The following is a 55755-nucleotide window of genomic DNA, read 5'->3' as shown; positions in this document are numbered from 1 at the left end:
TCTGTTCGTCGAAACGGTCGACGGCGTCGATCAGCAGCATGGTGCCGCGATGCGGGATGATCGCCTCGACCGGCTGCCGTGCCAGTTGCTCGTCGCCGAGTGGCTCGTTAATTAACGTAGTAGTCGTCATAAGCGTCACCGGGCGAGGATCAGGCTGGCATTGCTGCCGCCAAAAGCAAACGAATTGCTCATCACGTGTTGCGTGCCGCCATTGCGCGGCAGGAAGCGTTCGCTTTCGACCAGATCCAGCGCAGGCAACGCGGAATCGGCTTCGCCGTCCCACAGATGACGCGGCAACGGCACGTCGTCGCGGGCGAGCGTCAGCCATGCAAAGCCGAGTTCGGTCGCGCCCGCCGCGCCGAGTTGATGCCCGGTCAACGGCTTGGTGCCGCTGGTCGCCACGCCGTCCGGGAACACGCGCGCCATCAGCTTCGCTTCCATGTCGTCGTTCTTGCGCGTCGCGGTCGCGTGCAGATTCACGTACGCCACCGCCGAAGCGCCAATGCCCGCGTCGGCGAGCGCTTCCCGCAACGCGAGTTCGCCGCCCGCGCCTTCCGGGTCCGGCGACGAAATGTGATACGCGTCGCTCGATTCGCCGACGCCCGCGAGCCTCACCGCCGCTTCATCGCGACTCAGCAGAAAAACCGCCGCCCCTTCGCCGACATTGATCCCGCAACGATTCGCGCTCATCGGATTCGTGCGTGCACTGCTGGTCGATTCGAGCGATGCGAATCCCTGCACCGTCAACTCGCACAACGAATCGACGCCGCCCACCACGACCGCGTCGCACAGTTGCAATTGCAGCAACCGTCGCGCGGACGCGAATGCTTTGGCGCTCGATGTACACGCGGTCGATATCGTGAAAGCGGGCCCCCGCACGCCAAGCGCGGCGGCGGCGAACGGCGCGGCGGTGCCGATTTCCATTTGCCGGTAGTCGAAGTTTCCGGGCAATCGGCCGGCTTGCGCCTGAAGCGTCAACGCGGCTTCCGCAGCCTGAATGCCAGAAGTGCTGGTGCCGAGCACGACACCGATGCGGTCTGCGCCGTAACGTTCGCGCGCGGCATCGATGGCGGGTGCGATCTGTGCGAGCGCCGCCAGCAGCAGGCGATTGTTGCGGCAATCGTAGTGCGCCAGCGCCGCGGACGGCGCGAGATCCAGCGGCGTGAGCACACTGCCCACATACGCGTCGCCGGTTCGGGTACGCACGGCCCCCATGCCTGGCGAACGCGCGGCCGCGAGCGCGTGAACGATCTCGCCGACATCGGCGCCAAGCGCATTGATCATGCCGAGCGCATGTAGATAAACCGACGGCGCTTTCATCGCCCTCTCCTTGATTCCACCGGCATGCCGATCGGCGCAAGCAGCACCGACACGGCGATACCGAGCGCGAGCGTCGTGCCGAAACTCTTCAGCGCGGGCATCTCGCTCATGCCGAGCATGCCGAACGACAGCAGCGTGGTCGCCGCCGACAACAGCACGCCGGTCCACACCGCGCCGAGATCGGCGCGTGCACGCAGACAGCCTTCGCGCAGAAACACCGCGTAGTTCGCGCCGACGCCGAGCACGAGCATCAGCGCGAGCCAGTTGAACAGATTGAGCGGCATGCCGAGGTAGCCGAACACCGCGAGCGTGACGCCGACCGCGAGCAGCACCGGCAGCGTCGTGGTGATGCCGCCGCGCAAACGGTCCGCGAGCGACGCGTTCTTCGATGCGTAGCGCAAGGTCAGCAGCAGCAACACGAGCGCGAGCGCGCCGCCGAGCCACCAACCGCTATCGACGCGATATTCGCCGAACAGCTTCGACACGCTGGCGGCCTTGTCGACGAACGTGACGCCCGGCAATGCCTGCGCGAGCGCGATCAGCGCGGGCGTGTTGTGCGGCGTCACCCCTTGCGGAATCACGACAGCCGCATACGACTTCGTGATCGAGCCGACCTGGCCGAGCCACAAATGGCGATACGGTTGCGACCACGGCGCGGCCAGCCATCGCCCGATGCTGAGCGGCGGCTGCGGTTGCGCGTACGCGGCGAGCCACGCATCGGCGACATCGTCCTTGAAGCCCGCACGCAGCAGCGTCGCGCGCAACGCGGCGGGGTCGCCGAACACATGCTCCGCGAGCAGCTCGCGGTCGCGGCCCTGCTGTTGCGCGGACGGCACGAACTGCGCGACCGACTGATAGCCGCTCAGCCGCTCAGGCGTGCTGTTCAACGCGTCAAGTTTTGCGCCCAGCGCTTCGGCCCGTTGCAGCACGGCTTCCGCCGTGTCGCCGCGCACCACGAAAAACTGCGCGCTGTTGTCGACGCCCACCGCTTCGCGCACCTTGTCTTCCTGCGCGACGAGCGACGGATCGCGCTGGATCAGCAGATGGATATCGTCGTCGCTGGTCAGCCGCAGCCAGCCAGGAGTCGCCGCGAGCAGCAGCACGGCGGCGACGAGCCACGCGCGCTTTCCGCCGATCACGCGATGCCAGCGCATCAGCAGATGCGCCGAGCGGGCGAACAGACGGCGCGGGCTGCGCGTCGGCGCGCGCGTCAGCAATGCGGGCAGCAGCCACAGCACCGAGGCGAACGCGGTCGAGATGCCGACCATCGCGAAACAGGCGATCTGCTTGAGCGCGGGGAACGGCACCCACAACAGGATCGCGTAGCCGAGCAGGCTCGTCATCAACGCGACGCCCAGCGCGGGACGGACGGTTCTCGCACCGTGCCGCGCGTCCCAGTCGCGCCGCGCGCCGAGATAGACGACGAAGTACTGAATCGAATAATCGACCGCTTCGCCGATCAGGCTCGCGCCGAACACCAGTGTCAGCAGATGCAGCTTGCCGAATACCAGCAGCGTCACCGCGAGTGCGAAAACGATGCCGAGCGCCGTCGATACGAAACCGAGCAACAACAGACGCGGCGAGCGGAACACCGACATCAGCAGCAGCGCAATCCCGCACAACGAGGCAATGCCGATCAGATGCACCTCGCGCTCCGATGCGCTGCGCGCCGACTCCGCGTAAAACACCGCGCCGGCTCGCGCAATCGACACGTCGGGGAAGGCTGCGTGCAATGCGCGTTCGCCGTCGCCGACGGCGGCGTGAACCGCGCGTTGAGTGCCGGTTTCGTACGCCGAACCGCGCAGCGTGGAGACGATCAGCACGCTGGTCGCCGCGCCGCGATGCGCAACCAGCAGGTTGTCCTCGACGTCGAGATTCGACGTGGCGAGCGGCAAGCCGCCGAGCCAGTGTTCGAGCCAGCCGAACGGATCGTCGGCGAGCGGCGTGGTCAGGCCGCCGCGCAACGGGTTGTAGAGACGTTGCGCGAGCGTGTCGCCGAGCGTCGCGGACGAGCCGCCTGCGGCGAGCGCCGCGCGGTCGTCGGCCGACAGCAGGCCGAAGCGATACGGCATGTATAAATCGGCGATTTTGGCGAGATCGAATGGCGGTAATTCCGCCGTCACCGAGCTGAACGCGCCGCTGTTGCGCAACGATGCGCCGAGTTGCTTCGCCGCCGCTTTCGCGTGCGCGTCGTCGTTGCTGGTGACGAGCAGCACGGTGCGATCGCCCAGCGCGCTCGCCAGCGTCTCGACCGCTTTTTCGGCGACGGGGTCGGCTTCGGTCTCGGGCAGCAGTGCGAGCAGGTTGGTCTGCAACGGCGACGCTTCGGTGAAACGCCAGCCGCAATACGCTGCGGCGCTCAGCGCGAGCAGCAGCCATACAACGAGTACGCCCCAACTCTGCACCGCGGACCGCTGACGCGGCTCGCTGCGTAAATCCCGCGCGCCCATCAAGGCGCTCCGAGCAGGCTGCGCTCAGCCGGCGCAGGTTCGGCAACGGCCACGCTGTTGATGAAGTCGAGCTTCGTCACGTCGCCGTTCGCGAGCGTGATGCGCAGGCTTTGCAGATAATCGCCGCCGTCCATCTCGAGACTTTTGATGGCCTGGGCGATCTGCGGCTGGTTCGGCGTGAGCCGCATGCGCCATTGCGCCGGCGAGCCATCGGCCCGCACGTCGAATTGAGAGTACAGCGCCGACAGATCGCCGCCGAGCATCGCGCGCATCATTTTCGACACCTGCGCGACGCCGCGCGCGCCTTGCGCGCTGCGAGTGCTCACGCGTTGGCCGGCGGCGTTCAACTGCGTGACGCCTGCGTCGGTGATGACGTAGGTGGCTTTGTACGGTGTGTCGATCTGCCAGATCGCGCCGCGTTCGCGAAAGAACAGCAACGCGCCGCTGCTGACGAGCGGCTGCTTCATCGCGGCCAGCGTCTGCGTCTGCGTGAATTGCGCACGAATGCCCTTCGCCTGCGCGAGATGAGCCGCGATCTGCGACACCAGCGCGGGGTTCCCGGCGGTTACGGTCGATGCCGATGCCGATGCCGATGCCGATGCCGATGCCAATGCCGATGCCGATGCCGATGCCGATGCCGATGCCGATGCCGATGCCGATGCCGATGCCGACAACGGTAACGCCGCCGCGCCAGCCAGCGCGATCACGAGCACCATCGCCGCGCGCCGCCCATTCACCGTTGCCATACACGCTCCAGCTTGTCGAATACGATGGGCGGCGAGACGAATTGCAGCTCCTGAGTCGCGGCATCGACCGCGACCTGGATCGTGTAACCCTTCGTCAAACGCGTACCCGTTTCGCAATCGACAATTTCATAGCCTATTTTCAGGCGGTTTTCGTGTTCGAGCAGTTGCGTGCGCACGTCGAGCTTCTGACCGTACACGGCCGGCCGCACGTACTTGAGATGCACCTCGACGATCGGCCACACATAGCCCGACGCCTGCATCTCGCGATAGTCGTAGTCGAACGCGCGCAGCAGCGCCGCGCGGCCAATCTCGAAGTACTTCAGGTAATTGCCGTGCCAGCACACGTTCATCGCGTCGACATCGTGGAAGGCCACTTCCACCGGTGCGCTCGCACTCAGCACATTTGACGTCGCGTTCATGCGCGTGCTCCTTTGCGATAGTCGTCGAGCAGTTCGCACGCGGCGATACGCGAAGTCAGCGCGCGCAGGTCGCGTTCCAGCGCGCGGTCTTCGTCGACAAACGGCGACTGCGCGGCCACCCGGTCGATGAATGCCCGCAGCGGCGCGGGCACCGGCGTCGCGCTGTCGATTCGCAACCGCAGCTGCGCGGCCTGCACCGTGGCCAGCGTATGCGCGGCCGCCACCTGCTCAGTCAACTCCAGCACACGCAGACAATCGCGCGCGGCGATCGTGCCCATGCTCACCTTGTCCTGGTTGTGCGACTCGGTCGAGCGCGAAAACACGCTCGCGGGCATGGTGTTTTTCAACGCCTCGGCGGTCCATGCGGACGACGAAATCTGCACCGCCTTGAAGCCATGATTGATCGGCGCGCGCGCAGGCGCGGCACCCGACAGGTTGCGCGGCAAACCGTTGTTGAAGTTCACGTCGACCAGCAGCGCCAGTTGCCGGTCCATCAGATCGGCGAGATTGGCGACCGCGACTTTCAGCGCGTCCATCGCGAACGCAATGTGGCCGCCGTAGAAGTTGCCGCCGTGCAGCACGCGTTCGTTGTCCGGGTCGATCAGCGGGTTGTCGTTCGCGCTGTTCAATTCGTTTTCGACGTCGCGGCGCACGCACGTCAGCGCATCGCGCGCGACCCCGATCACGTGCGGCGCGCAGCGAATCGAATAGCGATCCTGCAGACGATGCCCCGGCGTATCGTCGCGACCGGCGAGATCGTCGCGAATCCATCCGGCCGCTTCGGCCTGGCCTGCGTGCGGCTTCACGTCGAACAAGGTTGCGTCGAAGTGCGCGGCGCGGCCGTCGAGCGCGACGGTCGACAGCGCCGTCAGACGCGCGGCCAACCGTGTCAGATGATCGGCGCGGGCAAACGCGAGGCACGCGAGGCCGGTCATGACCGCCGTGCCGTTCATCAGCGCGAGACCTTCTTTCGGTGCAAGCGACAGCGGCGCGATGCCGAGTTCGGCCCACACGTCGCGCACGTTGCGCAACGCACCGTCGAACTTCACATCGCGCTCGCCGGCGAGTGCGGCGGCGACATAAGACAGCGGCGTCAGATCGCCGCTCGCCCCCACCGAGCCTTCAGACGGAATTTGCGGCAGCACGCGATGATTGATCAGATCGGCCAGCCGTTCGAGCAACACCGGACGCACGCCCGAGAAACCATAGGCGAGCGAGTTGAGCCGCGCCGCGATCACCGCGAGCGTTTGTGCGTCGTCGAGATACTGACCCATTCCGCAGCCGTGATAACGCGTGAGTTGCAGCGGCAATGCTTCGACCAGTTCCATCGGCACATCGACCACGCACGCGTCGCCGTAGCCGGTATTGACGCCGTACACCGTTGCGCCCGCCGCGAGATGACGGCGCAAAAAATCTGCGCCGCGCTGAATCCGCGCGCGCCATTCGGGATCGGTGTTCAACGCGACCGGTGTGCGCTGCTGCGCAATCGCGACGACCTCTTCGATCGTCAGCTTGCGCGCGCCGAATACGATGGTGGTGCTGTGTGCATCCAGGTTTGCGTGTGCAGCATGCACGTCGATCAGATCATGTTCGGCCATTCGCGCCTCGTTTGGGGCTGGCCCAGAAATCGAAAAAGTTGAACCATTGATAGGGTGCCTTGCGGCAATAGTGTTCGAGGCGTCCCGCGTATCGCTGCGCCCACGTCGCCAGATGGCTGGCGCGCTCGCGGCGCGGCAACTCGATGCGCTCGGCGAACGGCTCGAAATACAGCTTGTAGCCGTCACGCTCTTTCAGACAGAAGAACAGATAAACCGGACAGCCCAACGCGTGCGCGAGCACGTACGGGCCTTGTGCGAACGGCGCCGTCGCGCCGAGGAACTGCGCGTCGGTGGTGCGGCCGGCTTCGTGCGCGGGCACCCGGTCGCCGACGATCACCAGCAGCTCGCCGGCATCGACGCGCTGCTGCATCAGCATCGCGGTCTCAGGACCGAAGTCGCTGACTTCGAGCAGATGTCGCCTGAATTCGCTATTCGCCGACGCCAGCACGCTATTGAAGCGCCGCGCATGCCCCGTATAGACGACCGCCGTGACCTTCGCGTGCGCGCCTTGCGCGGCGAGTGCGCGGGTCATCTCCAGATTGCCGAGATGCGCGCCGATCACGAGCGCGCCCTTGCCGCTCGCCACGAGCGAATCGAATGCCGAACGGTCTTCGAACGTCACGTCGCCGTCATGGACCCGCCCGGACCACGCGGCGAGTTTGTCGAAGCCCGATTGCGCGAACGCCAGCATGTGCCGGTAGGCGGACCACCAGCCGGGACGCGGAGTCCCGTCCTGCGCGCTGGCCGCGCCGAGATGCCGGAAGTAGTTGCCGGACGCCTCGCGTGCGGCACGGTCCGTCAGCAGAAAATACGCGACGACCGGATGCAGCCAGAGCGCCGTGAAGCGCCGGCCAAACAGCTTGCAGCTGAGCGCGAGCAGCGCCATGCCGAGATGGCTGCCGCGTTCCGCGATTCGCCACCAGTCCTGCGCACCGGGGTCATGTCGCGGATGCGCGTCGTCGGCAGGCAAGCCGCGGCGCGGCATCAGCTTGTGCGCGAGCAGCATCGGCAACCGCGCCAGCATCCCGCACACAAGCCGCGTGTGGCTGCGGCTGATACGCACGTTGTCCCACAGCACGTCGAAATGCGACACGCCGTCGGCGGCGTAAGTGACGCGCGTCGGAATCGAACGGAACGCTGCGCGCCGCCAGTGCAGGCGCACCAGAATCTCGATGTCGAAGTCCATGCGCGTGGGTAACTGCACCCGGTCGATCAACTCGCAAGCCAGCGCCAGCGGATAAAGGCGAAAGCCGCACATCGAATCGCGGATCGTCAGCGAAAGCGTTTCGATCCACACCCACACGTGCGTCAGATAGCGGCCATAGAGACGCGCTTTCGGCACGCTCTCGTCGTAGACCGGCCGGCCGAGGATCACCGCCGCCGGTTCGGCGCGCGACGCATCGATGAAACGCGGTACGTCGGCGGCATCGTGCTGGCCGTCGGCGTCGATCTGCAACGCGTGCGTGTAGCCCGCGCCGCGAGCCGCGCGCAACCCGGCCATCACCGCCGCGCCCTTGCCGCCGTTCAGCGGCAGACGCAGCAGCACGAACTGCCCGGCGTACTGATGTGCGAGCGCGGCGAGCACCTGCTGGGTCGCGTCGTCGCTGCCGTCGTCGACGACGACAATCGGCAGGCCGTGAACCGCCAGATGAGCGACGGTCGCGCCGATCGCGTCCTTGTGGTTGTAAATCGGAATGACGATGCAAGGAGCGAACTTCATCACACGGGCTCCCGGTAGACGATCACGCCCGACGCACATTCGCGGCCGTCGACGCGATATACGAACTGCACGCGACGACGCGCGGCATCGTGAGCGAGCGTGAGTTTCAGCACGGCTCCCGGCGCGACGGGGGCCATGAACTTCAGCCGGTCGACCGACGCGACCGCGCGAACGTCCGGCAGATGATCGGCCGCGAGACGCACGGCCCAGTCGACCTGAATCACGCCAGGAAGAATCGGCAGTCCCGGAAAGTGACCGGCGAAATGCACGAGCGAAGGCGGCACGCGCAACTCGTAGTACAGCGTGTCGCCGCTACGCGCTTCAGCCAGCACTTCCATGCCTTCGGCGCGCGCCGCGAATGCCGCCGCGACCGCGCTGGCCGGCAGCTTGCCACGCGCGTCGAATGGCAACGTGAGCCGGAAGCGCCACTGACGCGGCAGCACGACGACATCGAAGAAACCGGCGAGGTGCCGCCGCAAGCCGCGCGCGAACAGCACACGGCCTTCGTCCCGCAACGCTTCGCAGCCCGCTTCGGTCAGCGCCACCAGCGCGCCCACCTGTTCGCGCGATCCGCGTTCGAGCGGCACGACCGCCGCTTGCGCAACATAGGGATGCAGCGCGAGGCGCGTTTCCAGTTCGGTCAGCGACACGCGCTTGCCGCCGAGCTTCAGCACGCGGTCGAGCCGGCCTTGCAGCCGGAAGCGGCCCTCGTCGTCGCAGGCAATCTGATCGTCGGTGCGATACCAGTCGGCGTGACCGAGATGCGGCGAACTCACGCTCAACGCGCCGTCGTCGTCGCGACGCACGTCGATACCGGTCAACGGTTGCCACGCATCGGTCTGATCCTGCCGCCGCCACGCGATACCGCCAGTCTCCGTGCTGCCGTAGATTTCGACCGGCGCGGCGCCGTAACTCGCGGCGTATTGCAACGCGGCGTCGTACGCGAGCGGGCCGCCCGATGAAAAGAACACACGCGGCGCGGGCGTCAACGCGGCGAAGCCTGGCAACGCGGGCCAACGCGACAGTTGCGCAGGCGTCGATACGACGACGCTCGCTCGCCCATTCCCCTGCCCGATCCGGCTTTGCAGATGCAACGGTTCGAGACTGGTCGAGCGGTCGAATGCACGTCCCGCAGCAAGCGGCCAGAGCACGCGAAACAGCAGGCCGTAAATATGGTGATGCGGCACGCTCGCGAGTATCGTCGCGTCGCCGACCAGCGCACCCCACTGCTTCTCCAGCGTATGCACTTCGGCGTTGAACTGCGCAAGGGTCTTGCGGATCGGCTTCGGACTGCCGCTGCTGCCCGAGGTGTACAGCGTCAGCGGAGCTTGCGGGTCGATCGCGTAAGCGCGCGCCGCAATCTCGTCCGTACTCAGGTGCTGTGCAATGGACGCCACGTCCGCATCGGTCAGCATCGCTTCGTAGGCGTGTGCGAGGTCCGCGAGATAACCCGGCGTAGCATTGGCCGGGATTACCGGTTCCTTGCCGCACGCGAGCAGTGCGAACAACGCGCACGCAAAATCGAACGGATCGTCGATACACAGCGCGTAGCGTTGCGCAGGCTGGCTTTGCAGCAGCGCGATCAGCGCAGCGACACGCGCGCGGAATACGGCACGGCCCAGCAAGGCATGGCCGTCGAAACAAACAGGGGTATCGGGCAAACCGGCGTCGCCGGTTGCCGACAACAGATCGTGCAGATCGATCACGGCGCCTCCGAACGCGCCGCTCGCGGCAACACCACAAGATAACGCCAGATAATTTCAGCCACGAGCAACACGCCAATCAGCCCGTAGGCAATCACGCCGTTGTACAAAGCCCAGCTTGCGCGGCTCCAGTACAACGCGGTGTAAGCGGAAAACACGCCGTTCGCTATAAAGAACGCGCACCAGACCTGCGTCACGCGACGCGTATGGCGCACGCCCGCCGGCGGCAGATTGGGATTGCCGAGCCGCGCGAACTTTTCGACCATCGACGGGCCGCGCACGAGGGTCGCGCCAAATGCGATCAGCAAACCGAGATTGACGAGCGACGGATACAGCCGTAACAACGCCTCGCTGCTCGTTACAACGATCGCCGCCGACGCCACGCTCAGAAGACCGGCCACGGTCCAGTCGACCGTTGACAGGCGCCGTAGCGAAGCCGCCACGGGTCCGCTGCCGACCCAACGCTGCAGCCACAGCAGCGCAAACAGCACGCAGCCGACGAGGCGCGGCGCGTCCCAGCGCCACGCGCACAGGATCAGCACCGGATACGCGAGCTTCAGCAGCACCTGCACGACAGCATTGCCCCAATGACGCCGCTTGCCGGACACGCCCCCGGACCCGGGCGCGCCCGCCTCCGGTTCGCCCGCCGGCATTCGTGAGCGCACTGCCGCCATCAGTCCTGAGCCGCGAGCAGGGATTCGACCGCAGCGATCACGTCGCCGACCGTGCGTACCGATTTGAACTCTTCCGGCTTGATGCGGCGGCCGGTCATTTCCTGCAATTTGATCGCGAGATCGACGGCGTCGATGCTGTCGAGATCGAGGTCTTCGAACAGATGGGCCTCGGGCGTGACACGCTCGGGTTCGATGGCGAAGTTTTCTTCGAAAATCGCGCGGATGCGTTCAAGGATCTCGGTATCGGACATGGTTATTCCCCGTTTTCTTTTGTGGTTTCGTTCACAGCCTGCGCCGCTTCGCGCTGACTCTCGACCAGCGCGGCCAGCGTGCTGATCGAGCGGAAATGTTCGCGCGTGCGTTCGTCGTTGGCTGCGATGGTCAGTTGATATTGTTTGCGCAGCACGATGCCGATCTCGAGCGCGTCGATCGAATCGAGGCCGATGCCGTCGGTGTCGAACAACGGCGCATCGTCGTCGATATCGGCCGGGCTCAGGTCTTCGAGATCGAGGGCTTCGATCAGGAGCTGCTTAATTTCGAGTTTTAAAGAATCCATAGTCGAACAGGTGCTGGGTAATGTGGGCTTCGACAGCGTTCGTCACGCTGCGCGCCGCGAGAGCCGGAGTGGTGTCATGCTCGACGAATTGCCCGATGCCGAGCGGCTCGAGCACGTTCACGCGCATCCGGAATGCACGCGCGGGCACGTCGTACCAGCGCATCTGCTTGGTAAAAACTGGCGGATCGCAGTCGATCAGCACCGGCACGATCGGCGTACCGACCTTCAGCGCCATATGCGCGAAGCCGCGCGAGAACGCATGCAGGCGGTTCGGCGCGGGGCTGCGGGTGCCCTCGGGAAAAATGATCATCGTGTAACCGGCGGCCAGTTGCTGCGCGCCGGCCTCGATCAGCTGCGAAGGGTCCGCATTGCTGATGTATTCCGCCGAGCGCACGATCCCCCAGAAACAGGGGTTGCTCCAGTGCGCGTTCTTGACGACGCAACAGGCGCGCGGCGTGAGCGAAAGCAGCACCATCACGTCGAGATAGGTTGGATGGTTTGCGACCACAATCGACGGACCGCGGGCACGCAGCGCTTTTGCACCCGCCACGTCGAGTTCCATCACGCCGGCGCAGCGCAACACGGCAACCAGCGCGCGGAAAAACCAGTGGATCACGCCCGCCACCGCGCGCTGGCGCGACGCTCGATGCGGCCACGCCCACGCAAGCGGAAACACCAGCATCGAAAACAGCACGCCGCAGATGCCGAACACGATCAGCGCCATCGCGGTCGCGAAGAGGCGCCACAGGTAGTCAAACCGCGCGGTCATGCCAGGTCCAATGCCAGAGGGCGTCAGCACTTCGCCAGCACGCGGGCTGACGGGTGTTCAGACAGTGCAGCAATGCCTCCGCCTGAGTGGCGAAGTGCGTGTGCTGGTCGATGGGATGGGTGTCGTCCGCGTGGCGCACAGAACATTCGATGTCACCGGTCGCCCCTTCCTGATCCAGCAGGATGGCCAGCGCGCCTGCTGCGGCGGCGCCTTCGATTGGGCCGTATGCCGGATCGGCCGGCTCATCGGCATAGACGAGCAATACCGGCGAGCCCGGTTGCGTCGTGTATTGCGCGTGCGCTTCCAGCAACGCATAGCCAAGCGTTTGCGGCCCCGCCGACATGGCACTCGCTGCGCAGCGATCGCCGCGAGCAATGCCGAATATGCCCGTCATCGCGTTCAGCACCGACAGGCTGAATGCCGTCGGCGATACCGGCTCGGCCGCAGTCATGCTGTGCAGAATCTCGGTGGTGCGGCGCAATTCGCCGTGACGCGAAGCGAATACGACGCGCGCGGGTTCCTGTGCGACGCAATCGTGCGCGACCTTTAACGCGGCTTTGGACAGCGTGCTCAGCCGACGCCGCACCATTGGCTCGATAAAGCCAATCGCGGGAGCGACAGATGCGGTTGCCGGCCAGCTAGACCAACGACCGACTGGAATGGTCCAGTTCAGATCGGGCATTTGGATGTGTGCGTGGAAACGGAGAGAAGCCCTGGCGGGTGACGGAATCAGCAGCCGTCACGTCGTGCGACGCGGAAGTCTTCAGGGGGCAATCCAGTGTTGTCCAGTCTTGTTATAAGGAGCTCAACGAATTAACGGCAGCTGGCTGGAATTATTTAGACCGATTGTGTTTGATCGGGCCTGTTTGCTCAGCGGGCCGAATCATACTGAATATTTGAGGTTAAATCAGCCGTCTAGAGTTATCTCTTTATAAACGTGTCGTCAGCGCTACGTTTTATGCAAAACAAGATAGACGCGTAAATATGCAATCTGAATCGTTTGCGCGAATGGTGGAATGAGTGGAACGTGTTCGCGATTCAGGATGACGACTGTTTGGTCCATCGTCCGCCGGGCAAACGCTTGCCCGGCATCGCGGCGCTTCTGTTCGCGATGCCGGGCGCGCAGGCTTGCTTTGGGATTGGAGTTTGACGGGTCTTCACGCTATGTCCTTAGCGCGCTTATCGTTATCTTGATCCATAAAAATGGCCCGGCAGAAACACCTGCCGGGCCTTTTTCCTGTTGCGCCGTAGCGCGTATTGATCAGCGGATCAGAGGCACCACTCTACTGCGCGGCATTCGCTCCCGACGCCGCGGCCGGAGCCGAAGCCGGCACCGCACCCGCCGCCGCCATTTCATTCGCCGGTGCAGGGCCACCGCCCGTACCCAACGGAATCTTCACCGTATGCACCGCGCCGTTGCCGAGCGGGAAATCGGCGAACGCACTGCGCGCCAGATACGGCATCGCCCTGACCAGTGACGACTCCGCGCCGGAATTGCGCGCGGTCACGTTATAAACCTCCTTGCCGCTGACACGCTCAGTAATGCGCACGCCCAGCAGGTGCGTGAAGATCGGATAGCTCTGATTCACGTAAGCGGTCGGAAACGGCCCCCACGGACCCCACGGGTCGAACGGCCGTCCCCAGTAAGGCGACGGCCACGGGTTGTAGTACACCGGCTCCGCAACCGTCACCATGTCCGAGCGGATGCCATAAGACAGCCCGACCAGATACCGCGCCTGATCGCTGTCGACTTCGCGGAACGAGTGCACCGCCAGTTCACCCGCGACGATGCGCTCGTACGTGCTGAGTTCGAGATTGCTCTGCTGACCCGGCGCCCGCGTGAATGCAAAGGTGCGGTTCGCGTCGCCGCTCGTCCAGTCGGAGAATGCGGTGACCTGGGTGGTCACGTACGTCGTGCAGCCGGACAGCAGCACCGTCAACGTCGCCAGCAGCAGCGTCGCGCGACGGGTCCATCGATTGATATTCATGGTCTACCTCGTAAGGCCTTGAGTTTGCTTCTGGATTGTGCGCATTGCGCCCGTCATCACCCGATTTCAACGACGCGCCGGCCTTTTTTATTCCACCTGCGCGTCGATCGTTATTCCACGCGCGCGCCGATATTACGCTGACCTGGCGAGCCGGTAAAAAGTTCGCTCCGCACGATTCCCGGAGGCTTTGTACAATGGCTCGACAAGCCCGGCTCACGTGCCCTTGCGCGCCTGACCGCTCGAGTTCCTACCCTACAGAATGCCATGGCCGATACCGCAACGCCCAATGTGATCCGCCGCGCCGATTACGCGCCGCCCGCCTTCCTGATCGACACCGTCGCCCTCGAGTTCGATCTGGTCCCCGACCGTACGGTTGTCAGGAATACGATGCGCGTGCGCCGCAATCCGGACGCATCGCGCGCGCTGCATCTGGAGCTGATGGGCGAACAGCTGGAGCTCGTCAGCGCCGAGATCGACGGCCAGCCGTTCGCGAACGCGCATGCGCACGACCACGGCCTGCTGCTCGACAACGTGCCGGATAACTTCGAACTGACGCTCACCAGCATCTGCAATCCGGCCGCGAATACCACGCTGTCCGGCCTGTATGTGTCGGGCGGCAACTTCTTTACCCAGTGCGAAGCCGAGGGCTTTCGCCGCATCACCTACTTCCTCGACCGGCCGGACGTGATGGCGACCTTCACGGTCACGCTGCGCGCGAGCAAGGCCGATTACCCGGTGCTGCTGTCGAACGGCAATCTGCTCGAAGAAGGCGAACTGCCGGACGGCCGCCACTTCGCGCGCTGGGAAGACCCGTTCCGCAAACCGAGTTATCTGTTCGCGCTGGTCGCGGGCAAGCTGGTCGCGCTCGAAGAACGCGTGAAGAGCGGCTCGGGCAAGGAAAAGCTGTTGCAGGTGTGGGTCGAGCCGCACGATCTCGACAAGACCCGTCACGCGATGGACTCGCTGATCAACTCGATCCGCTGGGACGAAGAACGTTTCGGGCTCGAACTCGATCTGGACCGCTTCATGATCGTCGCGGTGAGCGACTTCAACATGGGCGCGATGGAAAACAAGGGGCTCAACATCTTCAACACGAAGTACGTGCTGGCGAACCCCGAAACCGCGACCGACACCGACTTCGCGAACATCGAGGCGGTGGTCGGCCACGAGTATTTCCACAACTGGACCGGCAACCGCGTGACCTGCCGCGACTGGTTCCAGCTAAGCCTGAAAGAAGGCCTGACGGTGTTCCGCGACCAGGAGTTCTCGGCGGACATGGCGGGCGGCGCCACCGACGAAGCTGCCCGCGCCACCAAGCGTATCGAAGACGTGCGCGTGCTGCGCCAGATGCAGTTCGCCGAAGACGCGGGTCCGATGGCGCACCCGGTGCGTCCGGAAAGCTACGTCGAGATCAACAACTTCTACACGATGACGGTCTACGAGAAAGGCTCGGAAGTCGTGCGGATGTATCAGACGCTGTTCGGCCGCGACGGCTTCCGCAAGGGCATGGACCTGTACTTCAAGCGGCACGACGGCCAGGCAGTGACCTGCGACGATTTCCGTCACGCGCTCGCCGACGCAAACGGCCGCGATCTCGCGCAATTCGAGCGCTGGTACAGCCAGGCCGGCACGCCGCGCGTGTCCGTGCGTACCCGTTACGACGCCGCGCAGCGGCGCTACAGCGTGACGCTGCGCCAGGGTTACGGCGATGCCGCACCGGCCGCCCGCGAAACGCAAAAGGGTCCGCTGCTGATTCCGTTCGCGATCGGCCTGATCGGCAAGGACGGTCTGGATCTGCCACTGCAACTGGAAGGCGAAGCGAAGGCGTCGGCGGCGACCACGCGCGTGCTGGAGTTCACGCAGACCGAACAGACCTTCACGTTCGTCAACGTCGCGCAGGAACCGCTGCCGTCGCTGCTGCGCAATTTCTCGGCACCGGTGATCGTCGAGTACGACTATTCGGCCGATCAACTCGCGTTCCTGCTCGCGCATGACAGCGATCCGTTCAACCGCTGGGAAGCCGGTCAGCGCCTCGCCACGCGCGAGTTGCTGACGCTGGCCGAGCGCGCTGCTACGGGCGCTGCGCTGCAACTCGACGACTCGGTGGTGGCCGCGTTCGCGCGTGTGCTCACCGACGAATCGTTGTCGCCGTCGTTCCGCGAACTCGCGTTGATGCTGCCTTCCGAAGCGTATCTGGCCGAGCAGATGGGCGAATCGAATCCGGCCGCCGTGCACGCGGCTCGCCAGTTCGTGCGCAAACGTCTCGCCAACGCGCTCAAGAACGACTGGCTGAAGGTGTACGAACAGCACCGCACGCCGGGCGCGTACGAAGCAACGCCCGAAGCTTCCGGCCATCGCGCGCTGAAAAATCTCGCGCTCTCGTATCTCGCGGAACTGGACGATCCGGCCGAAGCCGTGCGCCTCGCGTCCGCGCAATACGACGCCGCGAACAACATGACCGACCGTGCAGCAGCGCTCTCCGCGCTGCTCAATGCGGCCGCAGCCAAGGGCGGCAGCGCCGAGGCGCAGCAGGCACTGGACGATTTCTACCAGCGCTTCGAAAAGGAACCGCTCGTGATCGACAAGTGGTTCGCGCTGCAGGCCACGCAGCGCGGCAGCGCGCAGCGTCCGGTGATCGATATCGTGCGCAAGCTGATGGCGCATCCGGCGTTCAATCTGAAAAATCCGAATCGCGCACGCTCGCTGATTTTCAGCTTCTGCGCGGCGAATCCGGCGCAATTCCACGCTGAAGATGGCTCGGGTTATGCGTTCTGGGCCGATCAGGTGATTGCGCTCGATGCGATCAATCCGCAAGTGGCTGCACGACTCGCCCGCTCGCTCGAATTGTGGCGCCGCTTCACGCCGGCTTTGCGCGACGGCATGCGCGCGGCGCTGGAGAAAGTGGCCGCGCAGGTGAAATCGCGCGACGTGCGCGAAATCGTCGAGAAGGCGCTGGCGTAAAGCCTTCTACAAATAGCAGTCGCTTCGAAAGGCCGGCACGGGTTGCCGGCTTTTTTTTCGTCCCGAAGTCGTGAATATCGCTGCGCGCGCAACCTGCACAACGGCTGCGCGTTAGCCATCTGGCCGACTATTCGAACCACGCAGCGGGCGATGGAGCATCCGCATCAATGCGCCGCAAAGCCTGAGCGGCGGGCGCAATTTTGCCGTGCCATGCTGAGCACGGAGCCATCGTCACGTGAGGTTCGTACTCAAAAGCACGGGCCCGACACACGCAGCGGTTAAAATCGACTCATTCCTCTAGCCTTCCCGGAGTACAGCAATGGCTTTGCAACGTCGTACCACTCTCTCGAAGTACCTGATCGAACAGCAGCGCGAGACCAATAACCTGCCGGCCGACCTGCGCCTGCTGATCGAAGTCGTCGCGCGTGCGTGCAAGGCGATCAGCTATCACGTCAGCAAGGGCGCACTCGGCGACGCGCTCGGCACGGCGGGTAGCGAGAATGTCCAGGGTGAAGTGCAGAAGAAGCTCGACATTCTGTCGAACGAAATCCTGCTCGAAGCGAACGAATGGGGCGGCAACCTGGCCGGCATGGCGTCCGAGGAAATGGAACAGTTCTTCCCGATCCCAGCGAACTATCCGAAGGGCGAATACCTGCTGGTGTTCGATCCGCTCGACGGCTCGTCGAACATCGACGTCAACGTGTCGATCGGCACGATCTTCTCGGTGCTGCGCTGCCCGGACGGCCAGCAGCCCACCGAGCAATCGTTCCTGCAACCCGGCACGCAGCAGGTTGCAGCGGGTTATGCGGTGTATGGTCCGCAAACCGTGCTCGTGCTGACCACCGGCAACGGCGTGAACTGCTTCACGCTCGACCGCGAACTCGGCTCGTGGGTGCTCACGCAAAGCGACATGCGCATTCCGGTCGAAACGCGTGAGTACGCGATCAACGCGTCGAACGAGCGCCACTGGTATCCGCCGGTCGAGCAATACGTCGACGAACTGAAGGCAGGCAAGGAAGGCGCGCGTCAGAGCGATTTCAACATGCGCTGGATCGCCTCGATGGTCGCCGACGTGCATCGCATTCTGAATCGCGGCGGCATCTTCATGTATCCCGCCGACAAGCGCACGCCGGACAAGCCGGGCAAGCTGCGTCTGATGTACGAGGCGAATCCGATGGCATTTATCGTCGAGCAGGCAGGCGGTGCTGCGACCAACGGCGAAAAACGTATTCTCGACATCCAGCCGAAGAGCCTGCACGAGCGTGTTGCGGTCTTCCTTGGCTCGAAGAATGAGGTCGATCGCGTGACCCGATATCACCTCGAAGCAAAAAAATGAAAAAAGTGAGCGAGAGGGGCTTGCCAAGCCGGTAAAGAAGTCCCTATAATCTCGTTTCTCCTGATGCCGGAATAGCTCAGACGGTAGAGCAGCGCATTCGTAATGCGAAGGTCGGGGGTTCGATTCCTCTTTCCGGCACCACAAGATTCAAGCGAAAAGCCCAGTCCTCGTGACTGGGCTTTTTGCTTTTCTGCTTCGGATTGCACGGGGAAGTTCTATGCTGTTTTTCCCGAGGCACGTCACGCCAACAACAGCACTCTCTGTCGAGCCCCACCGAGGCAAAGCGTCGGCCGGAAACTTCAAACTTTCACGCGCAGCGACAGCACCCATCAACACGCATGCCCTGATACTCGCGCCGCACGAGGCCGGACACGGCCAGCGAAACGCAGACCGCCCCACTCAACCCTGGCGGTCAAACCGATCGTAGGCCAGCGTCATCACGAGATTGCGGGCCACGACTGACTCTTCTCCCACCATCGGCTTAGGTCGAGGCGCGGAATACTCAGCAATCGCTTCTCGCGGCGCCGACGAAAACCACGAAATCCGGCCCGCACATTCAATTCCGACCTGACGTCCTTTCCAATAGACGGCGTTTTCCATAGCAATCTCCGTGAGCGGCGAAATTGACATCTTGGCCTCGCGCGCAGCGCCTGTTAGTTAGCCAAAGCACGTAACGCGACAGATCACCGCTTCCAGCTTAGGTGGCAATTACCTTGCCGACCTGTTTGTCATCCATTGACGAGGTTTTGGCATAAAACCACGAGCACCCTCTTTCGCTCCAATTCAAAACAAACTCACAAGTTAGTTAATTCGCGCTAAAAATCTTTAAAAAGTGTTCGGACCCGTCAACGAATTCTGCAAATGGATCGTTTACGAAAGAATCGCGGCCGAAACTCATCAACCGAGCTGAACGGTAAATAACGAACATTCAGTCAGTTATGAGGGAAATTCTGCCGATGCCGCATTGCACCAATAGCACCATGATTTATTCACATGAAAGATGTGATGCGCATGGGGTTTGAGCAACACGGATCAATTGACTGGATAGCCCACGGGGCAAGGCTGGGAAGGAAACAGCGAGGGAATTGAAGCGATTTGATTTGCCCGGAAGAAAACCGCGCAGCTGCAGCAAGACGATAAATTTTATTCAAACACTCTGTTGAAGTGTTGCCTTGTGCCGTTAAAGCAACAGAGAAGATACGACGCACATCGGACACTGGTGCGAAGTGGGGACTGAGGCCGATAATCAGTTTGTAAAGGAGAAAGATCATGGATGCCAAACCAACGAAGATTCCGACCCCGGATAAAGTCTTTTGCCCGGATCCGGAACCCGCTGGCGTCGAGTTTCTGGGTGCCGAACTGCCGGAGCACGTTCGCGCATTTTTCGACGAACAACGTAAATCGTGTGATTCGAAGTAATTGCGCGGTGGCGCGATGCAGCATCGCGGTCCGTACGTCGAGCGTGCGGTGACTGTACGCGCCCTATTGCGCAGTTTTACGTCCACATCATGACGCTGAATCGGCTCGTCTGATTCCAGCAATCCTTTGGCGCGCACTCGCGCTTCTGATTTTGCTCGGCTGAAAACCGCCGTGCCGCTGACGCCCCCTCTGCCAACTTTCGTTTAACTAAAACGTTCTGACGGCCGGCATCATTTATCCTTCCTGTTTTCGTCTGCGGTCGCCCCCGGCCTCCCTCAATCTCCATGAACCGATCGTTTCGCCTCGGCGCATCATGCGCGCTCGCGTTAGCCGCCTGTGTTGCACTCGCGCCCGCCCCCGCTGTCGCCGATGGCGACGACACCGCGCTCACCAATCTGATCGCACTGGCTTCGCAGCGCCTCGCGCTCGCGGAACCGGTGGCTCGCTGGAAATGGGCCAACCATCAGGCGATCACCGATACACCGCGCGAAAATGCGCTGCTCGCCGATGTGGAAAAACGCGCCGTGGCCGCCAATGTCGATCCAGCTTTCGCGCGAGCGTTCTTCCAGGACCAGATCGACGCCAGCAAGGACGTACAGAATGCGCTCTTTGCCACATGGCGCAACGGGCAGCCCCCGCAAGGACCCGCTCCCGACCTCGCCACCAGCACCCGCCCGCAACTGGACCGGCTGACGCAATCCCTCGTCGCCGGCCTCGCGCGCGTGCAGCCGATTCGCGCGACGGAAGATTGTCCGTCGCGTGTCGCTCAATCGCTTGCTAGCTGGAAATCGCTGACGCGTTACGACTCGACTCATTCGAGCGCGTTGAACCACGCGTTGGGGCACGTCTGCGAAACGGGTGGTGTCGGCGCGACCGGTTGATCCCAGCTGCGCATGAAACGAAGCGGCGCGGCGTTTGGGGCGAATTACTTGCCTCAAACGCCGCGCCCCGAATTGAAAAAATTGCGTCGGCCTTAAACCGGCGACGACAATCAGTCGAGACTCGACAACGCCGGTGCGACACTCGTCACGCTAAGCGGCATCACGCGCAGTCCGCGCGCCAGATGACTCTGCAAGAGCCGATACGTCGATAGTTCGAACGGCCCCGCGATACTCGTCGCGTGCAACTCGGTCGCCTGATCCAGCGACGACGCGTGCCCCACGTACCGCCAACGGTCGACGACATGGAAAGTCCGTGCCTGCGACGCCTCCTCTCGCTCCTCGAAAACGATCGGTCCCTGGAACGGCCACGGCGCATCGGTGGGATCGCTCTTGGCGACACGCGGCACCCGGTTATGGCCAGGACGCAACGTCGCGATCCACTGCGCCTCGACCAGCATCGCGCCCAATTCGCCACCGGTCGCACGCCACTCGACCCGCCGCACCTGCTGCGCCAGCCGGATGTCCTTCGACGAACGCCGCTCGCCGGTCAGATGCGAACGTAGCCGCTGCCGCACGCGCACACTTCGCCCGACATACAGCGGCGCGTCCTCCTCGCCATAAAACGCATAGACGCCGCAGCCCGCCGGCGCGGTGTCGAGCAGATCTTCCGTGATATCGCCGGCAAGCCGGTAACGCCGTGTGGTGCGCTCGATTTGCGCGCGCAACACGTCGATCGGCACGAGACCATGCAGACGTTGCCAGAATTGCCAGATCAGATCGGCGTCGGCCAGTGCGCGGTGGCGGTCAGACGGCACGAGCGCATGACGCTCCATCAGCGCGTCCAGTCCGTGACGTTTTTCAGCAGGAAACAGCGCACGCGACAGACGTACGGTGCAGAGCACGTCAGGATCGAACGCGATCCCGGCGCGGCGAAATTCGCCACGCAGAAAACCCCGGTCGAAGCTGGCGTTGTGCGCAATGAACAGCTTGCCGTTCAGTCGCTCGAACAATGCGGGCGCGATGGCCTCGAACGTGGGCGCGCCGCGCACCATTGCATTCGTGATGCCGGTGAGTTGCTGGATAAACGACGGGATGGGCTGCTGCGGGTCGACCAGGCTACTCCAGCGCGACACACCGGCCGGCCCTACTTCGACGACACCGACTTCGGTGATGCGATGCTCGCTGGTGGAACCGCCAGTGGTTTCGAGATCGACGAAGACAATAGGTACATCCAGGGCCGGTTCCGGCAAAAGCTGTTCAGACATGAAAGGGATACTTTAGACGCGTGACTTGGCAGCAAGTATGCACCAGTTGGCCACGGCTTACCCGGATTACATAGCTCTGAGCGGTGAGATTGATGCACGAAACCGGTATTGGCGGGCGACTCACCGTTCGCCAGTTAATCGGGTTTTATTATCTTTTGGCGCAGGCAGATAAAATCTGGACAAAATCGGTTTGTGCGATTTGTTTTTCAACCAGAGGATTTCAGGTTGGATAATCGCGCAAGCCACTTTTAACGAAAGCCTGCGGGAAAAAATAAAGCTCTCGCCTTGTAGAAAGAGCTTCCTCACACCCTGCTCGTACCTCACCCGCGTGCGGCTTCGCGCTTTGACTGCGGCTGAATGTTCACTGCCTGCTTGCTCCTGGAACTGGCCCTAAGGTCTAAGGAAACGCGCTGACGTTCCTTGCGCGATTTAAAGCTTTCCGCCCGAATTCCCAAGAAGTGCGCGAACAGGTCGTCGTCGCCCCGAATCGGATGCAATGAAGCCAAAGTCCTTAGCATCGTTGCACTACTTGACGATAACCGGTTCCATTTCCAATTATCCCTTGATGATCTATCAAAATCGGGGGCGTCATCAGGCCAGATAATTCTTTTGCTTTGCTTTATGATCTATGGAGACTCGACGGCTTAAACACACCGGAATAGGCAACTAAAACTTTGCTTCATCATTATATGGAGATCCGATAATCTCCTTCAACTGAATTTCAATCTTCACCTAGCAGACTTGATGCCAATGTAATGCGACTCGCGCCCTAAAATAATATTAACTAACTGGCGAATACCACCCAGGTCGTTGTTACTTGAATTGCTTTAGTTCACGCCGAGTGACGGAAATAATTTCGGCCATTCCAATAAAATGTAACAAAATATGTTTTTAGTAAGTGTTTTTCCGACTGGTGACGCCGCATTCACGTCGGCATGATTGGAAGCGTAATGGTAGTAACGAGTATGAGGAGATTGCCATGCTGCTTACCGAAATTCGCCGCCTCGTCACCTGGCTCACTCAATCGCACACGAAGACGGCTGCCTCCAGCGCTTCGTCAACTGCGGAAACATCGTCTGCTTTCGAATTCGATCCGATGTGGCACGGGGATCATTGGCAAAACCTGCTGTCGTCGCCAATGGACGCGCGTCGCTACGTGATGGAAGACTGGAGTCTCCCCGCATCGGAAGACTGGACCGATGTCGACGGCACAGCGCCCGCGCACTGACGTTCGTCACTGACGCCAAAAATGGACCAAAAAAAAGCGCGACGATGAAGTCGCGCTGACAAAGGTTTGGAGATCTTTTTCGTCAACGAAAAAGTCTGCTTCGAAAAGCAGAACTTTCAGTATAGCCGCCCGGCGAAATTCCATTATTCACACAATTAACAAGCATCTATTGCAGCATTAACAACAATCGCCTTTTTGATTTAATTGCGTTGCTTTTTCGCATCGGTTAGTGTCGCAAATGAGCAACGCGCCTCAAATCTCCTCTGCTTTTCTTTCCTTCAAAATCGCTGCACGCCTTTATTTATAAGGGCCGCGCGGATTTTATCCATAATTTCCAATCACGTAATACTTTATTGCGGAAATCGGAATGCCCGTTTCGCGGAGTGTCTCTTTACACTCTGCTTAACCGGAAACCGACGCGCTTACTGATCGGCGCGATTCAAATACGAGTCCATCTCTCGCGAGCACCCGCCTCAAGGTTTCCCAAAGCCAGGTTCAGTATCTCTATCGTTCTCGGAGTTACGAAATGAAGAAGACACTCATGGTCGCGGCCCTTGCGGGCGTTTTTGCATCCGCTGCGCAGGCTCAAAGCAGCGTGACGCTATACGGCCTGATCGACGCCGGCATCACTTACACAAATAATCAGCAAGGCCACAGCAACTGGCAGATGACTAGCGGCCAGGTCAACGGCAGCCGGTTCGGTCTGCGTGGTTCTGAAGATCTGGGCGGCGGCCTGAAAGCGATCTTCACGTTGGAAAACGGCTTCAGCATCGCTAACGGCACCCTCGGGCAAAACGGTCGCCTGTTCGGGCGGCAAGCGTTTGTCGGGCTGTCGAGTTCCGATTTCGGCTCTGTGACCCTCGGTCGCCAATATGACAGCATGGTCGACTACGTCGGCCCGCTGACGCTGACAGGCACACAATACGGCGGCACGCAGTTCGCGCACCCGTTCGACAACGACAACCTGAACAACTCGTTCCGCATCAATAACTCGGTCAAATATCAGAGCGCTAACTATGGCGGCCTCCAGTTCGGCGCGTTGTATGGCTTCTCGAATCAGGCCGACGGCTTTGCCAACAACCGCGCGTACAGTGCGGGCGTGTCGTACAACTGGGGCGGCCTGAACCTCGCCGGCGCTTACATGCAACTGAACAGCAACGGCGCCGCCAGCGCTGCGGCGGCGTTCAACTCGGGTGGTGCGGTCAACGGCGACAACACGTTCTTCGCCGGCCGCCAGCAAACGTGGGGCGCGGGCGCGAACTACGCGATTGGGCCGGCTACTCTCGGCCTCGTCTATTCGCAGACGAACCTGGGCAGCCTCGTAGGCATCGGCGCGGGGGCGTCGGGTGAATCGGGCGGGATTGGCTTTCCCAGCAACAGCGCGCGCTTCCAGAATTTTGAAGCCAACGCGCGCTACTCTTTGACGCCAGCGGTCAGCATCGCGGGCGCCTACACCTATACCCGCGGAAGCCTGGCCGGCACGAGTCCGCACTGGAACCAGTTCAATCTGCAAACGGCCTACGCGCTGTCCAAGCGGACGGACGTGTATCTGCAAGGCGTTTATCAGCAAACCAACGAGGGCGCGATTGTCGACGCCAATATCAATGGCCTCGGCTCCGCGTCGAGCAGCAACAAACAGATTGCCGTGACTGCAGGTCTGCGTCACCGCTTCTAAAAACCCGCGAGACAACTCGCCGGGTCGAAGGCGCCGTCCGCGGCGCCTTTTTTAATGTCGCGTCGCACAATTCGAGGAGGAGACAAAGATGAACCGGCTGTCAGACGTCGAATGGGCGTGCATTCAACACCTGTTTTCGCAACCGGGCGCGCAAAAGGCCACCGGCCGACCGGCCGCCGACTCGCGCGCTGTCATCGATGCCATTCTGTGGATCGAGCGTACCGGCGAGCGGTGGATGTACCTGCCCACGCACTTTCCGCCGCAGCAGACCTGCTATGCGAGGTATTTGACCTGGAAGCGCAATGGCGTGCTGGAGCAGGTGCGCGCGCTGTTGGCGGAATCACCGGCAGGCGCTGGAGAGCACCCTGCTCTGCGCAAAGAATCCGATCTGATCGAGACGGTTTGATTGGTGTGGGTTTTGCGTTTTCCCCGCACGATACGCTCGATGCGCGGACGCCCTTCAGCCGCCCGGATCAGGCGGCGGATATTTGACGTCGATGATATCGATCGGCTGCGGGCCGGCCGGCGTGTACAACGTCACTGTGTCGCCGACCTTTGCTTTTAGCAACGCGCGCGCAATCGGCGAAATCCAGCTCACGTAGCCAATATCCAGATCGACCTCGTCGACACCGACGATCGTCACCGTACGGTCCTCGCCGTCTTCGGTCGAATAGTCCACGGTCGCGCCGAAGAAAACCTGATCGATATTCTCCTGTTTGCTGCTGTCGACAATCTCGGCAAGGTCGAGCCGCTTGGTCAGAAAGCGGATTCGCCGGTCAATTTCGCGCAAACGGCGTTTGCCATAGATGTAATCGCCGTTTTCCGAGCGGTCGCCGTTCGACGCCGCCCACGACACGAGCCTCACCACTTCCGGCCGCTCGACGTCGATCAGATGCAACAGCTCATCACGCATGCGTCGATAGCCGGCCGGCGTGATGTAGTTCTTGGTACCCGCAGGGATTTCCGGCTGGGCGACGTCGAGATCGTCGTCATTCTCTTCACTCGACTCTTTGACAAAGGCCTTGTTCATGATGATCCAGATGGTGCTGATGGTGCATTGACAGCGGCAAACGACTGCCTATCAAGGGTACACGATCAGGGCCTTGAGACAAATCGCAGTTACAGGCTTCCATTTTCCAAAACCATTGGCTATAATCTCGTTTCTGTGTGCGGCTGTAGCTCAGTTGGATAGAGTACTTGGCTACGAACCAAGGGGTCGTGGGTTCGAATCCTGCCAGCCGCACCAACTAATTTGAGGGTTTTCTTCCAGAAAGTCCTCGGCATCACCCAAGTTTCATTGCAGTAATGCATTTCCGTTTTGCGTGCGGCTGTAGCTCAGTTGGATAGAGTACTTGGCTACGAACCAAGGGGTCGTGGGTTCGAATCCTGCCAGCCGCACCACCTATGAAGGGCCTTCCGATCGGAAGGCCCTTTGTTTTTTGTCCGACGCTTTTGCACATGCCATTAGCAGAGGAAGCGCGTTGCCCTATCGCGCTCACTGGCGATTCCGGGCACCATTACCGTGGCGGTGATTGAATATCACCAATCTGCCCATCGGGGTTCGGAACGTCTTCGACCGAACCGTACGGCAACGGCTCGCCGATCCGATGAACCCGGTCGCCCGCCAACGCTTGCGGCTCGCGAAACACCTCTTCCACGCTCGCGCCAAACCGGCTTGCGACAAACGCCCTGAGCAAAGCCACACGCAGCGAGTCACCGCGACCTTCTGCCGTCCGATGACTGCCCTCAAACGTCGCCACGCAATATGCCGCGTCGGCTTCGGTCCGCTCGTGCATTTCCAGTCGCTGGGCGCGCTCCAGCACCGCGCCGGCCGCCTCCCATGACGTGGACGGCGTGAACCTTCCATCCCATGGACGACCTCGGTCATTGCCGCGAATCGCGACAGTTTCGCCACTGTCGGTGAAATAGATTTCGCGCACGAAGTCGTGCAGGCTGCGGGCGACCCAATAATCGAGCGCCATGTCATCGAGGTCGGCTACGTTCATACGCGTTCTCCTGGAAATTTCAGGTGAGACCCGCTTGCAACCGGAGCGTTCAGATCAGAGAAAAGCTGCGCGCTGGAAAAAAAGAAGGATAAAAAAATCCGGGCACGCTAAAGCGAACCCGGATTTTTATCTCGGACGATCAGTAGTCCGCCCTCTCGCGATCGATTCGCATCCCGCCATCGTGACGGTGATGCCCCTCCTCGCTCGGCCGCTCACGCGCGATACGCATGACGTCCGGATTCGTGCGGACCCGGCGCATCACATTGGCCAGATGGACCCGGTCGCTGACCTGGATCACGAAGCGCAGCACCGTGGATTCCTGCGACAGGTCTTCGTCCATCGCGATGTGGACGATGTTCGCGTCCGCCGACGTGATGTCGGCAGCCACGCGGGCAAACACGCCCTTGGTATTCTTGACCAGCACTTTCACCGCGACGTCGAACAGACGCCCCGGTTGCGGCGCCCATGCCACGTCGATCCAGCGACCCGGATCGCGCTTGTGGATGCGCTGCGCGACGCGGCAATCCGTAGTGTGGATCGCCATGCCAAGGCCGATGCCGATGTAGCCCATGATGTCGTCGCCCGGAATCGGACGGCAGCATGCAGACAGTTGCACCGACATACCTTCGGTGCCGGTGATCACGACCGGCGGCGCATGCGGCGCATTCGAACCGGAACGCGAGCCGTCGTCGTCGGCGTCGCGGCCGCTCATCAGCACTTCGATGCGCTTGGCCATCACCGCCGCGACACGCCGGCCCAAGCCGATGTCCGCGAAAATTTCCTGGCGATTCTTGTTGCCCGTCCACTGCACGAGCTTTTCCCACGCTTCCGGCGTAACGTCCGACAACGCGAACCCGTAGCTCTTCAGCGCCTGATCGACCAGACGCTCGCCGAGCTGCACGGACTCGTTCAGGCGCATTGTCTTCAGATAATGGCGGATTGCCGAACGCGCCTTGCCGCTGCGCACAAAACCGAGCCACGCAGGATTCGGCTTCGAATACGGCGCGGTAATGACTTCGACGATATCGCCGCTCTTCAACTCGGTACGCAACGGCAGCAATTCGTTATTGATCTTGACGGCGACGCACTGATTGCCCAGGTCGCTGTGGATCGAATACGCGAAATCGAGTGCGGTGGCGCCGCGCGGCAGCGCCATAATTTTCGACTTCGGCGTGAACACGTAGACCGCGTCCGGGAACAGGTCGATCTTGACGTGCTCGAGGAATTCGCTCGAATCGCCCGCTTCGCTCTGAATGTCGAGCAACGACTTCAACCATTGATGCGCGCGTTTCTGCACATCGTTCAGGTCGGCACTGCCGTTCTTGTACAGCCAGTGCGCGGCCACGCCGGCTTCGGCGATCTCGTGCATCTTGCGCGTGCGTACCTGGAACTCGATCGGAGCACCGAACGGGCCGACCAGCGTGGTGTGCAGCGACTGATAACCGTTGACCTTCGGGATCGCGATGTAGTCTTTGAACTTGCCTGGCACAGGCTTGTATAACGCATGCAGCGCACCGATGCAGGTGTAGCACTCCAGCGCACTCTCGACCACCACGCGGAAACCGTACACGTCGAGCACTTGCGAGAACGACAACTGCTTGTCGCGCATCTTCTTGTAGATACTGAAGATGGTTTTCTCGCGGCCCGTGACTTCGGCGTCGATCTTCGCGTCGGCGATTGCGCGCTGCACCGACTCCAGAATCTTGCCCACCACCTCGCGCCGATTGCCGCGAGCCGACTTGACGGCCTTTTCGAGCGTAGCGTACCGATGCGGATTGAAGTTCGCGAAGCTCAGGTCTTGCAGTTCGCGATAAGTATTGTTCAGGCCAAGCCGGTGCGCGATGGGCGCGTAGATATCGAGCGTCTCGCGCGCCACGCGACGGCGCTTGGCCGGCGGCACCGCGCCGAGCGTGCGCATGTTGTGCAGCCGGTCGGCGAGCTTCACCAGAATCACGCGGACGTCGCGCGCCATCGCGAGCAGCATCTTGCGGAAGTTTTCCGCCTGCGCTTCCTCGCGATTGCGAAACTCCATCTTGTCCAGCTTCGACAAACCGTCGACCAGTTCCGCGACCTTCGCGCCGAATCGCTCGGCGAGTTCGGCCTTGGTCACGCCCTGGTCTTCCATCACGTCATGCAGCAGCGCTGCCATGATGGCCTGAGCGTCCAGATTCCAGCCGGCGCACATTTCCGCAACCGCAACCGGATGCGTAATGTAAGGCTCGCCGCTCTGGCGGTACTGGCCGAGGTGAGCTTCGTCGCTGAAATGGAAAGCCGCCTTGATGTCCTTGATCTCTTCCGGCTGAAGATAGCCGGAAAGGAGCGAGGTCAGTTTGGCAATGGAGACGACGTCATGCCGGCGCGGTTGCTCCGGCGTGGCGGTCGGCCCGAACAGATGGCGGAACGACTGTTCGAGGACCGCGTCGATATATTTGCGCGCAGACGAGGGAGAGTCGGCGTCGTGATCCACTTCCGTAGCGGTGGGCGGGGTAGCACTCATGGTCGCCTCCGTAGCGGGTTGGGGTTGGACGCCTGGGTCTGCGCGTTAAAACAATGAAGTGAAGCTAAAGCGTGTGACAGGTGCAGCAAATCGACAACTCGCGACAACTCGCAACAATGCGTCGAAAACGAAACCGTGCAGGTTAAACCGGCACCTTCTTCAGCATTTCGACGCCAACCTGGCCGGCTGCAATCTCGCGCAGTGCGACGACGGTGGGCTTGTCGCGGCTTTCGATCTTCGGCGTGTGGCCTTGAGCGAGCTGACGCGCGCGATAGGTCGCGGCGAGCGCGAGTTCGAAACGATTCGGGATCTGTTTGAGACAGTCTTCGACGGTAATGCGGGCCATGTTGGGTTCCTTCTCAGTATGTTGCTTATTCTACCTTATGTGCTCGACACAACGCCCAAGCTCACGCGTGCGGCAGATGAATCCCGAGCTGCACGAAAAGCTGCGTGTGGCGCGCGTATTGCGACGCGAAGCGCGAACGCGTTGCGGCGACGAGACATTGCAGTTCGCTCAACGCGCGATCGAAGTTTTCGTTGATCACCACGTACTCCGCTTCGGCCGCGTGCGCCATCTCGCTGCCCGCTGCCAGCAGGCGTCGCGTAATCACGTTCGGTTCGTCCTGGCCGCGCTTTTTCAGACGCTCTTCGAGCGCGTCGAGCGACGGCGGCAAGATGAAAATTTCGACCGCGTTATGAAACTGCTTCTTCACCTGCTGCGCACCCTGCCAGTCGATTTCGAGCAGCACGTCATGGCCGCTTTTCATCTGCTCCTGAATCCACACGCGCGACGTGCCGTAGTAGTTGCCATGCACTTCCGCGCTTTCCAGGAATTCGCCTTCGTCGTGACGTTTCATGAAGTCGTCGACGGTGGTGAAGTGATAGTGCTCGCCGTCCTGTTCCTTCGGACGCGGCGGCCGCGTCGTGTACGAAATCGACAGACGGATCGCGTCGTCGCCTGCGAGCAATGCGTTCACGAGCGTCGACTTGCCCGCGCCCGACGGCGCGACGACCATGAACAGGTTGCCGGGATAAGCGCCGGCGTACGGGTTGCGCGGTGCGCCGCTTTCGCGTGTGTGGTCGGTCATGTGTGGGTGCTCCAGCTTTATTCCAGATTCTGTACTTGCTCGCGCATCTGTTCGATGAGCAGCTTCAGGGTCATCGACGAATCGGCGAGTTCCTTCGCCGCCGCCTTCGAGCCGAGCGTGTTCGCTTCGCGATTCAGCTCCTGCATCATGAAGTCGAGGCGCTTGCCGACCTTGCCGCCCTTCTCGATCACGTGACGCGTTTCGTTCAGGTGAGCCGTGAGGCGCGTCAGTTCTTCGGCGATGTCGATACGGATGCCGTACATCGTCACTTCCTGGCGAATCCGCTCGTTGATTTCTTCACGCGAGACGGTCGTCGCGGCCGACTCCGGCGCGGCGATGCCAAGCGCTTCCTGCAGGCGTTCGACAATCTTTTGCTGATGCTTCGCGATCAACTCCGGCACGAGCGGCGTGATCTTCGTGACAATCGCTTCCATTTCGGTGACGTTGGCGATCAGCATGGTCGCCAGTTGCGCGCCCTCACGCGCACGCACGTCGATCAGGTCGGCAATGGCCTGCTTGCCGCACGCGAGCACTGCGTCGCGCAGCACGTCCGGCGCCACACCGCTTTCGGCGAGCACGCCGGGCCAGCGCAGAATTTCGCCGGTGCGCAAACGGCCCGCTTCCGGGAAAGTGGACAACACCGTGCGTTCGAGCAGCGCCAGTTGCTTCAGCGCCTCGGTATTGACCGAGCCCGCGTTGGCCGACTGCTCGCTGCGTTGCAGATTGATACGGATATCCACCTTGCCGCGCGACAGTTTGTGCATCAGCATTTCGCGCAACGTCGGTTCGCAGACGCGCACGTCTTCCGGCATGCGGAAGTTCAGATCGAGAAAGCGCGAGTTCACCGTGCGCAGTTCGACCGACACGCTCACGCCGCCTGTACCCGAGGCCGCGACGAGTTCGCGCGTGGCGCTCGCATAGCCAGTCATGCTGTAGATCATCGTAATTCTCGCGATTGTGGACGGGTGCTGAAGGCCCGCCGAAGAGATGAATCGCCCGGCGTGTACGAGACGCGGGGCGGAGAATCCGTATTATCCCATTTTTGCCGGATGCACCCTGCCGAAAGCGAGCGCACATGCGGGCGAGCGCGCGTTTGTGTCGGGTGCGTCACTGACGTTGTCGAGCGTCGTGGAACACACTTCGTCGGCTTCGCGCTTCCCTCGCACTGTCAGCCACCGCCGCGCGTCGACATTGACCGGCACGGCGCGCAGACGACCGCGGCTCACCGCTGCGCCCGATCGGCTGTAAAATTGCGCTTTCCCTCCGCATTTCTCCAGACCGATCCCAACATGACCAACGACACCCAACGCCCCAGCGGCCGCCTGGCCAATCAGCTGCGCGACGTGCGCATCACGCGCCATTACACGAAGCACGCGGAAGGCTCGGTGCTGGTCGAATTCGGCGATACCAAGGTCATCTGCACGGCGAGCATTGCCGAGAGCGTGCCGTCGTTCCTGCGCGATCGCGGCCAGGGCTGGCTCACCGCCGAATACGGCATGCTGCCGCGCGCCACACATACCCGCAGCGACCGTGAAGCGGCACGCGGCAAGCAGACCGGCCGTACGCAGGAAATCCAGCGCCTGATCGGCCGTGCGCTGCGCTCGGTGTTCGATCTCGAGAAGCTCGGCGCGCGTACGCTGCATATCGATTGCGACGTGATCCAGGCCGACGGCGGCACGCGCACCGCCAGCATCACCGGCGCCTTCGTGGCCGCCCATGATGCAGTCGCGAAGTTGCTGGCCACGGGCCGCATCGAAAGCTCGCCGATCACCGACTACGTCGCCGCGATTTCGGTCGGCGTGTACGATGGCCTGCCGGTGCTCGATCTCGACTACGACGAAGACTCGCAGTGCGACACCGACATGAACGTCGTGATGACGGGCGCGGGCGGCTTCGTCGAAATCCAGGGCACTGCCGAAGGCGTGCCCTTCTCGCGCGACGAAATGAACGCACTGCTCGATCTGGCAAGCGACGGCATCAACACGCTGATCGGCATGCAGAAAGCAGCGCTGGAGCAAAAGAGTGAGTGAGGTTAGCCGCAACGGCGGCGCGAATCTGGCAGACGCTCCGTTGAAGAAAGTCGTGCTTGCGTCGAACAACGCGGGCAAGCTGCGCGAATTCGCGGCGCTGCTCGGCGCGGCCGGCATCGAACTGATTCCGCAGGGCGCGTTGAACGTGCCGGAAGCGGAGGAGCCGTATCCCACGTTCGTCGAAAACGCGTTGACCAAAGCGCGTCATGCGGCGAAGCTCACCGGCCTGCCCGCACTCGCCGACGACTCCGGTCTCTGCGTTCGCGCGCTGCGCGGTGCGCCGGGCGTCTACTCGGCACGTTTCGCACAACTCGCGGGCGGCGAGAAAAGCGATGCGGCAAATAACGCGCGCCTGGTTGCCGAATTGCAGGACGCAAGCGACCGCCGGGGCTACTACTACTGCGTGCTGGTGTTCGTGCGTCACGCGGACGACCCCGAGCCGCTGATCGCCGAAGGTCGCTGGCATGGCGAAATTCTCGACGCGCCGCGCGGCGAGAACGGCTTCGGCTACGACCCGTACTTCTTCCTGCCGTCGCTGAACGCGAGCGCGGCCGAATTGGAACCGGCGGTGAAAAACGCCAGCAGCCATCGCGCGATTGCGTTGCGGCAACTGCTCGCGCGGCTCACGGAGGAAGCGTGATTCCGATCAAGCCAGCGCCCGCCGATATCGGCAACGGCGTCATCAAGGCATTCACGTCGCCGGGCAGCATCCGGCTGACGTCGCTGCCGCCGTTGGCGCTGTACGTGCACTTTCCGTGGTGCGTGCGCAAGTGTCCGTATTGCGATTTCAACTCGCACGAGTGGAAGGGCGACACGTTCCCGGAGAACGATTATCTCGACGCGTTGCGCGCCGATCTCGAACTGGCACTGCCGCTGATCTGGGGACGCCAGGTGCATACGGTGTTCATTGGCGGCGGCACACCGAGCCTGCTGTCGGCGGCCGGGCTCGACCGGATGCTGTCGGACATACGCGCGCTGCTGCCGCTCGACGCCGACGCCGAAATCACGCTCGAAGCCAACCCCGGCACGTTCGAAGCCGACAAGTTCGCGCAGTTCCGGGCGAGCGGCGTGAACCGGTTGTCGGTCGGCATTCAGAGTTTCAACGAAGCGCATCTGAAAGCGCTTGGACGGATTCACGATTCGACGCAGGCGCGTCACGCGGTCGAAGTCGCGTCGACCACATTCGACAACTTCAATCTCGACCTGATGTTCGCGCTGCCGGGGCAAACGCTCGCCGAATGCCAGGCCGATATCGAAACGGCGTTGTCGTTCGCGCCGCCGCATTTGTCGCTGTATCACCTGACGCTCGAACCAAACACGCTGTTCGCGAAATTTCCGCCCGCGTTGCCCGACGACGATGCATCCGCCGACATGCAGGACTGGATTCACGAACGCACGGTGGCCGCCGGTTACGGGCGCTACGAGGTGTCGGCGTATGCGCAGCCGCATCGGCAGAGCAGGCACAATCTGAACTACTGGCGTTTCGGCGACTACCTCGGCATCGGCGCAGGCGCGCATACGAAGCTGTCGTTTCCGAATCGCGTGCTGCGTCAGGTGCGGTACAAGCACCCCACTACGTTTATCGAACAGGCCAAAGCCGGCACCGCCGTGCAGGAAGAACACGAAGTCGGACCGCGCGATCTGCCGTTCGAGTTCATGCTGAACGCGCTGCGGCTTGTGGAAGGCTTTCCGGTGCATCAGTTCATCGAGCGCACGGGTATGTCGATGACGTCGATCGAACCGGCTTTGCAGGAAGCCGAGCGCCGCAAACTGATCACGCGCGACCACGAAAAAATTGCGCCGACGCCGCTTGGCCAGGCGTTCCTGAACGATCTGCAAGAACTGTTTCTGAAAGATCCGCAGTAATTGCGGGTCAACGGAGTTCCGCTGCGAGGTTTTTTCAGGTTACAATTTAAGGCTTGGAGGTGTGGCCGAGCGGTTTAAGGCACCGGTCTTGAAAACCGGCGAAGGAGCAATCTTTCCGTGAGTTCGAATCTCACCGCCTCCGCCAGAACCAAAAACAAAACCCTGCGAATTTTATGATTCGCAGGGTTTTGTTTTTTATGGCCTAACAGTTGGTCCATCATCCAGCAAAATTTCAGGGTGCGCGCGGTGAATGCTCTTGCGAGTCAAGACCGGCGCGCAATCATCACATTCCGACAGAATCCGCCTATGTCTGGTGAGCAGGTTTCGCCTGCGGTTACACATCGTCGGCATCGCGAACTTTGGGAAGCCATGTGAATAAGCCGCATGCGCACAAGGATATTGATCAGCTGTCGAGTCTGGTTGGTCCGCTGACCGTTGAGAAGGCAGCGGCACCCTCGTCCGAGTAAAAACTAGCGCCGACCTGCCACGGCGCACGCCTCACCTTTTTGACAGACAGGGAAAACCAGCATCAAAGCCGACCTCCCAAGGGTCGGCTTTTTTATTTGAGACATGAAAAAACCAACAGCACGATTCATTGGCACGAGTCAACTTTGACGACTTTTGACAAAACATCTGGAGCACGGCTGTTACTCTCGAGAGACACGCCCATATCAGGCGCTCTGTTCGTTCATATTGGAGACGTGAATATGCAAGAAAAGCAGAGCACTGAAATCACCTACTTTTTCGTTTCCCACGATTCGCATACCACGCTCGGCGGCCGGAACGGTTTCGGTTTGCGCAACGGCGTCAAGGACGGAAGAAAAATTCATGCGTAAGGCGGCGGTACGGCATGGCGACCCAACAACGACGCGCGGCTTTGTTATGGCTTATTCATCTACCATTCACGACGATGGCAAAAAAGTCGCACTGAGCAGTGATGAGGCGACATGTGGGAACTGCAAGGGAACGTTCAAGATATTTGGCACCGGCAAGGGCATGTCGGAACAAGGACGAGACGTCGTTGTTGAAGGCGACCTGGTGCTGTGCCCGTGCAAAAAGAACAGGGTAATTGCCGGTAGCAATCCGGGAATTTTTCTCAACACCGGTGGCGATGCGGGTACCGACGCGGGTGAATCTAATAGCGCGCAGGCAGTGGCAACAAAAGCTTGCCCGTATGCGTCATTGCCTCCTGACGAGCTGAAGTTTGTGCGCCGTATTTTCGTCTGGGACGCGACAACGGGTAATCCCACGGCCAATCGTGCCTTTGTAGCGGAGATCGACGGCAAGATGCTGTCCGGAAAGACGGATGGACAAGGCTATGCAACGATCAAGACAGAAGGCGAACAGCCGGTCAACATTCACATTTTGTTCTCTTCACCGAGACGCGACCTGAGACCTCGGCAGGAGACATGACCTTGGCTGACTACAAAATCGAGCACTGGACTTCGACACAAACCGCGTCGGAAGGTGAGAAACAGGAGACAGTCTCTATTTCTGTGGATGATCGCGCGGCGACGCGACAAGCAATTATCAATCGTGCCCGCCAAGGAGGGATGAATCTCATAGAACGTTCGGATTGGGCTGCGCACAAAAATCGTTCGTCGCGCATGACTAACGATTGGGACTACAGCAAAATTGCCATTCACCATGCCGGACGAAGTTTTTCATGCGGTCCCGCCGCTCTTCAACTGCAAGAGATTCAAGACATGCAGATGGGCAAAAGCGTTACACCGAGTGACGATATCGGATATCACTACGCCCTCGATTGTTACGGCAATATTTTTGAGGGCCGAGATATTCGGTTCAAGGGCGAGAATGTACATAACCACAACACCGGTGTCATTGGTATTGTGCTGCTGGAAAACCTGACGGATTCCGAAGAAGGGCGCGATGGCGTTGCGACGGTTCGAAAATTTCTTGATGCAGTCGGTTTGAACAAGCGTCCCCAGGTACCCGATAAGCAAAAGCAAGCCGTCAATCGCTTTATCGGCATTCTGCGGGAGTTCTTTTACATAAACACGCTTGGTGGCCATCGCGAATTTCCTGGGCAACTAGGGGAGGGCAAGATTTGCCCAGGAAACGTCGGCGTATCGCTTGTCAAAGAGCTTCGGAAATTGACAGGACTAAGTGCGCCATGAATGGAGCGAGAAAGTGGCCAGGCGTAATCCTGGGTGCCTGCGTCGCCATGACAGCGGTCATGTATACGGGCTACGTTAAGTCGTATCTTGACGAGGATGTGCAGACGACTTTCTTTATCAAGTGGTATCCAACGTTACAAATGGAGTTTCACGACCCGTTTGCTAACGAGGGGGATGACGTGCAAATCGACCAATTGCGCGTTGCTGATCGCGCCGTTTTTGCCGACTATTGCAAGTACCGGTTCGGCATTACGGGAAACAGCACCCAGGCGCTAGAGAAATGCAAAGGAGGAATTCCTGGCTATTTGTAGAGCCGCGCGACTCTGGCTTTCGACTTAGGCCAAGATCCCTGGCGTGCATTCATTCCATCGACATTGCCACCGTCATATCCAGTATGTCGCAAGTCAGGAAAGGGGGGACTTCCTGAAAGATTTCCGCCAGTCATCCGACACCATGATCTCGAGGACGGGCCGATAAGACCAGTGACCACCAATCCGCCAAAATCCAAACACCCGTTTGCCAGAAACAGGCTTCATCACTCGGTAAAAGCCCTCCCTTCACTTTGCAATGCCGCTGTCGATATCAAAGCTATTCGCGCCAATCGCGCGCATGTGAAGGAGAAGCTCATGAAAATCCGTTCGATAGCCATCGCCGTCATTTGCACAGCCGCGTGCGCGAGCGCCTCCGCAGCATCGTCCGACGACGACAGCTCCGCCGTATTCGGCGCAGCAAAATTATCCACGTTGCAGGACATAACTGGCAGCGTAAAGGCGGGGGCCTCGTCCGCGACCGTGGGTGCGGACGCGCTGCGCGGCGCGAGCGGGAATATCGGCGTCAACCTAGCGGCAGGCGCGCTGAACGCGCAGACAAACCAGATCGCGCTGATCACGACGCCGCAAGCGGAAATCGCCACACAGCAAAACATCCACGCAGTCACCCGGATGACCGGCAGCGCCATCGCCGAAATCGGCACAGGCGCCATGGCTGCGGTGAGCGGGAATATCGGCGTGAATATCGCGGGCGGCGTGGCGAATGCGCAGTTCAACGGGTTGGTGGTGCACTAGACGCATGGGACGCATCAAGCGCACTTAAACAACCGCGGTCGCCTCGACCTCGATCTTGAAACCGTAGTGCAATTGAGGAACCGGCACGACGGCACGGGCCGGTCGCGCGTCCCCTGCCCACTTCGCGTAGATCTGATTGAAGCTCGCCCAGTTCTCGACATCGACGATATAGACGCGCACCTGCGCCAGTTGCGCGACGCTGCTACCCGCGCTTTCGAGAGCGGCTCGCACATTGGCCAGCACCTGCTCGGCCTGAACCTCGAACGACGAGTCGGCCAGCTTCACGCCATGTGCATCGATAGGCAATTGCCCGGAGACAAAAGCAAAGCCATTTGCGACTGCCACATGACTGTAATGACCGCCGGGCTTTGCCAGCGTAGCGGGATTCTCCATGTGCGGCAGACGCGATTCGTTCTGACTACCAGCCATCGGTACCACTCCAAAAGGTGACGGGGAGTCAGCAGCATATCGCTGCACGCGAAACGACGCAGCGCACATGGCATGCTCGCTTCAACGAAAGCGCGAGCATTACCGGATTCGCATGCGGGATGCGGCCATGGTCGCTCAAAGCGCGCGGCTTCAATGCATGGAACATCAGGCGATGCACGACTCAGCGCTCAGTGCGCCCAGAGCCGCTTCGATAGACGAAGCCGCCTTATCGCTCGACGCAGCCTCCATCACACGCTAAGCAGATCCAGCTTCTCGCGCGCGTCGGCGCAACGGCGATTCAGGTCGCGATGCATCAACTGGCTGTCGAGGAGTGCCGACACATCCGACAAACCGTAATCAAAGCGCAGCACATATTCGATGTCCGTGTAATCGTGATAGACGCCGCTGTCAGCCAGCTTTTGCGCTTCGGCGAAAGCAGCATGTTGCCGTTCGCCGTTCATCAAATCTCTGATCGCCATGATTGCCGCTCCGAGGAACAGTAACTCCATCATAGCAATGCAATTTGCCGCGCACGGTCGCGCGGACGCAACACCTGGTGTTTTCCGCAGACGCGCCGGATGCACGCGCGCTACCCGCCTGTGGTAGGCGCGCGAACACGGAAAAGGCCAGCGTTCAAACCGCGGCGACAGGCGCCTTGGCCCCGTGCCATCTGATTACCAGGATTCGCCCGACGTAACACAGCACGCCCGCGACGCCCACGACGATGCCCATCCCTTTGGGCGAGCCGTCCTGCCAGAGCCCGACTGCAAGGCTCGACAACGCGCCGAGCGCGAGTTGCACCGCGCCGAATACGGCGGCCGCTGCACCCGCATTCATCGGATAACGGTGCATCAGATCGGTCGTGCAGTTTGCGGACAACACCCCCACCACGCCGACCACGAAGAACAGCCCGAACACGATCGACCACAAGCCGCCCAGCCCTGTCAGCGAGACAAAGCTCACGAATAGCGACGCCACGCAACTGACGGTGGCCGCAAACGAAATGATCCGCAGCGCGCCGAGCCGGCCGACGAGCCGCGTATTCATGAAATTGCCGAACATGATGCCGACGATATTCAGCGCGAACAAAAAGCCGTAATGCTGCGCCGATACGTGGAAATATTCGATGTACACGAAAGGCGTCGCGGTGATGTAAGCGAACATCGACGCAAACGCCATCCCGCCGCACAACATGTGCCCCCACGCGACCGGATCGCGCAGCAATCTGCCGTACGCGCCGAACGACTTCAGCAACGCGGACTGCGCGCGCTTTTCGGGCGGCCAGGTCTCCGGCACCTTCAGAAACGCGGTCACCGCGCACACCGAACCGAACAGCGTCAGCACGACGAACACCACGCGCCAGCCGCCGATCAGCAGCAACTGTCCGCCGATCAACGGCGCAAGCAACGGACCGATCGACGTGACGATGGCCAGCATCGACAGCACACGGGCGGCGTCGGTCGGACCATACGCATCGCGCGCAATCGCACGCGCGAGCACCGAAGCCGCGCCCGCACCGAGCGCCTGCACGAAGCGGAACGTCACCAGCGAGCCGATCGAAAACGACAGCGCGCACGCTACGCTCGCCAGCGCATACATGATGATGCCGCCGAGCAGCACCGGCCGCCGTCCATACGTATCCGACAGCGGTCCGTACAGCAGCATGCCGATCGAAAAGCCGAACATGAAACTGGTGAGCGTGGTTTGCGCCGCGCCCGTGCTGATCGCGAAGGCCTGCGCGATGGTCGGCAGGCTCGGCAGATACATGTCGATGGAAATCGGCCCGCATGCGGCAAGCGCACCGAGCAACAGGATCAGCCGGCCATCGGGCCGGCTCTGGGTGACGTGAGACATGGAAATCGGGAATCCGGATGAAGCGCCGCGCCGTCATCGTCGGCACGAACGGTGGAACGGGAAAGCGACAAGCTGAAGGCCCGATTGTACGCGACGGTTAATCCACCCGAGCGCGCCTCGCCTCGCCTTCTCGCCTTGCCTCGCCTTGCCTTGCCGCGCTGCGCTCCTGCGCGTCAGAGCGCGCAGCGTCAACTGGCCGCGGCGGCCGCGCGGTCGATCGGTTAAGCTGCCGCCTGAACCCTGCGGGCCGCGGACGAAGGTATTCGCGGCACCCCGTCCACCATTCTGTATCGACGTGCAATGACCGCCTTCCTGCTGATCTGGAGCCCCAAGAAGTGGCCGTGGCCCGAGTTGCCCGACGTCGCGAAACGCGTGGCCTCCGGCGTCGCGGTGACCGACGTGTGGGGCTGCGGATTCGCACGCAGCATCCTGCCGGGCGACCGGGTGTTCCTGCACCGCGTCGCGCAGGAACCGAAAGGCATCTTCGGCTCCGGCTACGTGACGCGCGCGCCGTACGAGGTCCCGGACGCGGCGACCAAACGCGGTTATCGCCTGTGTATCGATTTCGTCTACGACTGGCTGGTCGACGCGCATCAGGCGCCGGTGATTCCTCGTGAAGCGTTGCGCGTGCACCCGTTCTCGGTGCAGACATGGGATGCGCAAAGCTCCGGCACGGTGATCAAACCAATCGCGGAAGGCGCGCTGGAAAAGCGCTGGCGCGAGCTGACCGGAACGCGCAAGCCGCCGCCCGTCTCACCGCCAGTCCCGCAGACAGGCCCGACGCACTCCAGCAAAGTCACAGCGCATAAGGCCCACAGCAAAGCCACGAGCAAAGCCACGAGCAAGGCCGCGAATACGACCGCCACAGCCGACCCGGGCAAGCCCGCCCGCAAAACCCGTTGACGCTGACTCCGGTACAATTTCTCCACCTATCCCAGCGTCGCAAAACGCCGACCGGCAACCCGCGCCGCTGCGCAACCTCTATTCAGCCATCGCCATGTCCAATAACGAAATCCTCTTCGAACGCGCGCAACGCACCATCCCGGGCGGCGTGAACTCGCCGGTCCGCGCTTTCCGTTCCGTCGGCGGCACGCCGCGTTTCGTCGAGCGCGCTCAAGGCCCGTACTTCTGGGACGCGGACGGTCAGCGCTATATCGACTACATCGGCTCGTGGGGCCCGATGATCCTCGGCCACGTCCATCCCGAAGTGCTGGAGGCGGTGCAGCGCGTGCTGGGCAACGGCTTCTCGTTCGGCGCGCCGACCGAATCTGAAGTGGAAATCGCCGAGGAAATCTGCAAGCTGGTGCCGTCGATCGAACAGGTCCGCATGGTGTCGAGCGGCACTGAAGCGACCATGAGCGCGCTGCGTCTCGCGCGCGGCTTCACGAATCGCAGCCGTATCGTCAAATTCGAAGGCTGCTATCACGGTCATGCCGACAGCCTGCTGGTCAAGGCCGGTTCGGGTCTGCTGACCTTCGGCAATCCGACCTCGGCAGGCGTGCCGGTCGACATCGCGAAGCACACCACGGTCCTCGAATACAACAACGTCGCCGAACTCGAAGAGGCGTTCAAGGCGTTCGGCAACGAGATCGCGTCGGTGATCGTCGAGCCGGTGGCGGGCAACATGAACCTCGTGCGCGCCACGCCCGAATTCCTGCAGGCGTTGCGCCGTCTATGCACCGAGTACGGCTCGGTGCTGATTTTCGACGAAGTGATGTGCGGTTTCCGCGTGGCGCTCGGCGGCGCGCAAGAGGTGTACGGCATCACGCCGGACCTGACGTGTCTGGGCAAGGTGATCGGCGGCGGCATGCCGGCCGCAGCGTTCGGCGGACGTCGCGACATCATGGCTCACCTCGCGCCGCTCGGCGGCGTGTATCAGGCGGGCACGCTGTCGGGCAATCCGATCGCGGTGGCCGCCGGTCTGAAGACGCTGCAACTGATCCAGGCGCCGGGCTTCTACGACACGCTGGCCGCGCGCACCGCCCGTCTCGCGCAAGGTCTGTCGCAAGTCGCGCGCGAAGCGAAGGTGCCGTTCTCGGCGGATTCGCTCGGCGGCATGTTCGGCATCTACTTTACGGACTCGGTTCCGGGCAGCTTCGCCGATGTCACGAAGAGCGACGTGCCGCGCTTCAACGCGTTCTTCCACAAGATGCTCGACGCGGGCGTGTACTTCGCGCCGTCGGCGTATGAAGCGGGCTTCGTGTCGAGCGCGCACGACGACGCGATCATCGACGCGACGATCGACGCAGCGCGCAGCGCATTCGCGTCGCTCGCGGGTTGAAGAAACGCGGCGCGAGCCGCACCTTGCTGAATACGAAGCTCTACCTAGTCTAGCCACCGCACCCGACCGGACACCGATGTTTTCGCAAACCGATTTCGTCCATATGGAACGCGCGCTTGCGTTGGCCAAGCGCGGCATGTACACCACCGACCCGAATCCGCGCGTGGGTTGCGTGCTCGTCAAGAACGGCGAGGTGATCGGCGAAGGCTTCACGCAACCGGCCGGTCAGGATCACGCCGAGGTTCGCGCGTTGAAGGACGCGCGCTCGCGCGGCCATGATCTGCGCGGCGCTACTGCTTACGTGACGCTCGAACCGTGCAGCCATTTCGGCCGCACGCCGCCGTGCGCGAACGCGCTGATCGAAGCGCAGGTCGCGCGCGTCGTCGCGGCGATGGAAGATCCGAATCCGCAGGTATCCGGGCGTGGGCTGAAGATGCTGCGCGACGCCGGCATCGAAGTGCGTTGCGGCCTGCTTGCGCAGGAAGCGCACGAACTGAACATCGGCTTCGTGTCGCGGATGACGCGCGGCCGTCCGTGGGTTCGCATGAAAGTCGCGGCGTCGCTTGATGGCCGCACCGGTTTGCCGTCGGGCGTCAGCCAGTGGATCACCGGCGAAGCGGCACGCGCGGATGGTCACGCGTGGCGCGCTCGCGCATCGGCGATTCTGACGGGCATCGGCACGGTCAGGGAAGACAATCCGCGCATGACGGTGCGCGCGGTCGATACGCCGCGTCAGCCGCAACGCGTGTTGATCGACAGTCAGCTCGATGTGCCGCCGGACGCGCAGATTCTGGCCGGTGCACCCACGCTGATTTTCTGCGGCAATCTCGACCAGCGTCACACCGACCGCGCCAATGCATTGCGCGACCGTGGCGCCGAGATCGTGCAGATGGCGAACGCGGCCGGCAAGGTCGATCTGCCCGGCATGCTGAAGGCGCTCGGCGAACGCAACGTGAACGAATTGCACGTCGAGGCGGGCTATAAACTGAACGGCTCGCTGCTGCGCGAAGGTTGCGTCGACGAACTGCTCGTGTATCTCGCGCCGAACCTGCTCGGCATGGACTCGATGAGCATGTTCAACCTGCACGCACCCGACACGCTCGAAGGCCGCGTCAAACTGAATTTTCACGCAGTGGACCGGATCGGCGACGATCTGCGGATTCTCGCGCGCTTTGCGCCTCTGGCGGCGTCGCAAGCCAGCCCCGCAGAACCCGGCGACGATCCAGCGTCCTCCCCCGTTTCGAATTGATCAAGGACTAGCACGATGTTTACAGGAATCGTCGCGGCAGTGGGCCGCATCGAATCAGTCAAGCCTCTGGGCACGGATGGCGACGCGGGCGTGCGCCTGAACGTCGAAGCCGGCGGCCTCGATCTCGGCGACGTGCAACTGGGCGACAGCATCACGATCCAGGGCGCGTGCATGACGGTGGTTGCGAAGACCGCGCATTCGTTCGAAGTCGACGTGTCGCGCGAAAGTCTCAACTGCACGGCAGGTCTCGGCGAACCCGGCGAGGTCAATCTGGAGAAGGCGCTGCGTGCGCATGACCGGCTGGGCGGACATATCGTGTCAGGTCACGTCGACGGACTGGGTACGGTTACGCATTTCGCGCCGGTTGGCGAGTCGCACGAATTACGCGTGCTCGCGCCGCGTGAGATTGGCCGCTATCTCGCGTTTAAAGGATCGGTCACGGTCAACGGCGTGAGTCTGACCGTCAATTCGGTGAAGGATCGTGACGATGGGTGCGAGTTTTCGATCAACCTGATTCCGCACACGGTCGAGGTGACTGCGCTCAAGCATCTGCGCGTAGGGGCGAAGGTGAATCTGGAGATCGATCTGATTGCGCGGTATGTGGAGCGGATGCTGTCGACGGGTCAGGACCTGCGCAAGGTCTGACAGTCGGGTTGAAGCTGGCCTTCTGTTTTATCTGCTCGATGTCCGGTGGATGGAATGAAGGGCCAGCAGCGTGTTGCAGATTTCGCCAATTAAAAACGAATCGAAGCTGCCCGCCTTCTCTTCTGGTGTCTCACACCCGACGCGCTCCTCCGGTTCGCGGCCACGAAGTCTTTAACTCTCCTACCCTCCCCCTGCGTTGAAATTGATGCGACTCGCGCATCGCGCGAACGCTGCCAACTGATGTAATTCAGACGTGCCCCTTCTCCGCATCCTTTTCGCGAAAACAGCCACCTGTCCCGCGAAAAAACATGAAATTCCAAATTCGATTATGTTTCGTCGTCGCAGCAAATCGCTGCGCGTAAGCGAACTGTATTTATCGGATTGGCGTCGGGTTGCGTGAGCAATCGACGCCCGCGTATCAGCGGAGCGAGACCATGGAAAAGAAGGGTTACGGGGGCACGGTGACGGACACGGCCGCGCCTCGGCAGGGCGTCGTAGGCGGCCTCGTGTATATATTCGAACAGGTGATGCCGGACCCGTTCGTGCTTTCAATTGGCTTGACGGTGGTGGTCAGTCTGCTGGCCTTTGCGTTCGCGCCGCACGCCTCCGTGCCGACGTTGCTGACTTCCTGGTACGGCGGCACATTCAACATTCTCGGCTTCGCGTTGCAGATGATCCTGATCCTCGCGACAGGTTACGCAATCGCCGAAGCTCCGATCGTGCAGCGCGGCTTGCGCGCCATGGCTTCACGCGTGCAGACACCGGCTCGGGCGGCGTTGCTGGTGTTCCCCGTGGTCGGCATCTGTGCATGGCTCAACTGGGGACTCGGGCTGATTGTCGGCGCGCTGCTTTCACGTGAGATCGCCCGGCGGGTGAAGGTGGATTTCGCATGGCTCGTCGCGGGCAGCTATTCGGCGTGGTCGATCTGCAATAGCGGTTTGTCGAGTTCGATTGCGTTATCGCAGGCGTCGCACGGCAACGCGTTGAATCTCGTGGAGAAAGCGACCGGCCAGGTCGTTCCGTTGAGCGAGACGGTGTTCGCGTCGTTCGTGCTGGTTCCGACCGTGCTGGTGGTCGTCGTGATGACCGCCGTATTCATCTGGATTCACCCCAAAGCCGAACACGTCGTCGCGTTCAATCAAACCGGCCCGCAAGGCGATAGCGGCAGCGATGCCGATGCCGATCCCCACGCCCGCCAGTCCGCTGCGACCTCGTTCGCGGCGCGGGTCGAACAATCCATGTTCGGCACCCTGATCATGCTGCTGCTGGGCGTCGGTTATCTGGCCATGACGTGGCACACCAAGGGCTTCGAACTCGACATCAACACGACGATCCTGATCTTCCTGCTGGTCGGCCTCGCGTTGCAGCGCACGCCGATTGCGTACGCCGACGCGATCCGCCGCGCCGCGCGGCAGACCGGCTCGATGCTGCTGCAATACCCGATGTACGGCGGCATCATGGGCATCATGACGGGGACCGGGCTCGCGGCCACCATCGCCAAGACTTTCGTGGTGATCGCGACACCGGTCACGCTGCCGCTGTGGAGCTATCTCAGTTCGCTGATCATCACGCTGCTCGTACCGAGCGCGGGCGGCCACTGGGCGGTTCAGGGGCCGTTCGTGCTGCCCGCCGCACTCGGCTTGCACGCGTCGATTCCCCGCACCACGATGGGCGTGGCGATGGCGGAAAACGTCTCCAACATGCTGCAACCGTTCTGGGCCGTGCCGGTGGTGGCGATTGCAGGCATTCGCATTCAGCGCGTGATGGGCTACACGGCGATTACGTTCGTCGTGTCGCTCGTGATTTATGCCGCGGCGCTGTGGCTGGTTCCGTGACGCCATGATTTCGGCTAGGGCCGCTGGCTATCGAGCGGGCGGCCTGTGGCCTCTTGCCTCTGTCAGCGGCCGGGAGCCGGACGGCGCTCGCCATGTCTTGCGGAACGTGTGAGCCTCGCTGTCGCCTCCCTCGGTCCGCAGATGCGGCTTATGGCGGCTTCATCGAACTTCGATGTCCTTTTATCCGCGAGCTGGCGTCTGTGACCTACCCCCGGAGCGGATCGTCAAACGCGTCGCTCCACGCGAGCAGACCGCCCGTCGACAGCCCGCCAGCAAAGGCCTGGCGGCAGTCCGCTCCGATTGCACCCGGCCCGCACGCCGATCGTTTGAACGAGCATAGCAACCCCGGATATCCCATCGCCAGTCGGCCAAACGGCCTATGCCATCCGTCGGAGGCGACTTGGACCCGCGCGTGGCGTAAAATACGCGCTTTCCCGAAAATCTCGCCAACATGACGCTCGCCTCCACTCAAGAGATCATCGCCGAACTGAAAGCCGGCCGGATGGTGATCCTCGTCGACGAAGAAGATCGCGAAAACGAGGGCGACCTCGTGCTCGCCGCCGAGTTCGTCACGCCGGAAGCGATCAATTTCATGGCGCGTTACGGCCGTGGCCTGATCTGCCTGACGTTGACGCAGGAACGCTGCAAACAGCTCAACCTGCCGCTGATGACCTACCGCAACGGCACGCAGTACGGCACGGCGTTCACGGTCAGCATCGAAGCAGCGGAAGGCGTCACCACTGGCATTTCGGCGGCCGACCGCGCCCGCACCATCGCGGCCGCGGTCGCACCGGACGCCAAGCCGGAGCACATCGTCCAGCCGGGCCACGTGTTTCCGATCATGGCCCAGCCGGGCGGCGTGCTGGTGCGCGCCGGTCATACCGAAGCGGGCTGCGACTTCACCGCGCTGGCGGGCCTCGCGCCGGCCTCGGTAATCTGCGAAGTGATCAACGACGACGGCACGATGGCTCGGTTGCCGGATCTGATCGAATTCGGCAAGGTGCACGGTCTGAAGGTCGGCACGATTGCCGATCTGATCCACTATCGCAGCCGGACCGAGTCGATCGTCGAGCGCATTTGCGAACGCACCATGCAGACCGCGCACGGCGCGTTCCGCGCGGTCATGTATCTCGACCAGCCGAGCGGCCAGCCGCACATCGCGCTGGTGCGCGGCACGCCGTGCACGGATCAGGACACGCTGGTGCGCGTGCACGAGCCGCTGTCGGTGCTGGATCTGCTCGAAGTCGGCGAATCCACTCACTCGTGGACGCTCGACGCGGCCATGAAAGAAATCGCCGAACGCGACTGCGGCGTGATCGTGCTGCTGAATTGCGGCGATTCGAAAGACCATCTGATCGACGTCTTCAAGGCGTTCGACTCGAAGGAAAAAGCAGAGGCGCTCAAACGCCGCCCGGTCGACTTCAAGACCTACGGCATCGGTGCGCAGATTCTGCGCGAGCTAGGGGTCGGCAAGATGCAGGTTCTGTCGAACCCACGCAAGCTGGGCAGCATGTCGGGCTACGGCCTCGAAGTCACCGGCTTCGTCCCAATGCCCGGCAGCAAAGCCCAAGCCCCGCAAGGCTGACCCGACCATTCACGCGCCTGGCGCCCACTCAAAACACTACGGAAGTCACATGGAAATCGGACAATATCAACCGAATCTCGACGGCGACGGACTGCGCATCGGCATCGTCCAGGCGCGTTTTAACGAACCCGTCTGCAACGGCCTCGCCGACTCGTGCATCGAAGAACTCGAACGCCTCGGCGTGACCGGCGAAGACGTGCTGCTGGTCACGGTACCGGGCGCACTGGAAATCCCGCTGGCACTGCAAAAGCTCGCCGAAAGCGCGCAATTCGATGCGCTGATCGCGCTCGGCGCGGTGATTCGCGGCGAGACCTATCACTTCGAACTGGTGTCGAACGAAAGCGGCGCGGGCATTACGCGTATCGGTCTGGACTTCGGCATTCCGGTCGCGAACGCCGTGCTGACCACCGAAAACGACGAACAGGCGGTTGCCCGCATGACCGAAAAGGGTCGTGACGCAGCGCGCGTGGCCGTCGAAATGGCGAACCTCTCGGTCGCGCTCGAACAACTCGGCGGCGACGACGAGGAAGAAGACGAAGAAGAGGACGAAGCATGAAGAGCGCACGCCGACGCTCCCGCGAACTAGCCACGCAGGGGCTTTACCAGTGGCTGCTGTCGGGTTCGCCCGCCAGCGAAATCGAAGCGCAGCTGAGCGGCGCCCAAGGTTTCGACAAGGCCGATCGCGAGCATCTGGACGCGCTTCTGCGCGGCGTGATCCGCGATTCGGACGCGTTGTCCGCCGACATCGCACCGTGCCTGGATCGTCCGATCGAACAACTGTCGCCGGTCGAACGCGCTGTTCTGCTGGTCGCTGCATTCGAACTGAAGAATCACGTCGATATTCCCTATCGCGTAATCATCAACGAAGCAGTCGAGCTGACCAAAACATTCGGCGGCTCGGACGGCTACAAGTACGTCAACGGCGTACTGGACAAGCTGTCCGCGCAATTGCGCGCAGCTGAAACGCAGGCGGCTCGCAAGTCGTAAGCGTCAGGCGCATGACGGGACACCCTGTCATGCGCCTTTTTTGTAGCGAGTCGAACCGCTGGAAAGGACGCCGCGTTGCGCATGTCTGAGCTGGTGCGCGGGGAACCCCGATCAGCCGTAATCGGGCACGCAACGCCGTCCTGCTTTTGCTCTGAACTGGATTTGATCGTATGAACTCCGTGACCGAACCCCTCGTGCGGCTTGCTGCCCGCGTCGACGCCATCCAGCCGTTCTATGTGATGGAACTGGCCAAGGAGGCCGCGCTCCTCGAGCGCGACGGGCGCGACATCATTCACATGGGAATCGGCGAGCCCGATTTCACGGCACCCGAGCCTGTAATCGAGGCTGCGGCAAACGCGCTGCGCCGGGGCGTCACGCAATACACCAATGCGCTCGGCCTGCACGCGCTGCGTGAAGCGATCTCCGCGCATTACGCCGAGTTCTACGGCGTGAACGTCGATCCGGCGCGAATCGTCGTCACCGCGGGTGCATCCGCCGCGTTGTTGCTGGCCTGCGCCGCGCTGGTCGACCGCGACGACGAAGTGCTGATGCCGGACCCGTGCTACCCATGCAACCGTCATTTCGTGATCGCCGCCGAAGGCAAGCCGGTCATGGTGCCGAGCGGCCCGGCCGAACGTTTCCAGCTGACCGCCAGCGACGTCGAGCGCCTCTGGAACGAGCGCACTCGTGGCGTGCTGCTCGCTTCGCCGTCGAACCCGACCGGCACGTCGATCGAGCCAGCCGAACTTGAACGCATCGTCAAGGCGGTGCGGGCGCGTGGCGGCTTCACGATCGTCGACGAGATCTATCAGGGCCTGAGCTACGACGCAAAGCCCGTCTCGGCGCTCTCGTTCGGCGACGACGTGATCACCGTCAACAGTTTCTCGAAGTACTTCAACATGACCGGCTGGCGTCTGGGCTGGCTCGTGGTGCCGCCCGGCATGGTTAGCGCGTTCGAAAAGCTCGCGCAGAACCTGTTCATCTGCGCGTCGGCGCTCGCGCAGCACGCGGCCCTCGCCTGCTTCGAGCCGGAAACCATCGCCATCTATGAAGAGCGGCGGCTCGAGTTCAAGCGCCGCCGCGACTTCATTGCACCGGCTCTGGAATCGCTCGGTTTCTCGGTGCCGGTCATGCCCGACGGCGCGTTCTACGTCTATGCCGATTGCCGTACGGTCGCGCATAAGGCAGCCGGGGACAGCGCCGCGCTCACCAAGGCCATGCTGCACGACGCGGGCGTGGTGCTGGTACCGGGTATGGATTTCGGCACACACGCGCCGAGGGAGTACATCCGCTTGTCGTATGCAACTGCGTATCCGAAGCTGGAAGAGGCAGTGGATCGGCTGGCGAAGCTGTTCGGGCAGCAATAGGCTTACGAACAGCATCACTCCCCAAACGCAAAAAAGGACACTCGAAAGTGTCCTTTTTTGTTGCTGCCGAGTTTTTGCGACGCGCTATCCAGCTCAAGCTGCCAGACCGCCACGTAGTCAGATCAGGCGCCCAGCTCCGAGGCCGACGCCACGTGCTTCGTGGCATTCGCATCGTCCTGATCGGCTGCAGAGGACTTTGCCGGCGCGTTCAGCGCGTGACCGCCGTCGAGCGTCACCTGAACCCGCTTGGCGCTGCTCGCTGCCGCCTGAGCCGTATTGGCCGACGCGGTCAGAACTGGCGTCGGCGACTGCGGTGCGTTGATCGGCACCTTGCGGCCCCGTGCCACGTCGCGCAGACGGCCACGCTCGGCCATCACCTTGGCGCCGTAGCCGCCGTCGTCCTGCGAACTGGAGCCGACGTACAGACGCAAGCCGCCCGGCAGCGAACCGCCGCGTGCGATGCAATCCTTCAGCACCAGCGCGCCCACCTTGATGTTCGCGACCGGTTCGAGCGCCGCGCCTTCACCGCCGAAATACTGGAATTTGTCCGAGTGCACCTTGGACATCACCTGCATCAGGCCTTGCGCGCCGACGCCGCTCTCGGCGTACGGGTTGAAACCCGATTCGATTGCCATCACGGACAGCAGCAGCAGAGGATCGAGGCCGACTTCACGGCCGGTGTCGAACGCGGCCTTCACGAGCTCGCTAACGGGCTCCTGAGCGACGCGATAACGGCGCGCCAGGTACGACGCAACCAGATCCTGCTCGCGGCTCGATACCAGCACGCGATCGTCGCGCGCATCGGCCGAAACGCGTTGGGCCGGGATCAGGCGAGCCAGCGCGGTGACGCTTTGCATGGTGCGCGGATCGAGCCCGTTCAGAGCGGCGACACCCATACCGGCCGAACCGGAATTGTCGATAGCGCTGTCGACGCTGGTGTTGCTGGTGGTGAAGCTGACGTTGGTGCCGGTGACGCCACTGGGAGCGTCGGAATTGCTCGTATTGGCACTGACCGACAGCGACTCGTCAGACGACGACGCGTTTGCCGGCGGACCGAAAGCTGGTAGCGGATTGCCTTGCAGCAAACGCGCAGGGCCAGCTTGCACAGCGGCGGAAATAACCGGCATCAGCTTGGCAGCCAAGGTGCCGCGCAGCGTAGGCATCAGCCAGAGGGTGACGGCCATAACGACCGCAACAGCGCCGACGATGCTAAACAGATGATGACTCACTCGCGTCCCGCGACGCAGCACTCCTCGCACAGCCTGTGCGATACGCTCATCGGGACGCCACGATAACCAGGCGTTCATTCAGATCTCCCATCTTGCATGATCCGCGAACTCCGCCGAATAAAAATGGCGGCACTACATGTTCGAAGAGTCAAGACACCGCGCGCTCTGTCTGGTTAGGGCAGCAACGATGTCGGGAAACGGCAAATACCGTCTGTGGGGAGCCATTCGGGAAGAATGACCCGCTGCATCTCGAAAAATGCAAGCGGTGGCTCCCACGCGAAAAACCAGCGTCAGCGGACGCTGGTGGGGCCCTCAAAAAGGCCGTCAATACCGTCAGTACCGTGCAGGGGGGTCGGTAATCGGTGACGCGTTGCGTCGAAAGGGACCGGGGGCAGTGGTAAAAGGTTCACGCCCTGCAACCAATGTGGACGGATTCTATGCAGGGTTTTATAGATCGTCAACACTATAGAACGGCAAATGTATAACTATTTGTAATAATGAACAGTGTTCAGACCGTGAAGAACGGCTCAGCATGCGCCTTTTGGGGCATCTCAAATTGTCCGTTCGGTCTAGGCCGTTCGGCTAATCTACGTGCGCTATCCAACGCAGGTAAAATCGACAATCGTTCCGGCGCCGTGAAACCTGCTGCGCCCTTCTTTTCCGCCACTTTTTTGCCGCCCAGCCGGCATTGAAGCGGCTCTGAACCGCACCAGATGAAATACAAAGACCTGCGTGATTTTGTCGGCCGTCTCGAGACAATCGGTGAACTGCGCCGTGTCTCGCAAAAAGTCTCACCCAACCTGGAAATGACCGAATTGTGCGACCGCGTTCTGCGCGCCGGCGGTCCGGCTCTGCTGTTTGAGAACAAGGAGGAGCATGCGTTCCCGGTACTCGGCAATCTCTTCGGCACGCCGCGGCGCGTCGCGCTCGGCATGGGTGTCGACGCGCAAGCCGGTGAAGGCGACGGCGCAGCGCTGGAGTCGCTGCGCGATGTCGGCCGACTGCTTTCTGCGTTGAAGGAGCCGGAGCCGCCCAAAGGGCTCAAGGACGCGGGCAAACTGTTCTCGCTGGCGAAGGCGGTTTGGGATATGGCGCCGAAGACGGTGAGCGCGCCGCCCTGCCAGGAAATTGTCTGGGAAGGCAACGATGTCGACCTCGGCAAACTGCCCATTCAGACTTGCTGGCCGGGCGACGTCGGTCCGCTGGTGACATGGGGCCTGACCGTCACAAAAGGTCCGAATAAGACTCGACAGAATTTAGGCATATATCGCCAGCAGTTGATCGGACGTAACAAATTGATCATGCGCTGGCTCGCGCATCGCGGCGGTGCGCTCGATTTTCGCGAATTCGCGCTGCAGAATCCGGGCAAGCCGTATCCGGTAGCCGTGGTGCTGGGCGCCGATCCGGCAACGATTCTCGGCGCGGTCACACCGGTGCCCGACACGTTGTCCGAATATCAGTTCGCCGGGTTGCTGCGCGGCGGTCGCACGGAACTCGCGAAGTGCCTCACGCCCGGCGTCGATGGCTTGCAGGTGCCCGCCCGCGCCGAAATCGTGCTCGAAGGCTTCATCTATCCGCAGGAAGGCACGCCCTCGCCTGCCCCGGCTGGTGCGCCGCCACGTCCGGCCAAGGGCGCGTCGGCGGCTTATGAGCATGCGCTCGAAGGCCCGTACGGCGACCATACCGGCTACTACAACGAACAGGAGTGGTTCCCCGTCTTCACCGTCGAGCGGATCACGATGCGCCGCGACGCGATCTATCACTCGACCTACACCGGCAAACCGCCTGACGAACCCGCCGTGCTGGGCGTCGCGCTGAACGAAGTGTTCGTGCCACTGTTGCAGAAGCAGTTCACCGAGATTACCGACTTCTACCTGCCGCCCGAAGGTTGCAGCTACCGCATGGCGATCGTGCAGATGAAGAAGAGCTACCCCGGCCACGCCAAGCGCGTGATGTTCGGCGTGTGGAGCTTCTTGCGGCAGTTCATGTACACGAAGTTCATCGTCGTGGTCGACGAAGACGTGAATATTCGCGACTGGAAGGAAGTGATCTGGGCGATCACCACGCGCATCGACCCGGTGCGCGACACGGTGCTGGTGGACCGCACGCCGATCGATTATCTCGATTTCGCATCGCCCGTGGCGGGGCTCGGGTCGAAGATGGGACTCGACGCGACCAACAAATGGCCCGGTGAAACCGATCGCGAATGGGGCCGACCGATCGTCATGGACGATGCGGTCAAACAGCGCGTCGATACCTTGTGGAACGAGTTGGGCCTGTAAGGCGAGCCGTACAACAAGACCAATAACAAAACTGATGGAGCAGTTGCACGGATGCACGCCTTTTCAATGATGTCGGATGGTTTTTTTCTGTCGTTGTCGCTGTGTCTGGATATCGGCCTGGTGAACGTGGCCATTATTTCGCTGACGCTGTCGCACGGTTTCAAGCCTGGCTTCTGGCTCGGCCTCGGTTCATGCGTCGGCGATCTGATTTACGCGGCGCTCGCGCTCGCCGGCATGGCTGCGCTGCTGCAATTCGAATCGGTGCGCTGGGTCGTGTGGATCGGCGGGGCGGCGATTCTGCTGTTCCTTACCTGGAAGATGGCGCGTGAGGCGATGTTCCCCGCGTCGGCGCCGGCGGTGGCTGGCGAAGCGGATGCCGCTGCGCCGCATCGGTCCCCGTGGCGCGGATTCTTGCGCGGGGTGCTGCTGGCCGTGTCGTCGCCCTCGGCGATCCTGTGGTTCGCGGCTGTCGGCGGGGCGCTGATCGCCAAAGCCGGCGCGACGAGTCCAACGACGGCGCTGGTGTTTCTCGGCGGCTTCTTCCTCGGCGGGCTGTGCTGGACGCTCTTTATCTGCGGACTCGGCAGTCATGGGCGCAAACGCGCGGGTGCCGGTTTGCTCCGCGGATGTCATGTGTTGTCCGCGCTGCTGTTCGCGTATTTCTCGTATAGCGTGATCGTTAATGGATACCGCGATCTGATTCTTCAGACGGCGCAGGTAGTTGGCTGATAGCTAAGACCAGATAAAAAAACGGCTCGCGGATCAATCCGGCGAGCCGTTTTTCTTTGCCCGGCACCGTTTAGCAGCGCCAAGGCGATGGGATTACGCAAGGTACTGCGCGAGCTTTTCCAGATCGACGTTGCCGCCGCTCACTACCACGCCCACGCGCTTGCCCTTCACCGGCACCACGCCGTTGAGCACGGCCGCAGCAGCCAGACAGCCGGTCGGTTCGACCACAATCTTCATGCGCTGCGCGAAAAAGCGCATGGTTTCGACCAGTTGCGCGTCGCTGACCGTTTCGATCCGCGCGACCAGCTTGCGAATAATCGCGAACGTGTAGTCGCCGAGGTGTGTGGATGCAGCGCCGTCGGCGATCGTACGAGGTGTGTCGATATGCACGATCTCGCCACGCGCCAGCGATTGCTGACCGTCATTGCCCGCCTCCGGCTCGATGCCGATCACCGTGCATTCGGGACTCAAAGCCGCTGCGGACAATGCGCTGCCGCCAATCAATCCGCCGCCGCCAAGGCAAACGACCAGCACGTCGAGCGGACCAGTTTCGTCGATCAGCTCTTTTACCGCCGTGCCCTGCCCGGCAATCACATGCGGATGGTCGTACGGCGGAATCAGCGTCATGCCGCGCTCTTCGGCGAGGCGTCGGCCGATTTCTTCGCGGTTTTCCGTGTAGCGGTCATAGGTAATGACTTCGCCGCCGTACCCTTTCGTCGCGGCGACTTTGGCGGCGGGTGCGTCGTGCGGCATGATGATCGTCGCGTGAATGCCCGCGAGGCGCGCCGACAGCGCAATCGCCTGAGCGTGATTCCCCGACGAATAGGTCAGCACACCCGCCTCGCGCTGCTGCGCGTCGAAGTGCGAGATCGCGTTATAAGCGCCGCGAAATTTGAACGCGCCCATGCGCTGAAAATTTTCGCACTTGAAGAACACCGACGCGCCCGTGCGTTCGTTGAACGTGCTCGAGGTCAGAACGGGGGTGCGGTGAGCGACGCCTTCGAGACGCGCTGCGGCGTCGAGTACGTCGTCGAAAGTGGGAGCGGGAAGCACTTGCACGGCGGGATTCTCCAAAGCGTTGGCGAAACAGCCATTCTCCCAGCTTCACTGGTGCTTTGGAACGTTACTCGTACGCCGGGCGCCATCCCTGAGCAATGACGCCCTATTAAAATCGAAACGTAAAAACAACAACGGCGTAACCCGGCATTCAAGCCGGCGTTACGCCTTCAACACATCTTTCAGAAAGGGCTATGCAATTAGCGGCGATAGTAGCCGTGGCCGTATCCGTGACCGCCGTAATAACCGCGATAGTAGCCATGGTGATAATACGGACGGCCATAACCGCCGTAATACCCGCCCACGACGACTGCCGGCGGCGGAGCATACACGACAGGCGGTGCATAGACCGGCGGCGGCGGCGCGTAATAGACCGGCGGAGGCGCGGCATAAACCGGATAAGCCGGCGCGACCGGAATTCCGATACCGATCCCTACGGAAACATGCGCCTCGGCGGCACCGGCGACTCCCAAGCCGAGTGCTGCGGCAACGACAAACGGAACGATCTTTTTCACTTCTATTCTCCTAGCGCGGCCCACCAAGGTCGCCGACTTCGCATGCCTTGCATGCTATGAATTCAATGTATCGAAAAAGGCCGGGACCATCTGTTCGCATTTGTTGCAAATTGCAATTAGCCACATCGGGCTCCCTTTCTCTTTGCTGCGACATTGTCAAAAATTGGGGGGCACCCATTGGAAAATCAAGGGTTTAGCGGATCTAACGCAGGCGATTCTTTTACTTCACACAATTACAGGCTTTACACGCGCACTTTTCAGTAATCTTTGATTACAAATTCGCTTCAATCCTGACGATGCGAATGAAAAATCCAA

The 55755-nt window shown here is 61.9% G+C and carries 54 protein-coding genes and 4 tRNA genes (1 of these 58 cut by a window edge); 30 read left to right on the top strand and 28 right to left on the bottom strand.

Translation table 11 applies throughout. The annotated features are described in order from the left end of the window. From ABH945_RS02115 to ABH945_RS02050, 14 genes are all read right to left on the bottom strand, one after another. Positions 1 to 130: the beginning of a hotdog family protein gene (locus tag ABH945_RS02115; protein WP_429249570.1), read on the bottom strand. 374 nt of this gene lie to the left of the window's left edge; 130 of the gene's 504 nt are visible here — the first part of the coding sequence; the start codon lies at positions 128 to 130; the stop codon falls past the left edge of the window. A gap of 5 nt (positions 131 to 135) precedes the next feature. Beyond that, the gene (locus ABH945_RS02110; RefSeq protein WP_429249569.1) at positions 136 to 1320 is read right to left on the bottom strand and encodes a beta-ketoacyl-[acyl-carrier-protein] synthase family protein; all 1185 of its coding nucleotides are present in this window, start codon (positions 1318 to 1320) and stop codon (positions 136 to 138) included. Then, on the bottom strand, positions 1317 to 3770 hold the full coding sequence (locus ABH945_RS02105; protein WP_429249568.1) for an MMPL family transporter: 2454 nt from the start codon (positions 3768 to 3770) through the stop codon (positions 1317 to 1319). The genes ABH945_RS02110 and ABH945_RS02105 overlap by 4 nt, the downstream gene beginning before the upstream one ends. Beyond that, positions 3770 to 4516 (bottom strand): LolA family protein, encoded by a 747-nt coding sequence (locus ABH945_RS02100; RefSeq protein WP_429249567.1) that lies wholly within the window; start codon positions 4514 to 4516, stop codon positions 3770 to 3772. The genes ABH945_RS02105 and ABH945_RS02100 overlap by 1 nt, the downstream gene beginning before the upstream one ends. Continuing rightward, on the bottom strand, positions 4504 to 4935 hold the full coding sequence (locus tag ABH945_RS02095) for an acyl-CoA thioesterase (RefSeq protein ID WP_074765187.1): 432 nt from the start codon (positions 4933 to 4935) through the stop codon (positions 4504 to 4506). The genes ABH945_RS02100 and ABH945_RS02095 overlap by 13 nt, the downstream gene beginning before the upstream one ends. After that, a complete protein-coding gene (locus tag ABH945_RS02090) occupies positions 4932 to 6533 on the bottom strand; it encodes an HAL/PAL/TAL family ammonia-lyase (protein WP_429249566.1) in 1602 nt (533 codons plus the stop codon). The genes ABH945_RS02095 and ABH945_RS02090 overlap by 4 nt, the downstream gene beginning before the upstream one ends. Continuing rightward, positions 6520 to 8253 carry a glycosyltransferase family 2 protein gene (locus ABH945_RS02085; RefSeq protein ID WP_429249565.1) on the bottom strand — a complete coding sequence of 578 codons (1734 nt, stop codon included), beginning with the start codon at positions 8251 to 8253 and terminating at the stop codon, positions 6520 to 6522. Before ABH945_RS02085 ends, ABH945_RS02090 begins: the two co-directional genes overlap by 14 nt. Next, positions 8253 to 9959, bottom strand: a complete 1707-nt coding sequence (locus tag ABH945_RS02080; RefSeq protein ID WP_429249564.1) for an AMP-binding protein — start codon at positions 9957 to 9959, stop codon at positions 8253 to 8255. The genes ABH945_RS02085 and ABH945_RS02080 overlap by 1 nt, the downstream gene beginning before the upstream one ends. Next, positions 9956 to 10630 (bottom strand): hypothetical protein, encoded by a 675-nt coding sequence (locus ABH945_RS02075; RefSeq protein ID WP_429249563.1) that lies wholly within the window; start codon positions 10628 to 10630, stop codon positions 9956 to 9958. Before ABH945_RS02075 ends, ABH945_RS02080 begins: the two co-directional genes overlap by 4 nt. Then, entirely contained in the window at positions 10630 to 10881 is a 252-nt protein-coding gene (locus tag ABH945_RS02070; RefSeq protein ID WP_074765198.1) for an acyl carrier protein, read from the bottom strand. The genes ABH945_RS02075 and ABH945_RS02070 overlap by 1 nt, the downstream gene beginning before the upstream one ends. Positions 10882 to 10883: 2 nt before the next feature. Further along, entirely contained in the window at positions 10884 to 11186 is a 303-nt protein-coding gene (locus ABH945_RS02065; protein WP_074765200.1) for a phosphopantetheine-binding protein, read from the bottom strand. Continuing rightward, complete coding sequence (locus ABH945_RS02060) at positions 11161 to 11955, bottom strand: lysophospholipid acyltransferase family protein (protein ID WP_429249562.1); 795 nt, start codon at positions 11953 to 11955, stop codon at positions 11161 to 11163. Before ABH945_RS02060 ends, ABH945_RS02065 begins: the two co-directional genes overlap by 26 nt. After that, entirely contained in the window at positions 11939 to 12637 is a 699-nt protein-coding gene (locus ABH945_RS02055) for a beta-ketoacyl synthase chain length factor (RefSeq protein WP_429249561.1), read from the bottom strand. Before ABH945_RS02055 ends, ABH945_RS02060 begins: the two co-directional genes overlap by 17 nt. Positions 12638 to 13238: 601 nt before the next feature. Continuing rightward, complete coding sequence (locus tag ABH945_RS02050; RefSeq protein WP_429249560.1) at positions 13239 to 13943, bottom strand: DUF4136 domain-containing protein; 705 nt, start codon at positions 13941 to 13943, stop codon at positions 13239 to 13241. A 264-nt stretch (positions 13944 to 14207) separates the two neighbouring features. On the opposite strand from ABH945_RS02050, the gene pepN reads away from it, so the two are divergent. The 3 genes from pepN to ABH945_RS02035 all read left to right on the top strand — a co-directional run bounded on the left by pepN (position 14208) and on the right by ABH945_RS02035 (position 18381). Further along, positions 14208 to 16904, top strand: a complete 2697-nt coding sequence (gene pepN, locus ABH945_RS02045) for an aminopeptidase N (RefSeq protein ID WP_429249559.1) — start codon at positions 14208 to 14210, stop codon at positions 16902 to 16904. Between the two features lie 319 nt (positions 16905 to 17223). Then, positions 17224 to 18240: a class 1 fructose-bisphosphatase gene (locus tag ABH945_RS02040; protein WP_074765211.1), complete on the top strand. Its 1017-nt coding sequence runs from the start codon at positions 17224 to 17226 to the stop codon at positions 18238 to 18240. Positions 18241 to 18305: 65 nt separating this feature from the next. Beyond that, positions 18306 to 18381: transfer RNA gene (locus tag ABH945_RS02035), tRNA-Thr, on the top strand. A 258-nt stretch (positions 18382 to 18639) separates the two neighbouring features. Here ABH945_RS02035 and ABH945_RS02030 read toward each other — a convergent pair. Further along, positions 18640 to 18840, bottom strand: a complete 201-nt coding sequence (locus tag ABH945_RS02030; protein WP_429249558.1) for a hypothetical protein — start codon at positions 18838 to 18840, stop codon at positions 18640 to 18642. 669 nt (positions 18841 to 19509) lie between these two features. Here ABH945_RS02030 and ABH945_RS02025 point away from each other — a divergent pair. Both ABH945_RS02025 and ABH945_RS02020 read left to right on the top strand, forming a co-directional pair. Then, the gene (locus ABH945_RS02025) at positions 19510 to 19659 is read left to right on the top strand and encodes a hypothetical protein (protein ID WP_042321669.1); all 150 of its coding nucleotides are present in this window, start codon (positions 19510 to 19512) and stop codon (positions 19657 to 19659) included. A gap of 284 nt (positions 19660 to 19943) precedes the next feature. Then, positions 19944 to 20540 (top strand): chorismate mutase, encoded by a 597-nt coding sequence (locus ABH945_RS02020; protein WP_074765215.1) that lies wholly within the window; start codon positions 19944 to 19946, stop codon positions 20538 to 20540. A 110-nt stretch (positions 20541 to 20650) separates the two neighbouring features. Here the strand turns inward: ABH945_RS02020 and ABH945_RS02015 are convergent, their stop codons facing one another. Next, complete coding sequence (locus tag ABH945_RS02015; protein ID WP_074765217.1) at positions 20651 to 21805, bottom strand: exonuclease domain-containing protein; 1155 nt, start codon at positions 21803 to 21805, stop codon at positions 20651 to 20653. Between the two features lie 979 nt (positions 21806 to 22784). Here ABH945_RS02015 and ABH945_RS02010 point away from each other — a divergent pair. From ABH945_RS02010 to ABH945_RS02000, 3 genes are all read left to right on the top strand, one after another. Next, positions 22785 to 23033, top strand: coding sequence for a hypothetical protein (locus ABH945_RS02010; RefSeq protein WP_429249557.1), 249 nt, complete (start codon positions 22785 to 22787; stop codon positions 23031 to 23033). 526 nt (positions 23034 to 23559) lie between these two features. Further along, positions 23560 to 24708, top strand: coding sequence for a porin (locus ABH945_RS02005; protein WP_074765221.1), 1149 nt, complete (start codon positions 23560 to 23562; stop codon positions 24706 to 24708). 88 nt (positions 24709 to 24796) lie between these two features. Further along, positions 24797 to 25114 carry a transposase gene (locus ABH945_RS02000; protein ID WP_429249556.1) on the top strand — a complete coding sequence of 106 codons (318 nt, stop codon included), beginning with the start codon at positions 24797 to 24799 and terminating at the stop codon, positions 25112 to 25114. 54 nt (positions 25115 to 25168) lie between these two features. Here ABH945_RS02000 and greB read toward each other — a convergent pair whose 3' ends face one another. Further along, positions 25169 to 25738 (bottom strand): transcription elongation factor GreB, encoded by a 570-nt coding sequence (gene greB, locus ABH945_RS01995; RefSeq protein ID WP_074765226.1) that lies wholly within the window; start codon positions 25736 to 25738, stop codon positions 25169 to 25171. A 139-nt stretch (positions 25739 to 25877) separates the two neighbouring features. Here greB and ABH945_RS01990 point away from each other — a divergent pair. Both ABH945_RS01990 and ABH945_RS01985 read left to right on the top strand, forming a co-directional pair. Further along, positions 25878 to 25954 (top strand) — tRNA-Arg (locus ABH945_RS01990). Positions 25955 to 26032: 78 nt separating this feature from the next. Then, positions 26033 to 26109, top strand: a tRNA-Arg gene (locus ABH945_RS01985). A gap of 116 nt (positions 26110 to 26225) precedes the next feature. Here the strand turns inward: ABH945_RS01985 and ABH945_RS01980 are convergent. The 5 genes from ABH945_RS01980 to ABH945_RS01960 all read right to left on the bottom strand — a co-directional run bounded on the left by ABH945_RS01980 (position 26226) and on the right by ABH945_RS01960 (position 31240). After that, the gene (locus ABH945_RS01980; protein WP_429249555.1) at positions 26226 to 26714 is read right to left on the bottom strand and encodes a phage protein NinX family protein; all 489 of its coding nucleotides are present in this window, start codon (positions 26712 to 26714) and stop codon (positions 26226 to 26228) included. 139 nt (positions 26715 to 26853) lie between these two features. Beyond that, on the bottom strand, positions 26854 to 29211 hold the full coding sequence (locus ABH945_RS01975) for a RelA/SpoT family protein (RefSeq protein WP_074765230.1): 2358 nt from the start codon (positions 29209 to 29211) through the stop codon (positions 26854 to 26856). Between the two features lie 142 nt (positions 29212 to 29353). Next, positions 29354 to 29557 carry a DNA-directed RNA polymerase subunit omega gene (rpoZ, locus tag ABH945_RS01970; protein WP_006025620.1) on the bottom strand — a complete coding sequence of 68 codons (204 nt, stop codon included), beginning with the start codon at positions 29555 to 29557 and terminating at the stop codon, positions 29354 to 29356. Positions 29558 to 29618: 61 nt separating this feature from the next. After that, the gene (gene gmk / locus ABH945_RS01965) at positions 29619 to 30299 is read right to left on the bottom strand and encodes a guanylate kinase (RefSeq protein ID WP_074765233.1); all 681 of its coding nucleotides are present in this window, start codon (positions 30297 to 30299) and stop codon (positions 29619 to 29621) included. 17 nt (positions 30300 to 30316) lie between these two features. Continuing rightward, positions 30317 to 31240 carry a YicC/YloC family endoribonuclease gene (locus ABH945_RS01960; protein WP_074765235.1) on the bottom strand — a complete coding sequence of 308 codons (924 nt, stop codon included), beginning with the start codon at positions 31238 to 31240 and terminating at the stop codon, positions 30317 to 30319. A 348-nt stretch (positions 31241 to 31588) separates the two neighbouring features. Between ABH945_RS01960 and rph the strand changes: the two genes are divergently transcribed. From rph to ABH945_RS01915, 9 genes are all read left to right on the top strand, one after another. Next, entirely contained in the window at positions 31589 to 32329 is a 741-nt protein-coding gene (gene rph / locus ABH945_RS01955) for a ribonuclease PH (RefSeq protein WP_074765239.1), read from the top strand. After that, positions 32322 to 32969 carry an RdgB/HAM1 family non-canonical purine NTP pyrophosphatase gene (gene rdgB, locus ABH945_RS01950; RefSeq protein ID WP_429249554.1) on the top strand — a complete coding sequence of 216 codons (648 nt, stop codon included), beginning with the start codon at positions 32322 to 32324 and terminating at the stop codon, positions 32967 to 32969. The genes rph and rdgB overlap by 8 nt, the downstream gene beginning before the upstream one ends. Continuing rightward, entirely contained in the window at positions 32966 to 34195 is a 1230-nt protein-coding gene (hemW, locus tag ABH945_RS01945) for a radical SAM family heme chaperone HemW (RefSeq protein ID WP_429249553.1), read from the top strand. The genes rdgB and hemW overlap by 4 nt, the downstream gene beginning before the upstream one ends. Positions 34196 to 34250: 55 nt before the next feature. Beyond that, positions 34251 to 34340 (top strand) — tRNA-Ser (locus ABH945_RS01940). A gap of 562 nt (positions 34341 to 34902) precedes the next feature. Beyond that, entirely contained in the window at positions 34903 to 35031 is a 129-nt protein-coding gene (locus tag ABH945_RS01935; protein WP_429249552.1) for a hypothetical protein, read from the top strand. Then, complete coding sequence (locus tag ABH945_RS01930; RefSeq protein ID WP_429249551.1) at positions 35024 to 35608, top strand: PAAR domain-containing protein; 585 nt, start codon at positions 35024 to 35026, stop codon at positions 35606 to 35608. The genes ABH945_RS01935 and ABH945_RS01930 overlap by 8 nt, the downstream gene beginning before the upstream one ends. After that, on the top strand, positions 35605 to 36333 hold the full coding sequence (locus ABH945_RS01925) for a peptidoglycan recognition protein family protein (RefSeq protein WP_429249550.1): 729 nt from the start codon (positions 35605 to 35607) through the stop codon (positions 36331 to 36333). Before ABH945_RS01930 ends, ABH945_RS01925 begins: the two co-directional genes overlap by 4 nt. A gap of 59 nt (positions 36334 to 36392) precedes the next feature. Next, entirely contained in the window at positions 36393 to 36644 is a 252-nt protein-coding gene (locus tag ABH945_RS01920) for a hypothetical protein (RefSeq protein ID WP_429249549.1), read from the top strand. Positions 36645 to 36815: 171 nt separating this feature from the next. Beyond that, positions 36816 to 37397: a hypothetical protein gene (locus ABH945_RS01915; RefSeq protein WP_429249548.1), complete on the top strand. Its 582-nt coding sequence runs from the start codon at positions 36816 to 36818 to the stop codon at positions 37395 to 37397. Between the two features lie 24 nt (positions 37398 to 37421). Here ABH945_RS01915 and ABH945_RS01910 read toward each other — a convergent pair whose 3' ends face one another. The 3 genes from ABH945_RS01910 to ABH945_RS01900 all read right to left on the bottom strand — a co-directional run bounded on the left by ABH945_RS01910 (position 37422) and on the right by ABH945_RS01900 (position 39680). Next, complete coding sequence (locus ABH945_RS01910) at positions 37422 to 37826, bottom strand: RidA family protein (protein ID WP_429249547.1); 405 nt, start codon at positions 37824 to 37826, stop codon at positions 37422 to 37424. Between the two features lie 248 nt (positions 37827 to 38074). Beyond that, positions 38075 to 38305 carry a hypothetical protein gene (locus ABH945_RS01905; RefSeq protein ID WP_074765249.1) on the bottom strand — a complete coding sequence of 77 codons (231 nt, stop codon included), beginning with the start codon at positions 38303 to 38305 and terminating at the stop codon, positions 38075 to 38077. A 154-nt stretch (positions 38306 to 38459) separates the two neighbouring features. After that, on the bottom strand, positions 38460 to 39680 hold the full coding sequence (locus ABH945_RS01900) for a Bcr/CflA family multidrug efflux MFS transporter (RefSeq protein WP_074765251.1): 1221 nt from the start codon (positions 39678 to 39680) through the stop codon (positions 38460 to 38462). A 300-nt stretch (positions 39681 to 39980) separates the two neighbouring features. Here ABH945_RS01900 and ABH945_RS01895 point away from each other — a divergent pair, with 300 nt between their 5' ends. The 9 genes from ABH945_RS01895 (at position 39981) to ABH945_RS01855 (ending at position 49629) form a co-directional block, all read left to right on the top strand. Then, positions 39981 to 40583, top strand: coding sequence for a hypothetical protein (locus ABH945_RS01895; RefSeq protein ID WP_429249546.1), 603 nt, complete (start codon positions 39981 to 39983; stop codon positions 40581 to 40583). A gap of 94 nt (positions 40584 to 40677) precedes the next feature. Further along, a complete protein-coding gene (hemL, locus tag ABH945_RS01890; protein ID WP_429249545.1) occupies positions 40678 to 41961 on the top strand; it encodes a glutamate-1-semialdehyde 2,1-aminomutase in 1284 nt (427 codons plus the stop codon). A 76-nt stretch (positions 41962 to 42037) separates the two neighbouring features. Then, the gene (gene ribD, locus ABH945_RS01885; protein ID WP_074765257.1) at positions 42038 to 43210 is read left to right on the top strand and encodes a bifunctional diaminohydroxyphosphoribosylaminopyrimidine deaminase/5-amino-6-(5-phosphoribosylamino)uracil reductase RibD; all 1173 of its coding nucleotides are present in this window, start codon (positions 42038 to 42040) and stop codon (positions 43208 to 43210) included. 15 nt (positions 43211 to 43225) lie between these two features. Further along, entirely contained in the window at positions 43226 to 43855 is a 630-nt protein-coding gene (locus tag ABH945_RS01880) for a riboflavin synthase (RefSeq protein ID WP_429249544.1), read from the top strand. A 434-nt stretch (positions 43856 to 44289) separates the two neighbouring features. Next, complete coding sequence (locus ABH945_RS01875; protein ID WP_074765261.1) at positions 44290 to 45690, top strand: TIGR00366 family protein; 1401 nt, start codon at positions 44290 to 44292, stop codon at positions 45688 to 45690. Between the two features lie 451 nt (positions 45691 to 46141). Beyond that, positions 46142 to 47275: a bifunctional 3,4-dihydroxy-2-butanone-4-phosphate synthase/GTP cyclohydrolase II gene (gene ribBA, locus ABH945_RS01870; RefSeq protein ID WP_074765263.1), complete on the top strand. Its 1134-nt coding sequence runs from the start codon at positions 46142 to 46144 to the stop codon at positions 47273 to 47275. A 49-nt stretch (positions 47276 to 47324) separates the two neighbouring features. Further along, entirely contained in the window at positions 47325 to 47831 is a 507-nt protein-coding gene (ribH, locus tag ABH945_RS01865; RefSeq protein WP_074765265.1) for a 6,7-dimethyl-8-ribityllumazine synthase, read from the top strand. Then, the gene (gene nusB, locus ABH945_RS01860; protein ID WP_074765267.1) at positions 47828 to 48262 is read left to right on the top strand and encodes a transcription antitermination factor NusB; all 435 of its coding nucleotides are present in this window, start codon (positions 47828 to 47830) and stop codon (positions 48260 to 48262) included. Before ribH ends, nusB begins: the two co-directional genes overlap by 4 nt. A 170-nt stretch (positions 48263 to 48432) precedes the next feature. Continuing rightward, positions 48433 to 49629, top strand: a complete 1197-nt coding sequence (locus tag ABH945_RS01855; RefSeq protein WP_429249543.1) for a pyridoxal phosphate-dependent aminotransferase — start codon at positions 48433 to 48435, stop codon at positions 49627 to 49629. Positions 49630 to 49751: 122 nt separating this feature from the next. Here ABH945_RS01855 and ABH945_RS01850 read toward each other — a convergent pair whose 3' ends face one another. Continuing rightward, complete coding sequence (locus ABH945_RS01850) at positions 49752 to 50936, bottom strand: transglycosylase SLT domain-containing protein (protein ID WP_429249542.1); 1185 nt, start codon at positions 50934 to 50936, stop codon at positions 49752 to 49754. A gap of 635 nt (positions 50937 to 51571) precedes the next feature. On the opposite strand from ABH945_RS01850, the gene ABH945_RS01845 reads away from it, so the two are divergent. After that, complete coding sequence (locus tag ABH945_RS01845) at positions 51572 to 53140, top strand: UbiD family decarboxylase (RefSeq protein WP_429249541.1); 1569 nt, start codon at positions 51572 to 51574, stop codon at positions 53138 to 53140. 51 nt (positions 53141 to 53191) lie between these two features. After that, positions 53192 to 53869 (top strand): LysE family translocator, encoded by a 678-nt coding sequence (locus ABH945_RS01840; RefSeq protein WP_074765275.1) that lies wholly within the window; start codon positions 53192 to 53194, stop codon positions 53867 to 53869. Positions 53870 to 53962: 93 nt separating this feature from the next. Here the strand turns inward: ABH945_RS01840 and ABH945_RS01835 are convergent, their stop codons facing one another. Together ABH945_RS01835 and ABH945_RS01830 are read right to left on the bottom strand one after the other, a co-directional pair. Beyond that, positions 53963 to 54928: a threo-3-hydroxy-L-aspartate ammonia-lyase gene (locus tag ABH945_RS01835; RefSeq protein WP_429249540.1), complete on the bottom strand. Its 966-nt coding sequence runs from the start codon at positions 54926 to 54928 to the stop codon at positions 53963 to 53965. A 197-nt stretch (positions 54929 to 55125) separates the two neighbouring features. Further along, positions 55126 to 55440 (bottom strand): hypothetical protein, encoded by a 315-nt coding sequence (locus ABH945_RS01830; protein WP_074765277.1) that lies wholly within the window; start codon positions 55438 to 55440, stop codon positions 55126 to 55128. Between the last annotated feature and the right edge of the window lie 315 nt (positions 55441 to 55755).

It is taken from the genome of Paraburkholderia sp. GAS333 (assembly GCF_050435665.1).
Taxonomy (GTDB): Bacteria; Pseudomonadota; Gammaproteobacteria; order Burkholderiales; family Burkholderiaceae; genus Paraburkholderia; species Paraburkholderia fungorum_A.
The sequence above is the reverse complement of the archived record's forward strand: the minus strand, read 5'-3'. Positions and strand labels throughout refer to the sequence as shown.

What these genes read in the sequence shown, in the direction of transcription:
- ABH945_RS02085 (WP_429249565.1), bottom strand. Translation starts at nt 8,253, where the DNA reads ATGAAGTTCGCTCCTTGCATCGTCATTCCGATTTACAACCACAAGGAC.
- ABH945_RS02105 (WP_429249568.1), bottom strand. Translation starts at nt 3,770, where the DNA reads ATGGGCGCGCGGGATTTACGCAGCGAGCCGCGTCAGCGGTCCGCGGTG.
- ABH945_RS02060 (WP_429249562.1), bottom strand. Translation starts at nt 11,955, where the DNA reads ATGACCGCGCGGTTTGACTACCTGTGGCGCCTCTTCGCGACCGCGATG.
- ABH945_RS02020 (WP_074765215.1), top strand. Translation starts at nt 19,944, where the DNA reads ATGAACCGATCGTTTCGCCTCGGCGCATCATGCGCGCTCGCGTTAGCC.
- ABH945_RS02075 (WP_429249563.1), bottom strand. Translation starts at nt 10,630, where the DNA reads ATGGCGGCAGTGCGCTCACGAATGCCGGCGGGCGAACCGGAGGCGGGC.
- ABH945_RS01905 (WP_074765249.1), bottom strand. Translation starts at nt 38,305, where the DNA reads ATGGCGATCAGAGATTTGATGAACGGCGAACGGCAACATGCTGCTTTC.
- nusB (WP_074765267.1), top strand. Translation starts at nt 47,828, where the DNA reads ATGAAGAGCGCACGCCGACGCTCCCGCGAACTAGCCACGCAGGGGCTT.
- ABH945_RS02065 (WP_074765200.1), bottom strand. Translation starts at nt 11,186, where the DNA reads ATGGATTCTTTAAAACTCGAAATTAAGCAGCTCCTGATCGAAGCCCTC.
- ABH945_RS01880 (WP_429249544.1), top strand. Translation starts at nt 43,226, where the DNA reads ATGTTTACAGGAATCGTCGCGGCAGTGGGCCGCATCGAATCAGTCAAG.
- ABH945_RS01935 (WP_429249552.1), top strand. Translation starts at nt 34,903, where the DNA reads ATGCAAGAAAAGCAGAGCACTGAAATCACCTACTTTTTCGTTTCCCAC.
- ABH945_RS01900 (WP_074765251.1), bottom strand. Translation starts at nt 39,680, where the DNA reads ATGTCTCACGTCACCCAGAGCCGGCCCGATGGCCGGCTGATCCTGTTG.
- ribD (WP_074765257.1), top strand. Translation starts at nt 42,038, where the DNA reads ATGTTTTCGCAAACCGATTTCGTCCATATGGAACGCGCGCTTGCGTTG.
- ABH945_RS01920 (WP_429249549.1), top strand. Translation starts at nt 36,393, where the DNA reads ATGTATACGGGCTACGTTAAGTCGTATCTTGACGAGGATGTGCAGACG.
- pepN (WP_429249559.1), top strand. Translation starts at nt 14,208, where the DNA reads ATGGCCGATACCGCAACGCCCAATGTGATCCGCCGCGCCGATTACGCG.
- gmk (WP_074765233.1), bottom strand. Translation starts at nt 30,299, where the DNA reads ATGACCGACCACACACGCGAAAGCGGCGCACCGCGCAACCCGTACGCC.
- ABH945_RS02110 (WP_429249569.1), bottom strand. Translation starts at nt 1,320, where the DNA reads ATGAAAGCGCCGTCGGTTTATCTACATGCGCTCGGCATGATCAATGCG.
- ABH945_RS02025 (WP_042321669.1), top strand. Translation starts at nt 19,510, where the DNA reads ATGGATGCCAAACCAACGAAGATTCCGACCCCGGATAAAGTCTTTTGC.
- ABH945_RS02055 (WP_429249561.1), bottom strand. Translation starts at nt 12,637, where the DNA reads ATGCCCGATCTGAACTGGACCATTCCAGTCGGTCGTTGGTCTAGCTGG.
- ABH945_RS01980 (WP_429249555.1), bottom strand. Translation starts at nt 26,714, where the DNA reads ATGAACGTAGCCGACCTCGATGACATGGCGCTCGATTATTGGGTCGCC.
- ABH945_RS02030 (WP_429249558.1), bottom strand. Translation starts at nt 18,840, where the DNA reads ATGGAAAACGCCGTCTATTGGAAAGGACGTCAGGTCGGAATTGAATGT.
- ABH945_RS02015 (WP_074765217.1), bottom strand. Translation starts at nt 21,805, where the DNA reads ATGTCTGAACAGCTTTTGCCGGAACCGGCCCTGGATGTACCTATTGTC.
- ABH945_RS02050 (WP_429249560.1), bottom strand. Translation starts at nt 13,943, where the DNA reads ATGAATATCAATCGATGGACCCGTCGCGCGACGCTGCTGCTGGCGACG.
- ABH945_RS02095 (WP_074765187.1), bottom strand. Translation starts at nt 4,935, where the DNA reads ATGAACGCGACGTCAAATGTGCTGAGTGCGAGCGCACCGGTGGAAGTG.
- ABH945_RS02070 (WP_074765198.1), bottom strand. Translation starts at nt 10,881, where the DNA reads ATGTCCGATACCGAGATCCTTGAACGCATCCGCGCGATTTTCGAAGAA.
- ABH945_RS01960 (WP_074765235.1), bottom strand. Translation starts at nt 31,240, where the DNA reads ATGATCTACAGCATGACTGGCTATGCGAGCGCCACGCGCGAACTCGTC.
- ABH945_RS01850 (WP_429249542.1), bottom strand. Translation starts at nt 50,936, where the DNA reads ATGAACGCCTGGTTATCGTGGCGTCCCGATGAGCGTATCGCACAGGCT.
- ribH (WP_074765265.1), top strand. Translation starts at nt 47,325, where the DNA reads ATGGAAATCGGACAATATCAACCGAATCTCGACGGCGACGGACTGCGC.
- ABH945_RS01845 (WP_429249541.1), top strand. Translation starts at nt 51,572, where the DNA reads ATGAAATACAAAGACCTGCGTGATTTTGTCGGCCGTCTCGAGACAATC.
- ABH945_RS02005 (WP_074765221.1), top strand. Translation starts at nt 23,560, where the DNA reads ATGAAGAAGACACTCATGGTCGCGGCCCTTGCGGGCGTTTTTGCATCC.
- rph (WP_074765239.1), top strand. Translation starts at nt 31,589, where the DNA reads ATGACCAACGACACCCAACGCCCCAGCGGCCGCCTGGCCAATCAGCTG.
- ABH945_RS02100 (WP_429249567.1), bottom strand. Translation starts at nt 4,516, where the DNA reads ATGGCAACGGTGAATGGGCGGCGCGCGGCGATGGTGCTCGTGATCGCG.
- hemL (WP_429249545.1), top strand. Translation starts at nt 40,678, where the DNA reads ATGTCCAATAACGAAATCCTCTTCGAACGCGCGCAACGCACCATCCCG.
- ribBA (WP_074765263.1), top strand. Translation starts at nt 46,142, where the DNA reads ATGACGCTCGCCTCCACTCAAGAGATCATCGCCGAACTGAAAGCCGGC.
- ABH945_RS01875 (WP_074765261.1), top strand. Translation starts at nt 44,290, where the DNA reads ATGGAAAAGAAGGGTTACGGGGGCACGGTGACGGACACGGCCGCGCCT.
- ABH945_RS01895 (WP_429249546.1), top strand. Translation starts at nt 39,981, where the DNA reads ATGACCGCCTTCCTGCTGATCTGGAGCCCCAAGAAGTGGCCGTGGCCC.
- ABH945_RS02090 (WP_429249566.1), bottom strand. Translation starts at nt 6,533, where the DNA reads ATGGCCGAACATGATCTGATCGACGTGCATGCTGCACACGCAAACCTG.
- ABH945_RS02000 (WP_429249556.1), top strand. Translation starts at nt 24,797, where the DNA reads ATGAACCGGCTGTCAGACGTCGAATGGGCGTGCATTCAACACCTGTTT.
- ABH945_RS02040 (WP_074765211.1), top strand. Translation starts at nt 17,224, where the DNA reads ATGGCTTTGCAACGTCGTACCACTCTCTCGAAGTACCTGATCGAACAG.
- ABH945_RS01910 (WP_429249547.1), bottom strand. Translation starts at nt 37,826, where the DNA reads ATGGCTGGTAGTCAGAACGAATCGCGTCTGCCGCACATGGAGAATCCC.
- ABH945_RS01855 (WP_429249543.1), top strand. Translation starts at nt 48,433, where the DNA reads ATGAACTCCGTGACCGAACCCCTCGTGCGGCTTGCTGCCCGCGTCGAC.
- ABH945_RS01975 (WP_074765230.1), bottom strand. Translation starts at nt 29,211, where the DNA reads ATGAGTGCTACCCCGCCCACCGCTACGGAAGTGGATCACGACGCCGAC.
- ABH945_RS02010 (WP_429249557.1), top strand. Translation starts at nt 22,785, where the DNA reads ATGCTGCTTACCGAAATTCGCCGCCTCGTCACCTGGCTCACTCAATCG.
- rpoZ (WP_006025620.1), bottom strand. Translation starts at nt 29,557, where the DNA reads ATGGCCCGCATTACCGTCGAAGACTGTCTCAAACAGATCCCGAATCGT.
- ABH945_RS01930 (WP_429249551.1), top strand. Translation starts at nt 35,024, where the DNA reads ATGCGTAAGGCGGCGGTACGGCATGGCGACCCAACAACGACGCGCGGC.
- greB (WP_074765226.1), bottom strand. Translation starts at nt 25,738, where the DNA reads ATGAACAAGGCCTTTGTCAAAGAGTCGAGTGAAGAGAATGACGACGAT.
- ABH945_RS01925 (WP_429249550.1), top strand. Translation starts at nt 35,605, where the DNA reads ATGACCTTGGCTGACTACAAAATCGAGCACTGGACTTCGACACAAACC.
- ABH945_RS01840 (WP_074765275.1), top strand. Translation starts at nt 53,192, where the DNA reads ATGCACGCCTTTTCAATGATGTCGGATGGTTTTTTTCTGTCGTTGTCG.